This window comes from Curtobacterium sp. 22159, from assembly GCF_052045775.1.
Classification (GTDB): domain Bacteria; phylum Actinomycetota; class Actinomycetes; order Actinomycetales; family Microbacteriaceae; genus Curtobacterium.
The window spans coordinates 145,993-203,101 of the sequence record NZ_JBQEPN010000003.1; the positions used below are offsets into that span (position 1 = coordinate 145,993).

52 protein-coding genes and 1 tRNA gene (2 of these 53 running past the window's edge) are annotated in these 57,109 nt (G+C 71.5%); 22 read left to right on the top strand and 31 right to left on the bottom strand.

All coding sequences use genetic code 11. From position 1 onward, the window contains the following. The 3 genes from ACTJKO_RS04655 to ACTJKO_RS04665 form a co-directional block, all read right to left on the bottom strand. On the bottom strand, positions 1–283 hold the 5' portion of the coding sequence (locus tag ACTJKO_RS04655) for an acetylxylan esterase (RefSeq protein WP_440686171.1). 662 nt of this gene lie to the left of the window's left edge; only the first 283 of its 945 coding nucleotides appear in the window; it begins with the start codon at positions 281–283; its stop codon lies off the left edge, out of view. A gap of 80 nt (positions 284–363) precedes the next feature. Beyond that, positions 364–2,901, bottom strand: coding sequence for a X2-like carbohydrate binding domain-containing protein (locus ACTJKO_RS04660; RefSeq protein ID WP_440686173.1), 2,538 nt, complete (start codon positions 2,899–2,901; stop codon positions 364–366). 75 nt (positions 2,902–2,976) lie between these two features. Continuing rightward, a complete protein-coding gene (locus ACTJKO_RS04665) occupies positions 2,977–5,196 on the bottom strand; it encodes an alpha-galactosidase (protein WP_440686175.1) in 2,220 nt (739 codons plus the stop codon). 155 nt (positions 5,197–5,351) lie between these two features. Here ACTJKO_RS04665 and ACTJKO_RS04670 point away from each other — a divergent pair, with 155 nt between their 5' ends. From ACTJKO_RS04670 to ACTJKO_RS04695, 6 genes are all read left to right on the top strand, one after another. Beyond that, positions 5,352–6,317 carry a carbohydrate ABC transporter permease gene (locus ACTJKO_RS04670; RefSeq protein ID WP_440686177.1) on the top strand — a complete coding sequence of 322 codons (966 nt, stop codon included), beginning with the start codon at positions 5,352–5,354 and terminating at the stop codon, positions 6,315–6,317. Further along, positions 6,317–7,273: a carbohydrate ABC transporter permease gene (locus ACTJKO_RS04675; protein ID WP_440686179.1), complete on the top strand. Its 957-nt coding sequence runs from the start codon at positions 6,317–6,319 to the stop codon at positions 7,271–7,273. Before ACTJKO_RS04670 ends, ACTJKO_RS04675 begins: the two co-directional genes overlap by 1 nt. Further along, complete coding sequence (locus ACTJKO_RS04680; protein WP_440686181.1) at positions 7,270–9,696, top strand: glycosyl hydrolase family 95 catalytic domain-containing protein; 2,427 nt, start codon at positions 7,270–7,272, stop codon at positions 9,694–9,696. Before ACTJKO_RS04675 ends, ACTJKO_RS04680 begins: the two co-directional genes overlap by 4 nt. After that, positions 9,693–11,039 carry an ABC transporter substrate-binding protein gene (locus ACTJKO_RS04685; RefSeq protein WP_440686183.1) on the top strand — a complete coding sequence of 449 codons (1,347 nt, stop codon included), beginning with the start codon at positions 9,693–9,695 and terminating at the stop codon, positions 11,037–11,039. The genes ACTJKO_RS04680 and ACTJKO_RS04685 overlap by 4 nt, the downstream gene beginning before the upstream one ends. Positions 11,040–11,119: 80 nt before the next feature. Beyond that, entirely contained in the window at positions 11,120–12,289 is a 1,170-nt protein-coding gene (locus ACTJKO_RS04690) for an ROK family protein (RefSeq protein WP_440686185.1), read from the top strand. A 13-nt stretch (positions 12,290–12,302) separates the two neighbouring features. After that, positions 12,303–13,391, top strand: coding sequence for a mandelate racemase/muconate lactonizing enzyme family protein (locus tag ACTJKO_RS04695; protein ID WP_440686187.1), 1,089 nt, complete (start codon positions 12,303–12,305; stop codon positions 13,389–13,391). Between the two features lie 13 nt (positions 13,392–13,404). On the opposite strand, the gene ACTJKO_RS04700 is transcribed toward ACTJKO_RS04695, so the two are convergent. The 3 genes from ACTJKO_RS04700 to serS all read right to left on the bottom strand — a co-directional run bounded on the left by ACTJKO_RS04700 (position 13,405) and on the right by serS (position 15,705). Then, positions 13,405–13,492 (bottom strand) — tRNA-Ser (locus ACTJKO_RS04700). Positions 13,493–13,588: 96 nt separating this feature from the next. After that, positions 13,589–14,446 carry an HAD family hydrolase gene (locus ACTJKO_RS04705; protein WP_440686189.1) on the bottom strand — a complete coding sequence of 286 codons (858 nt, stop codon included), beginning with the start codon at positions 14,444–14,446 and terminating at the stop codon, positions 13,589–13,591. After that, positions 14,443–15,705, bottom strand: a complete 1,263-nt coding sequence (gene serS, locus ACTJKO_RS04710; protein WP_440686191.1) for a serine--tRNA ligase — start codon at positions 15,703–15,705, stop codon at positions 14,443–14,445. The genes ACTJKO_RS04705 and serS overlap by 4 nt, the downstream gene beginning before the upstream one ends. Positions 15,706–15,827: 122 nt before the next feature. On the opposite strand from serS, the gene ACTJKO_RS04715 reads away from it, so the two are divergent. Then, positions 15,828–16,898 carry a diacylglycerol/lipid kinase family protein gene (locus ACTJKO_RS04715; RefSeq protein WP_440686193.1) on the top strand — a complete coding sequence of 357 codons (1,071 nt, stop codon included), beginning with the start codon at positions 15,828–15,830 and terminating at the stop codon, positions 16,896–16,898. A gap of 150 nt (positions 16,899–17,048) precedes the next feature. Here the strand turns inward: ACTJKO_RS04715 and pheA are convergent, their stop codons facing one another. The 4 genes from pheA to ACTJKO_RS04735 are packed head-to-tail and all read right to left on the bottom strand — an operon-like array spanning position 17,049 to position 20,473. Beyond that, positions 17,049–18,011, bottom strand: a complete 963-nt coding sequence (gene pheA / locus ACTJKO_RS04720) for a prephenate dehydratase (RefSeq protein ID WP_440686195.1) — start codon at positions 18,009–18,011, stop codon at positions 17,049–17,051. A gap of 53 nt (positions 18,012–18,064) precedes the next feature. Beyond that, positions 18,065–18,610: a MarR family winged helix-turn-helix transcriptional regulator gene (locus ACTJKO_RS04725; protein ID WP_440686197.1), complete on the bottom strand. Its 546-nt coding sequence runs from the start codon at positions 18,608–18,610 to the stop codon at positions 18,065–18,067. A gap of 28 nt (positions 18,611–18,638) precedes the next feature. After that, the gene (locus ACTJKO_RS04730) at positions 18,639–19,079 is read right to left on the bottom strand and encodes a hypothetical protein (RefSeq protein WP_440686199.1); all 441 of its coding nucleotides are present in this window, start codon (positions 19,077–19,079) and stop codon (positions 18,639–18,641) included. Further along, positions 19,076–20,473 carry a molybdopterin-dependent oxidoreductase gene (locus ACTJKO_RS04735; protein ID WP_440686201.1) on the bottom strand — a complete coding sequence of 466 codons (1,398 nt, stop codon included), beginning with the start codon at positions 20,471–20,473 and terminating at the stop codon, positions 19,076–19,078. Before ACTJKO_RS04735 ends, ACTJKO_RS04730 begins: the two co-directional genes overlap by 4 nt. A gap of 54 nt (positions 20,474–20,527) precedes the next feature. On the opposite strand from ACTJKO_RS04735, the gene ACTJKO_RS04740 reads away from it, so the two are divergent. The 3 genes from ACTJKO_RS04740 to ACTJKO_RS04750 are packed head-to-tail and all read left to right on the top strand — an operon-like array spanning position 20,528 to position 23,333. Then, positions 20,528–21,985: a glycosyltransferase 87 family protein gene (locus ACTJKO_RS04740; RefSeq protein WP_440686203.1), complete on the top strand. Its 1,458-nt coding sequence runs from the start codon at positions 20,528–20,530 to the stop codon at positions 21,983–21,985. 5 nt (positions 21,986–21,990) lie between these two features. Then, positions 21,991–23,091, top strand: a complete 1,101-nt coding sequence (gene moaA, locus ACTJKO_RS04745) for a GTP 3',8-cyclase MoaA (RefSeq protein ID WP_440686205.1) — start codon at positions 21,991–21,993, stop codon at positions 23,089–23,091. Continuing rightward, entirely contained in the window at positions 23,088–23,333 is a 246-nt protein-coding gene (locus ACTJKO_RS04750) for a MoaD/ThiS family protein (protein ID WP_440686207.1), read from the top strand. The genes moaA and ACTJKO_RS04750 overlap by 4 nt, the downstream gene beginning before the upstream one ends. Before the next feature lie 31 nt (positions 23,334–23,364). Here ACTJKO_RS04750 and ACTJKO_RS04755 read toward each other — a convergent pair whose 3' ends face one another. Genes ACTJKO_RS04755 through ACTJKO_RS04775 form a run of 5 tightly spaced genes read right to left on the bottom strand, consistent with a single transcriptional unit; the run spans position 23,365 to position 27,492 of the window. Continuing rightward, positions 23,365–24,387: an ABC transporter ATP-binding protein gene (locus ACTJKO_RS04755; protein ID WP_440686209.1), complete on the bottom strand. Its 1,023-nt coding sequence runs from the start codon at positions 24,385–24,387 to the stop codon at positions 23,365–23,367. Next, entirely contained in the window at positions 24,384–25,199 is an 816-nt protein-coding gene (locus tag ACTJKO_RS04760) for an ABC transporter permease (protein ID WP_440686211.1), read from the bottom strand. Before ACTJKO_RS04760 ends, ACTJKO_RS04755 begins: the two co-directional genes overlap by 4 nt. A 3-nt stretch (positions 25,200–25,202) precedes the next feature. Next, entirely contained in the window at positions 25,203–26,015 is an 813-nt protein-coding gene (modA, locus tag ACTJKO_RS04765) for a molybdate ABC transporter substrate-binding protein (protein WP_440686213.1), read from the bottom strand. Next, positions 26,012–27,085 carry a ThiF family adenylyltransferase gene (locus tag ACTJKO_RS04770; protein ID WP_440686215.1) on the bottom strand — a complete coding sequence of 358 codons (1,074 nt, stop codon included), beginning with the start codon at positions 27,083–27,085 and terminating at the stop codon, positions 26,012–26,014. Before ACTJKO_RS04770 ends, modA begins: the two co-directional genes overlap by 4 nt. Further along, positions 27,082–27,492: a TOBE domain-containing protein gene (locus ACTJKO_RS04775; RefSeq protein ID WP_440686217.1), complete on the bottom strand. Its 411-nt coding sequence runs from the start codon at positions 27,490–27,492 to the stop codon at positions 27,082–27,084. The genes ACTJKO_RS04770 and ACTJKO_RS04775 overlap by 4 nt, the downstream gene beginning before the upstream one ends. A 91-nt stretch (positions 27,493–27,583) precedes the next feature. On the opposite strand from ACTJKO_RS04775, the gene ACTJKO_RS04780 reads away from it, so the two are divergent. After that, positions 27,584–29,245, top strand: a complete 1,662-nt coding sequence (locus ACTJKO_RS04780; RefSeq protein ID WP_440686219.1) for a glycosyltransferase family 39 protein — start codon at positions 27,584–27,586, stop codon at positions 29,243–29,245. A 40-nt stretch (positions 29,246–29,285) separates the two neighbouring features. Here the strand turns inward: ACTJKO_RS04780 and ACTJKO_RS04785 are convergent, their stop codons facing one another. The 5 genes from ACTJKO_RS04785 to ACTJKO_RS04805 form a co-directional block, all read right to left on the bottom strand. Continuing rightward, positions 29,286–30,218, bottom strand: coding sequence for a 4-(cytidine 5'-diphospho)-2-C-methyl-D-erythritol kinase (locus ACTJKO_RS04785; protein ID WP_440686221.1), 933 nt, complete (start codon positions 30,216–30,218; stop codon positions 29,286–29,288). A gap of 10 nt (positions 30,219–30,228) precedes the next feature. After that, positions 30,229–31,536: an O-acetylhomoserine aminocarboxypropyltransferase/cysteine synthase family protein gene (locus ACTJKO_RS04790; RefSeq protein ID WP_440686223.1), complete on the bottom strand. Its 1,308-nt coding sequence runs from the start codon at positions 31,534–31,536 to the stop codon at positions 30,229–30,231. Then, positions 31,536–32,573 (bottom strand): LLM class flavin-dependent oxidoreductase, encoded by a 1,038-nt coding sequence (locus ACTJKO_RS04795; RefSeq protein WP_440686225.1) that lies wholly within the window; start codon positions 32,571–32,573, stop codon positions 31,536–31,538. The genes ACTJKO_RS04790 and ACTJKO_RS04795 overlap by 1 nt, the downstream gene beginning before the upstream one ends. An 84-nt stretch (positions 32,574–32,657) precedes the next feature. Continuing rightward, positions 32,658–33,659, bottom strand: coding sequence for an ATP-grasp domain-containing protein (locus tag ACTJKO_RS04800; RefSeq protein ID WP_440686227.1), 1,002 nt, complete (start codon positions 33,657–33,659; stop codon positions 32,658–32,660). A gap of 69 nt (positions 33,660–33,728) precedes the next feature. Beyond that, positions 33,729–34,571: a helix-turn-helix transcriptional regulator gene (locus ACTJKO_RS04805; protein ID WP_440686229.1), complete on the bottom strand. Its 843-nt coding sequence runs from the start codon at positions 34,569–34,571 to the stop codon at positions 33,729–33,731. A 29-nt stretch (positions 34,572–34,600) separates the two neighbouring features. Here ACTJKO_RS04805 and ACTJKO_RS04810 point away from each other — a divergent pair, with 29 nt between their 5' ends. Continuing rightward, positions 34,601–35,416 (top strand): SDR family oxidoreductase, encoded by an 816-nt coding sequence (locus tag ACTJKO_RS04810; protein ID WP_440686231.1) that lies wholly within the window; start codon positions 34,601–34,603, stop codon positions 35,414–35,416. Positions 35,417–35,454: 38 nt separating this feature from the next. On the opposite strand, the gene ACTJKO_RS04815 is transcribed toward ACTJKO_RS04810, so the two are convergent. From ACTJKO_RS04815 to rsmI, 6 genes are all read right to left on the bottom strand, one after another. Beyond that, entirely contained in the window at positions 35,455–35,934 is a 480-nt protein-coding gene (locus ACTJKO_RS04815) for a hypothetical protein (RefSeq protein WP_440686233.1), read from the bottom strand. A gap of 10 nt (positions 35,935–35,944) precedes the next feature. Next, positions 35,945–36,484, bottom strand: a complete 540-nt coding sequence (locus ACTJKO_RS04820) for a hypothetical protein (protein ID WP_440686235.1) — start codon at positions 36,482–36,484, stop codon at positions 35,945–35,947. A gap of 72 nt (positions 36,485–36,556) precedes the next feature. After that, positions 36,557–37,408: a 16S rRNA (adenine(1518)-N(6)/adenine(1519)-N(6))-dimethyltransferase RsmA gene (gene rsmA / locus ACTJKO_RS04825; protein ID WP_440686237.1), complete on the bottom strand. Its 852-nt coding sequence runs from the start codon at positions 37,406–37,408 to the stop codon at positions 36,557–36,559. Between the two features lie 2 nt (positions 37,409–37,410). Then, positions 37,411–38,343: a TatD family hydrolase gene (locus tag ACTJKO_RS04830; protein ID WP_440686238.1), complete on the bottom strand. Its 933-nt coding sequence runs from the start codon at positions 38,341–38,343 to the stop codon at positions 37,411–37,413. Next, entirely contained in the window at positions 38,340–39,917 is a 1,578-nt protein-coding gene (metG, locus tag ACTJKO_RS04835) for a methionine--tRNA ligase (RefSeq protein WP_440686240.1), read from the bottom strand. Before metG ends, ACTJKO_RS04830 begins: the two co-directional genes overlap by 4 nt. A 120-nt stretch (positions 39,918–40,037) precedes the next feature. Then, entirely contained in the window at positions 40,038–40,859 is an 822-nt protein-coding gene (gene rsmI / locus ACTJKO_RS04840) for a 16S rRNA (cytidine(1402)-2'-O)-methyltransferase (protein ID WP_440686242.1), read from the bottom strand. Positions 40,860–40,913: 54 nt separating this feature from the next. On the opposite strand from rsmI, the gene ACTJKO_RS04845 reads away from it, so the two are divergent. After that, a complete protein-coding gene (locus ACTJKO_RS04845) occupies positions 40,914–42,545 on the top strand; it encodes a dolichyl-phosphate-mannose--protein mannosyltransferase (RefSeq protein ID WP_440686244.1) in 1,632 nt (543 codons plus the stop codon). A gap of 37 nt (positions 42,546–42,582) precedes the next feature. Here ACTJKO_RS04845 and ACTJKO_RS04850 read toward each other — a convergent pair whose 3' ends face one another. Next, complete coding sequence (locus ACTJKO_RS04850) at positions 42,583–43,242, bottom strand: TetR/AcrR family transcriptional regulator (RefSeq protein ID WP_440686246.1); 660 nt, start codon at positions 43,240–43,242, stop codon at positions 42,583–42,585. A gap of 164 nt (positions 43,243–43,406) precedes the next feature. Between ACTJKO_RS04850 and ACTJKO_RS04855 the strand changes: the two genes are divergently transcribed. The 8 genes from ACTJKO_RS04855 to ACTJKO_RS04890 all read left to right on the top strand — a co-directional run bounded on the left by ACTJKO_RS04855 (position 43,407) and on the right by ACTJKO_RS04890 (position 54,479). After that, positions 43,407–44,948 carry an MFS transporter gene (locus tag ACTJKO_RS04855; RefSeq protein ID WP_440686248.1) on the top strand — a complete coding sequence of 514 codons (1,542 nt, stop codon included), beginning with the start codon at positions 43,407–43,409 and terminating at the stop codon, positions 44,946–44,948. A 103-nt stretch (positions 44,949–45,051) separates the two neighbouring features. Further along, the gene (locus ACTJKO_RS04860; protein ID WP_440686250.1) at positions 45,052–45,612 is read left to right on the top strand and encodes an MOSC domain-containing protein; all 561 of its coding nucleotides are present in this window, start codon (positions 45,052–45,054) and stop codon (positions 45,610–45,612) included. A gap of 122 nt (positions 45,613–45,734) precedes the next feature. Next, the gene (locus ACTJKO_RS04865) at positions 45,735–46,592 is read left to right on the top strand and encodes a sulfurtransferase (RefSeq protein ID WP_440686252.1); all 858 of its coding nucleotides are present in this window, start codon (positions 45,735–45,737) and stop codon (positions 46,590–46,592) included. 41 nt (positions 46,593–46,633) lie between these two features. Then, complete coding sequence (locus ACTJKO_RS04870; RefSeq protein WP_440686254.1) at positions 46,634–47,701, top strand: NAD-dependent epimerase/dehydratase family protein; 1,068 nt, start codon at positions 46,634–46,636, stop codon at positions 47,699–47,701. Positions 47,702–47,708: 7 nt separating this feature from the next. Then, the gene (locus ACTJKO_RS04875; protein WP_440686256.1) at positions 47,709–48,251 is read left to right on the top strand and encodes an ATPase; all 543 of its coding nucleotides are present in this window, start codon (positions 47,709–47,711) and stop codon (positions 48,249–48,251) included. Between the two features lie 80 nt (positions 48,252–48,331). Then, the gene (locus tag ACTJKO_RS04880; protein ID WP_440686258.1) at positions 48,332–50,167 is read left to right on the top strand and encodes a thioredoxin domain-containing protein; all 1,836 of its coding nucleotides are present in this window, start codon (positions 48,332–48,334) and stop codon (positions 50,165–50,167) included. 78 nt (positions 50,168–50,245) lie between these two features. Beyond that, entirely contained in the window at positions 50,246–54,091 is a 3,846-nt protein-coding gene (gene hrpA, locus ACTJKO_RS04885) for an ATP-dependent RNA helicase HrpA (protein ID WP_440686260.1), read from the top strand. A gap of 19 nt (positions 54,092–54,110) precedes the next feature. Further along, the gene (locus tag ACTJKO_RS04890; RefSeq protein WP_440686262.1) at positions 54,111–54,479 is read left to right on the top strand and encodes a VOC family protein; all 369 of its coding nucleotides are present in this window, start codon (positions 54,111–54,113) and stop codon (positions 54,477–54,479) included. Between the two features lie 10 nt (positions 54,480–54,489). Here ACTJKO_RS04890 and ACTJKO_RS04895 read toward each other — a convergent pair whose 3' ends face one another. The 3 genes from ACTJKO_RS04895 to ACTJKO_RS04905 form a co-directional block, all read right to left on the bottom strand. Next, positions 54,490–55,026 carry a YbaK/EbsC family protein gene (locus ACTJKO_RS04895; protein ID WP_440686264.1) on the bottom strand — a complete coding sequence of 179 codons (537 nt, stop codon included), beginning with the start codon at positions 55,024–55,026 and terminating at the stop codon, positions 54,490–54,492. 71 nt (positions 55,027–55,097) lie between these two features. Then, positions 55,098–55,769, bottom strand: a complete 672-nt coding sequence (locus ACTJKO_RS04900) for a DUF4166 domain-containing protein (protein WP_440686266.1) — start codon at positions 55,767–55,769, stop codon at positions 55,098–55,100. Then, on the bottom strand, positions 55,766–56,395 hold the full coding sequence (locus ACTJKO_RS04905; RefSeq protein WP_440686269.1) for an SRPBCC family protein: 630 nt from the start codon (positions 56,393–56,395) through the stop codon (positions 55,766–55,768). The genes ACTJKO_RS04900 and ACTJKO_RS04905 overlap by 4 nt, the downstream gene beginning before the upstream one ends. A gap of 27 nt (positions 56,396–56,422) precedes the next feature. Between ACTJKO_RS04905 and ACTJKO_RS04910 the strand changes: the two genes are divergently transcribed. After that, positions 56,423–56,929: an N-acetyltransferase family protein gene (locus ACTJKO_RS04910; RefSeq protein WP_440686271.1), complete on the top strand. Its 507-nt coding sequence runs from the start codon at positions 56,423–56,425 to the stop codon at positions 56,927–56,929. Positions 56,930–57,062: 133 nt separating this feature from the next. Here ACTJKO_RS04910 and ACTJKO_RS04915 read toward each other — a convergent pair whose 3' ends face one another. Next, positions 57,063–57,109 carry the final stretch of an NAD(P)H-binding protein gene (locus ACTJKO_RS04915; protein WP_440686273.1) on the bottom strand. 748 nt of this gene lie beyond the right edge of the window, so only the last 47 of its 795 coding nucleotides appear in the window; its start codon lies beyond the right edge, outside the window; it ends in the stop codon at positions 57,063–57,065.

The following is a 57,109-nucleotide window of genomic DNA, read 5'->3' on the forward strand; positions in this document are numbered from 1 at the left end:
CGTCGACGGGTTCGAGTCGGCCGGCGCCGTAGCCGTTCGCGTGCACCACGGCGGGCATCGGTGCGGTCCGCACCCGTGGCACGCGGAGCCACGCGGACACGCGCCGCCCGCCGGACCCGGCGAACGAGACGTCGTAGACGTCGGTCGTCTCGAGCGCCGTCGCGACCGGCTCGACGTGGAGCGCGAGCGGGTACCGGTCGGCGTCCGCCAGGGCATCGGCCCAGTACTGCGCGTGGTCGTCGGGAGTGGGCAGGGGTTCGGTTCCGAGCGGAGCGGAGGACATGGTGGTTCCTCTGGCGGTGTCGTGGGTCGGATGGGACGGACGGGGAACGGCGGGCCGGGAACGCCCGGCCCGCCTCCCGGTCATCGTGCCGTGTACCGGAGCGCGTCGGTGCGCATGACGTCACCACTCTCCTTGACGAGCATGATCGTGTGCTTCCCCGGACGGAGGCGGCCGCTGTCGAAGACGTCCTGCTGCGTCCGACGCGTCGTGCTGTGGGTGTCGACGCGTTCGACGAACCGTCCATCGAGGTACACGTCCACCACGCCCTGGTCCGGGCCGGTCGACGTCGACCAGTCGACCCTGGTACCCGAGAAGGTGTAGGAGACCGAGGCGCCGGTCTGCTTCGTGGCGTGCACGTCGTCCAGCGCGTCGCCGCGGAACCGGACCCCGATCGCGGTCGTGCCCACCGGCAGGGTGTTGAGGAACGCGGTCCGTACTGTGAGGGTCGAGCCGGAGAGCGTGTAGTCGGCGCCCTTCCTGAGATCGGTGCCGCCCACCTCGAGTCCGGCGAGTTCTCCGGGGTCCTGCAGCAACTCCACGTGAGCGTCCGCCGGTGCCTTCCGATCGAAGGACACGGACGTCGGGTCGATCGTGCTCGGCTGGACGACATCGAGACGGTCCAGCAGCATGAAGGTGCCGTTCTTCATCACGACGCGGATGGTGTGCTGGCCGTTCGACAGACCCCCGGTCGTGAACACCGCCTGCTGCGGCACATGCGGTTTGCTCGCGTCGCTCGTCGCGCTCACCGTCTTCACGAACTGCCCGTCGATGTACACGTCGGCGTCTCCCTCGGACGGGTCCGTCTCCGTGACCCACGAGATGCCGGTACCGGTGAAGGTGTACGAGAACGCGTCACCCGGATGCTCCGCGTAGTGCACGTCGTCCCCGGTGTCTCCGAAGCCGCGGCCGGTGCTGTGACCCCACTGACCCGTGTAGGCGATCGACGGATCGGTGTCGTTCACCTGCGTGGTGCGATTCGGGCCGGTCCCGGTCGGCGGTGCGGGGGTCCCGGTGTCGGTGACGACCACGTCCAGCGGTTGCGACGCGGAAGCGACCTCGTCGCCGCCGTTGCGCGTCCAGCTCCCGCCGTAACGAACCCGCAGCGCGTCGTCGTTCACCGTCACGGTCGCCCCCTTCGTCGGGGTGACACGGAGCAGTCGTGCTCCGTGGATCGGCACGTCCCGCGCGGTGAACGATCCCGCGGCCGTCCCCAGTTCCTGGTGGCTCCAGAGGTCCCGGACCTTCGCGGAGCCCTTCATGCCGATGTCCGACCACTTCGCGGTGACGTCGGCATCGGTTCGGCCGAGGTTGAACAGCGCCACGGTGTAGCTGCCGTCGTCGTTGAGGGCGTACCAGGTCTGTTGCTTCGTCGCGGTCGAGACCGGACGCGCGGGGACACCCGCCTGGTCCACGGCCAGTACCTCCCGGTTGGTGAGCAGGTCGACGCCGTACCGGTCGAGCTTCGTCAGGTCGTTCCCGGTGTAGATCGGGGCCGCGGACATGGCCCAGAGCGTCATGGCGGTCCGCCGTTCGTCCTCGGTGAGGCCGTCCATGCTCCCGTTGCCGATGTCGAGCGAATCGAAGTCGTTCCATCCACCGTCCCCGGCGTACCGCCACCAGTCCGCAGCGCGGGGGAACAGCCGGTCGATGTTGTCCCACGTCGTGAGGGCCTCGCCACCGCAGTAGCACTCCACGTCCCATTCGACGCGCCACCCGTTCGCGTACTTCCGCCACGTCGCGGCGTGGTTGATGTCGAGCGCCCAGGAGAGCTCGAACCAGATGCCGTGGGCCTTGAGCGCCTTCGACCACGCAGCGACGTCGTCACGCGCGTCGAGCGACCCGTCGCTCACACCGGACCCGGGTGTGACGCTGTCGAACTTCAGGAAGTCCACTCCCCACGCCGCGAGCTGGTCCGCGACGGAGTCCACGTAGCGCTGTGCACAGGGGTTGCTGAAGTCGATCCGGTAGCCGATCTTCCAGTAGTCGGCCTGCTGGAGCGGCTGCGCGACGATGTTCTTCGTCGTGCACCCGGGGGCACCGGCGACCGGGTACGCCTTCTCGTAGACCTCGGGCGAGATGCCGGGGATCAGGTAGAGGCCGAACTTCTGCCCGTTGTGGTGGACGTGGTCGATGACCTGTTGGAGTCCGCCCGGGTAGAGCTTGGTACTGGGAGCCGGTCGCCCGTTGGCGTCGACGTGGTCGGACCATCCCGAATCGACGTTGATGTGGTCGTAGCCGGCCTTGCCGAGTTTCGCCTTCATCGCGTCCGACTGGGCGATCACGTGGTCCGCGGTGATCCAACCCGCGTCCGTGTAGACCTGCATGCTGTAGCTGCTCCAACCGAGGTACGGCTTCACCGCCCAGGGGTCGGCGGTCGATGCGGCGGGCTGCGCGGGTCCCGGGAGGCCTGCGGTGCCCGGCGTGCGGTCCGGAGTCGCCGTGGGAGTCGCGGTCGCCAGCGCCGTTGCCGTCGCCGGCGCGCCGGTCGCGGTGGGAGTCGCCGTCGGCGGCGCAGTGCCGGTCGCGATGGCCGGCACGGCTGCGCCGACCACCAACCCGATCGCGGCGCCGGCGGTGACGAGGATCCGGATCCCTCGTCTCGCTGTGGTGTGCGTCATCGTGCTTCCTCTCTTCGTGCACCCGCGCACCGTTGCGTGGGGCAGGTCTGGCAGGACACCGATCGGCGGACCGTGTCAGGGCACACGGACGACGTCGAAGAGCATCGCCTGCTGTGGGGTCAGGGTGGGGAGCGGGACGCCGGCGACGGCGAGCACGGCACCGGGCAGCTCGACGCCATCCGGCCTCGCGGCCGCCGCGACCCATGCAGGGTCCGCTGTCTGGTGCCGGCGCGCCGCCCCGAGGTCGTCGCGGACACGGACGGAGTAACAGGCCCGCGGGTCAAGGCCCGGCAGCCGGATCCGACCGGACTGGCCCGCTGCCGAGGACCCGAGGCGCGCCCACGTGTACAGCGCTCGGCTGCCGTCCGCCGCCACGATCCCGCTCAGGCTCGTCTCGTCGTCGGCGAGGTCCGCGTTGACCAGCCGCCCGGACGCGACCAGTCCCCGGAACTCGCGGTACATCGCGGCCCACCGGGTGATGACTGCGAGCTCGTCCTCGTCCGCCTCTCGCAGATCCCACTCGATGCCCGCGTGCGCGGTGAGCGCGACCGTCAGGCGGAACGCGAGGTCCGTGCGACGACCGGTCGTGTGTGAGCGCTCGGCACCGACGTGCGAGCCGATGAGCTCCGGCGGGAGGACCGCCCTGGTCCACCGCTCGATCCGCAGTCGTTCGACCGGGTCGTTGCAGTCCGATGGCCAGACCCGGTCGGTCCGCTCGATGACACCGAGATCGACCCGCCCGCCGCCCCCGGAACAGCTCTCGATCTCCAGGCCGGGGTGCCGCTCGCGCAGGAGATCGAGCAGACGGTAGAACGCGAGCGTCTGGGCGTGGACGGCCGGGCGGTCCGCGAGACCGACCCGGGAGACGGCCTCGACGAGGTCCCGGTTGTGGTCCCACTTGACGGCATCGATCCGGTACTCGTGCACGAGCGCGCTGATCCGTTCCAGGACGTGTGTGAACGCCTCGGGTCGGGTGATGTCCAACGCGTACTGGGCTCGTGCGGGCGCGGCGAGGCCCTCCCGCGGCCCGAGCACCCAGTCGGGGTGCTCACGGGCGAGTTCCGAGTCGAGGCTGATCATCTCCGGTTCCAGCCACAGCCCGAACTGCATCCCGTGGTCGTGCACGAGGTCGACCAGGGGCCCGAGACCCGCGGGCCAGGTCGTCTCGTCGACGGTCCAGTCGCCGAGACCGGCGTCCGCAGCCCGACGCCCTCGGAACCACCCGTCGTCGAGCACGAACCGCTCCACTCCGACCCGCGCGCCTCGCTCGATGAGCTCACGGAGCCCGTCGAGATCGTGGTCGAAGTACACTGCCTCCCAGGAGTTGAGGGTGAGGGGGCGCGGTGTCGAGGGGTGCCCGCGCCGCGCGCGGAGTCGTTCGTGCAGGCGTCGGGAGAGTCCGTCGATCCCGGCGTCGGACCACAAGAACAGGACCGTCGGGGCGTCGTACCGATCCCCGTCGTGCAGCAGGATCTCACCCGGTCGGAGCGCCTCCCCTGCTCCGAGGACGGACGCCTGGGCACCGGCCCCTTCGGGGAGCCGCTCGACGAGGTACTCGGCGTCGCCGGACCAGGCCAGGTGGGCTCCCCATGCCTCGCCGTGTCCTGATGCGAGGTCGTCGGTCCCGAGCACCACGAGGAACGGCGCGTCATGACCCGGCTTCCCGCGCCGGCCACGCCGCACGTGGCTGCCGAACCGCACCCGTCCGCGCTGCGGCGCGCGTTCACGACACCACTTGCCGCTGAAGTCGAGCAGTTCGGTCGCGCGCTCCGGGACCGGGAGCAGGGTGCGGAGCGCTTCGAGGGAGTACGCGATGTCTGCTTCTGGAGGGAGCGGCCCGGCCCCCGACAGGTCGAGGTCACGCACCACCGTCGTGTCGAACGTCAGCACACCGTGGTGGTCCATCCCGATGGTGATGGTGGTCCGGAGCGCGGTCACGCGGTCGACCAGGTAGATCTCGATGCGGCCGCCGCCGGAGCGGTCGGACTCGTACCGGACGGCGACCGTCTCCGGCCGGGGCGTCGTCGCCGAACCACCCGCGTGCCCCTCCACCCCCGGCGTTCCCGACCAGCCCTCGAACTCACTCGGCACGAGGCTCAACAGCCGCGGCACGTCCGGCGCGTTGTTGAGCGTCGCCGGGACACCCGTGCGTGCGAGCGCTCGGCCGGAGGCGTCGTCGAGCGGGCCGAGGTCCGCGCCCCAGTGCAGCACGAGCGGCACCCGAGCAGCGGTGTCGATGACGAGGGACGTGCCCGCAGCGCGCAGGGCGAGAACGGCGCCGATGCCGTCACGCATGGAGGACTCCAACCGGTGGAACTGATTGCTTGACAGCGTGAACTAACCATGTCTACTGTCGGTCGCGCAAGCCCCAATCGCCACGGATCGGTCCGACGGCGAAGGGCCGGAAACGATGCCCGGACGACGACGTCACGGGCTGGACAGGACGATCGATGACGCTCTCCAAGGCTCCGACCGCCATCGCCGAGCAGGCGTCCGGCGGCAGACCCCCACGACGCACGAAGCGCGCCGTGAACGCACTCGCCCCCTCCCACCGCGGTGACGGCAGGCTGGCGTGGCTGCTCATCGCGCCGGCCGCCGTCGGGTTCCTCGTGTTCGCCGTGTACCCGACCCTGCGCGGCCTCTACCTGAGCTTCACCGACTACCGACTCCTCAGCGCGCCGACCTGGATCGGCTTCCAGAACTTCATCGACCTGGCACACGACGACACGTTCTGGCAATCGCTCGGCATCACCGTCTACTTCGTGGTCGTCGCGGTCGCGCTCACACTCGTGGTCTCGGTGATCACCGCCGCAGTCCTGCACCGGGTGACGAAGTCGACCGTCGTCCGCGGGCTGATCATCCTGCCGTTCCTCATCTCTGGGGTCGTCGCCGCCACGGTGTGGTCCTGGATGCTCGACGCACAACTCGGCATCGTCAACCAGGCGGTGCACGCGCTCGGCGGGGACGGCATCCGCTTCCTCACGTCCCGCGAATGGGCGATCCCGTCGCTCGCGCTCATCCACGTGTGGAAGAACCTCGGGTACACCTCGATCATCATCTTCGCCGGGCTGCAGACCGTCCCGACCACGATCTACGAAGCGGGCCGCATCGACGGTGCGAGCGAGATGACGATGTTCTTCCGGCTGACCTTGCCGCTCCTCCGCCCGATCCTCGCACTCGTGATCGTCCTCAACGTGATCGGCGCGTTCCAGGTGTTCGACATCGTCTCCGTGGCGACCAAGGGCGGACCCGCCAACGCATCCAACGTCCTGCAGATGTACATCTACCAGAAGGCGTTCGGGCAGTTCGACTTCGGCTACGCGTCCGCCATGTCGTTGGCCCTGTTCGCCATCCTCATCGTGATCACCTTCGTGCAGATGCGACTCCTGCGCGCCAACGAATCGGACAACGACTGATGACCGCCACCGCCACCGCCCCCTCGGTGCGCTCGGACGCCACCGCGACGGACCGCAGCACCGCGACCAAGCGACCGCGACGTCGCCCCTCCGTCGGGAAGACCCTCGCCTGGGTGTACCTGACGATCGTGATCGTCGTCACGGTGTTCCCGTTCTACTGGATGCTCCGTTCTGCGTTCTCGAACAACTACGCGATGATCGCCCACCCGTCCTCGCCGTGGCCCGTCGGCTTCACCATCGGACCGTTCCTCCGGGTCCTCGGACTCGAGGACCCGGCAGAGGCCGCCGCGCAGGGAGGCTCCGGCGCGACCGTCCACATCCTCCACTACCTCGTCAACTCGATCGTGTACGCGAGCGTCTCGACCGTGTTGATCGTCTTCTTCTCGCTCATCGCGGCCTACGCGTTCGCTCGGTTGCAGTGGCGCGGGCGCGACCTCGTCTTCTCCTGCTTCCTCGCCGCACTCATGGTCCCGGGCATCCTCACCGTGCTGCCGAACTTCGTGCTCATCAAGGAGCTCGGACTCCTCAACTCGTTCGCCGGCATGATCCTGCCGGGAGCGCTCTTCTCGGCCTTCAACATCTTCTTCCTCCGGCAGTTCATGCTCGGTCTCTCCACGGAGACGGAAGAGGCCGCGCTCCTCGACGGAGCCGGCCGTCTCCGGGTGCTGTTCCAGCTCACGCTGCCGATGACGAGCGGGCCGATCACCACCCTGGCGATCCTCGGGTTCATCGGCCAGTGGAACGACTACTTCTGGCCGCTCCTGGTCACGACCGACGAATCCGTACAGCCCCTCACACTCGGCCTGGCCGTGTTCAAGCAGTCATCGCCGCAGACCCAGCCGGACTGGGCTGGTCTGATGGCGGCCACCATCGTCGCTGCGCTGCCGATGCTCCTGCTGTTCATGGCCTTCGGCAAGCGGATCGTCAACAGCATCGGCTTCTCGGGGCTGAAGTGAAGGCCGACACCATGCGCCTGACCTGGCGCACACCGGCGACCGACTGGGAATCGGCGTGCCCGATCGGCGACGGGCGGATCGGCGCCATGGTGCACGGCGGAGCGGCCGGGCTCTACCAGGTGAACGACGCCACGGTCTGGTCGGGGACTCCCGACGGACCCCGCGAAGCGTTGGCCAGTGTCGTCGCGGCTGGTGCGGGACCGCGCCGGCTCGCCGAGGTACGCGCCGCGCTCGACGGCGGTGACCTCGACCGCGCCGAGGACCTCCTCATGACCTTCGAGGGGCGGTACACCCAGGAGTTCCTGCCCTTCGTGGACCTGCGGATCGCCGTGCCCGGCGCGCAGCCCCCGGCCGGGAGGCCCACCCGGACCCTCGACCTCGACCGGGCTCTCGTCAACGAGGAGCTCGTCCTGGGACCGATCGTGCTCCACCGGAGATCGCGGGTGGCCGGGCACGCACTCGTCGTCGACATCTCCGCGTCCGGACCGGTCCCCGAAGTACGCCTCTCGCTCGCGACGCCGCTGCGTGCGCTGGGCCGAGAGCGGTCGGCGCGTGGGCTCGCACTCGACGTCCTCATCCCGATCGACGGCGCCCCGCTCCACGAGCCGGACGTCGTCCCGCCGCACCGGTGGCCGGACGACAGTGCCTCCTACGATCCCTTCGCCACCGCGCTGGTCGAGGTGCTCGCCGACGGCAGGACCCGGACCGACGGCGGCGAGCTCGTCGTCCACGGCGCCCAGTCCGTCCGAGTGGTGCTGGCCACGGCCACCCGATCGGAGGCGTGGTGGGACGAACCGGACGGCGACTGGAGGACACGGAGCCGCGACCGGATCCGTGACACGGCCCGGCATCGCGTCGCCCGCGCGATCCGAGAACCATCGGAGACCGGTGACGCCGCTGCGACGCCGGCGACCGCACGGTTCGCGATCGGCGGGCGACGGGCGGGTGCCTGGGACGTCGACCGTGACGTGCTCAACGGCTCCGACCCGGCCCTCCGAGCCACCGTGATCGCGGAGTACGGCCGGTACCTGCTGTCGTCCTCCTCACGTCCCGGCGGTCCAGCCGCCAATCTGCAGGGCATCTGGAACGGCGAGCTCCGCCCGGCTTGGTCGTCGAACCACACGATCAACATCAACACGCAGATGAACTACTGGGCGGCCGGCCCGCTCGGCCTCGTCGACGAGACCGAACCCCTCATCACGCTCGTCGAGCACATCGCGGACACGGGCGCCGATGTGGCACGCGAGCTCTACGGTGCCCGCGGTTGGGTCGCGCACCACAACTCCGATCTCTGGGGTTGGAGCCTCCCCGTCGGCATGGGACACGGCGCGCCGAGTTGGGCCATCTGGATGATGGGCGGCGTGTGGCTGTGCCACTCGGTGCTCGACGTGACGGACTTCAACGACGACGAGGACCTGCTCCGCGGGCGGGTCTGGCCACTGGTGCGCGGCGCCGTGGAGTTCTCGCTCGACTGGCTGCAGCGGGAGCCGGACGGACGCGCGCGGACCACCCCGTCGACCTCGCCCGAGAACTCCTGGATCGCCGCGGACGGGCGGGCACGAGCGCTCGGTCTCACCGCGACCATGGACCTCGAACTGATCCGCGGCTTGTTCGAGCGCGCGATCCGCACCATGGACACGGTCGAGCCGGACTGCCCGTTGCGCCCGGAGGTCACGGACGCGCTGGCGGCCATCCCGCCGACCGCGATCGGCACCGACGGACGACTCCTCGAGTGGTCCGCCGAGGTCCCGGAGGCCGAACCGGCGCATCGGCACCTGTCCCCGGCCGTCGGCGTCTACCCGCTCGGCCTCATCGACCACGAGGCTGCTCCGACGCTCGCCGACGCCGCCACACGCTTCCTCGACGCCAGGGGCGGGGGCGCCATGGGTTGGTCCTGGGCTTGGAAGGTCGCCCTCCGTGCCCGGCTGCGCGACGGGGAGGTGGCGCACGCGCTCCTCACGGAGGCGCTCACGCCGTACCGGGGGAACGTTCGGCGGCACGGCCCGGTCGACGGGTCGGAGTGGGGCGGTCTCCTCCCGAACCTCCTCAGCACGCATCCGCCGTTCCAGATCGACGGGAACCTCGGCTTGCCTGCGGGGATCGCCGAGATGCTCCTGCAGAGCCACCGCGGGTCCGTCGATCTCCTGCCGTGCCTCCCGTCCGCCTGGCCGGGAGGCCACGTGACCGGTCTGCGCGCACGCGGCGGTGTGTCGGTCGACATCTGGTGGTCCGAAGGGCGCCTCGACAGGGCCGTCATCCGAAACCTGCGCGACACCGATCAGTGCATCGTCGTCCGCCACGACTCGATCCGACACGACGTGCGCCTGCCACCCGGCGGCACCCACGTCATCACACCAGCACGACCCCAACCCGAACCGGCCACCAACGACGGTGTCCGGGCGAACACAGTGAGGACCTCATGAAGAAGATCCGCATCATCGCGGGCATCGCCGCCGCTGCCCTGGCGGTCGTCGGCCTCGCCGGCTGCTCCTCGAACAGCTCAGCCGACGGTGGCGGCAAGACCACCGTGAACTGGTGGACGTGGGACGACCACCAGGCCGCTGCGTACAAGTTGTGCATCCCCGGGTTCGAGAAGGAGAACCCGGACATCTCGGTCAAGATCAGCCAGTACAACGTCGACGACTACTTCTCGAAGCTCACCGCCGGATTCGTTTCCGGCACGGCACCGGACGCGTTCCAGAACAGCGTCCCGCTGCTCGGCCAGTACGCGGGGCAGAAGCAGATCATGCCGCTCGACGACCTGATCAAGAAGTCGAAGTTCGACCTCGGCAAGTTCGACATCGGCGTCGACTCGTGGAAGTACACCGACGGCAAGCAGTACGGCATCCCGCTGGACTGGGCGGGTGCGGCGATCTACTTCAACGAGGACATGGTCAAGGCCGCAGGGATCACCGACGACGAGGTGAAGAACATGACCTGGAACCCCGACGACGGCGGCACCTTCGACAAGATCGTCTCGCACCTCACCATCGACGACAAGGGCGTCCGCGGCGATCAGCCCGGGTTCGACAAGACGCACGTCAAGACCTACGGCATCGGTACCCTCGCCGCCGGCGACTTCAACGGGCAGACCTCGTACAACCCGTTCGTCACGACGCTCGGCTGGAAGCTCGGCGGCAAGGTCAAGGCGTGGCCGAAGGTGCTCCCGTTCGACGACCCTCGTCTGGCGAAGACCGTCGACTACATCCGCGGTCTCGGTGAGCGGGGGCTCATGCCGAAGTTCGGCCAGTTCACGGTCTCGTCCTCCGAGCAGATGGGCGCCGGTCAGGTGGCCATGGCGCAAGACGGCACCTGGAACGCGACGACGATCACGAAGGTGCCCGGGATCAAGGTCGGCATCGCCCCGACGGTCAAGGGACCGGAGGGCCGCGGCATGATCAGCAACTCCAACGCGAACAACATCTTCGTCGGCACCAAGCACGTCGACCAGACGTGGAAATGGGTGTCCTACATGGGTTCGGTCGAGTGCCAGACCACCGCGGGCAAGACCGCGACCTTCCTCCCGTCGATCGCGAAGGCCCTGCAGTCGACGGTCGACGCCCAGAAGGCGCAGGGGATCGACATCTCGAGCTTCGTCACGGCGCTCGAGAACGGCGAGCTGTACCCGGTGCCCCCGACCGCGAACGGGCAGGAACTCACCGACACGCTCCAGCCGATGTTCGAGGGCTTCTACAACGGGGAGGGCTCCTCGTCGTTCCTGAAGCAGGCGCAGGAGAAGTCCAAGGAGATCATCGCCAAGAAGTAGGAGGTTGTGGTGGGCGGGCAGCAACCCCGCCCACCACAGCCGTAGGTCCCCCGCTACGGTGATCCAGAAGACGGAGAACGATGAACGACGAGACCCGATCGCGGACCGCGCTGCTGCGCGCCTCCTCGGACGCATCCGCGCGGGTGTTCACCACGATCCTCACCCGCAGCCCGATCAGCCGGATCGACGTCGCGAGGTCCATCGGCGTCTCGCAGGCCGCCGTCACCAAGGCCGTGAACCCGCTCATCGCGGCAGGACTCGTCGACGACACGCTCGACTCCACGTTGACGGGCATGCCCGGTCGCCCCGTCAGCCCGGTCGCCGTCGTACCGGATGCGATGGTCGCGATCGGCGTGAAGGTCAACTCGGACGAGCTCGTCGGTGTCGCCACCGATCTGACGAACCGGACGATCGTCTCCGAGCGCATGCCGCTGGCGACCCGCGAACCTGCGGCTGTCATCGACGCGGTCGTCGCGATCTGCAGCGACCTCGAGGAGCAACTGGGACCGCTCGCGGCCCGACTCGCGTGCGTCGGTGTGTCGGTCTCCGGAGACGTCGACACCGAGACCGGCGTCGTGCGCGACTCCGCGATCATGGGGTGGCGCTCCGTGGACCTCGGTGCCGCGCTGTCGGAACGACTCACACCACGCATCGTCGTGGACAACGACGTCCGGGCGCTGACCATCGGCGAGCACTGGTTCGGGGTCGGACTCGGTACCAGTTCGTTCGCCATCGTCACCATCGGCCGCGGTGTCGGCAGTGGCCTGCACCTCAACGGCGAAGTCGTCGAAGGTGCGTACGGTGTCGCCGGGGAGATCGGCCACCTCCCCCTCACCTCGCGGGACCACGTCTGCCCGTGCGGTCGCCGTGGCTGCGTCGAGGCGGTGGCCTCCACCGGGGCGATCCTCGCCGCCGTCTCCGCCGCGCACGGGCGCACCGTCGAGCTCGACGAGGCCGTCGCACTGGCGCGCGCCGGCGATCCGGCGAGCCGCGAATCCTTCCGGGAAGCCGGGGCCGTCATCGGGACGGCCATCGCCAGCGTCGTCAACATGGTCGGTCCGGAGCTCGTCATCATCGGCGGTGAGGCGGTGTCCGCCTTCGACCTGTTCGAGGAACCCCTCCTGGGGTCGTACGGCGAGCACGTGTTCGCGTCGGCCGACCGATGCCGGATCGCCGTACGACCCCACACCTTCGAGGACTGGGCACGCGGCGCAGCAGCGACCGCGATCCGCTCGCTCGTCACCAACTGAACCGGACGCTCCCATGCCCGTCATCACCACCGCCACGGCACAGCTCGTCGACGTCGCCGTCGAGACCCTCCGCACCGACGCAGTCCAGCAGTTCGTCAAGCAGGAGACGATCGTCGTCGACCTCACCACGGACGACGGAGGCACGGGGACGGGCTACTCGTACACGATCGGCACCGGCGGCAACTCCGTACTCGAACTCCTCCGCAGGTCGCTCCTCCCCCTGCTCCCCGGGAGAGACGCCCGCTGCGTGGAACAGCTCTGGCACACCCTCCACGCCGCGACCCACGCGACGACGGTCGGCGTGATCACGAGCCTCGCACTCGCCGCCGTCGACACCGCCCTCTGGGACCTCCGCTGCCGCAGGGTCGGCGAGCCCCTGTGGCGTCTGGCCGGCGGCTACCGGCAGCGCGTCCCGCTCTACGACACGGAGCACGGCTGGCTGCACCTCGACGCCGACGATCTCGTCGCCGGCGCCGTGGACGCCCGGGCGAAGGGCTGGTCGGGCACGAAGATCAAGGTCGGCCGACCCACCGTCGCGGACGACACAGCTCGGCTCCGCGCGGTCCGCGAAGCCGTCGGACCGTCCTTCAGCGTCATGGTCGACGCCAACCAGGCCTTCACGGGCGCCGAGGCCGTGCAGCGAGCACGGGCCTTCGACGAGCTCGACCTCGGATGGTTCGAGGAACCGCTCCCGGCCGACGACCTCGCCGGGCACGAACGTCTCGTCGCCGCCACCACGATCCCCGTGGCAGTGGGCGAGTCGCTCTCCTCGATCCGCCAGTTCGCCGAGTACCTCCGCCGTGGCGCCGCGACGATCGTGCAGCCCGACGTCGCTCGCGTGGGCGGGATCACTCCGTGGCTGAAGGTCGCGCACCTCGCAGAGGCCTGCAACGTCGCCGTCGCGCCGCACTTCCTCATGGAACTGCACGTCAGCCTCGTCGCAGCCGTACCGAACGGCCGAACGGTCGAGCACATCCCCCAGCTCCGAGCGATCACGAGCCGCGAGATGACCATCGAGGGCGGGCAGGCCGTCGCGCCCGACGAGCCCGGCATCGGCATCGCATGGGACCGCGACGCGATGGACGACCGCCGGGTTGCCTGACCCTGTCAGCAGGTGGCGGAGGGTGTGGGATTCGAACCCACGAGACATCTCTGCCCACCTGTTTTCAAGACAGGCTCCATCGGCCGCTCGGACAACCCTCCTGACCCGGCCACGCGCGCGGCGTGACGGATCGTGGGCAGTCTAGCGGTCCTCCCGGAACGACCGGCGACAGCGCCCAGCGCCCAGCGCCCAGCGCGTCAGCGCGGCAAGGAGTCGAGCGCCGCTGCCAGCCCGTCGTCGTCGACGCCACCGGTGAGCTCGTTCCCCGCGTCGATGACGTCCTCGGGTGCCTGCCCCATCACGACGCCGCGACCCGAGGTCGACGCCCACCGCAGCATGTCGATGTCGTTCCGACCGTCACCGGCGGCGAAGACCCGGGAACGCGGGATGTCGAGCCATTCCCGGACCCGTTCCATGGCGGTGGCCTTCGTCACGCCCTCGGGAGCGATGTCGAGCCACGCGGTCCACCCGACCGTGTACGAGACCTTGTGCAGCCCCATGTCCTCGACGATCTGCAGGAACTCCTCGAGCCCGTGCTCCGGCGAGATGACCACGACGCGGGTGGCCTCGACGCCGAGCAGCTGCTCGAACGGCACCTGCTCGCCGGCGTTCGTCATGGTGTCGGCCGGGAAGTTGTCCGAGAGCAGGAAGTGTCCGGTCTCGTCCTCCACGCCGAAGGCGGCGTTGGTGAGGGCACCGTGGATGGTCTGCAACACCTCGGAGGGGTCGAACCGCTCGACGTGCACCCGCTCGTAGGAGCCGTCGGGCCGACGGGCGAGGGTCAGGGCGCCGTTCGCGCAGACGAGGTACTTCGGCTCGATCCCGAGGGTCGACAGCAGCGGCACGGTCATGCCCTCGCTGCGACCGGTGGAGAGCATGACCTCGTGTCCGGCGGCTTCGGCGTCGCGCACGGCCGCGATCACGGCGTCGGTGATGACCCCGTCCTCGCGCATGGTCGTGCCGTCGATGTCGAGCGCCACCAGCCAGCGCTTCGTGCGCGCGGGTGCCGCGCCGGTCCCGGCGGCACCGTCGACGAACCGCCCCTGGGTGCTCATCGGGGCTCGATCACCTCGACGCCACCGAGGTACGGGCGCAGGACCTCCGGCACGACGACCGACCCGTCGGCCTGCTGGTGCGTCTCGAGGATCGCGACGATCCAACGCGTGGTCGCGAGGGTCCCGTTGAGGGTCGCGACCGGAGCCGTCTTGCCGCTCTCGGTGCGGTACCGGATGTCGAGGCGTCGAGCCTGGAACGTCGTGCAGTTCGAGGTCGAGGTGAGCTCGCGGAACGTGCCCTGCGTCGGCACCCACGCCTCGATGTCGAACTTCCGGGCCGCGCTCGTACCGAGGTCCCCGCCGGCGACGTCGATCACGCGGTAGTGCAGTCCGAGGTCCTGCAGCATCTGCTCCTGGTGACCGACGAGCCGCTCGTGCTCGGCCTCGGCCTGGTCCGGGTGCACGTACGCGAACATCTCGAGCTTGTTGAACTGGTGCACGCGCAGGATGCCGCGGTTGTCCTTGCCAGCCGAGCCGGCTTCGCGCCGGTAGCAGGTCGACCAGCCGGCGTACCGGAGGGGTGCGTCCTCGACGCCGAGGATCTCGTCGGCGTGGAACCCGGCGAGGGCGACCTCGCTCGTGCCGGTCAGGTACAGGTCGTCGGCCTCGAGTCGGTACACCTCGGCCGCGTGCTCGCCGAGGAAGCCGGTGCCGGCCATCGTCTCGGGGCGCACGAGCGTCGGCGTGATGAGCGGCTCGAACCCGGCGGCGACGGCGCGGTCGAGGCCGAGTGACATGAGCGCGATCTCGAGGCGGGCTCCGAGGCCGCGCAGGAAGTAGAAGCGCGACCCGGAGACCTTCACACCGCGCGGGATGTCGATGATGCCGAGGTGCTCGCCGAGGTCGGCGTGGTCCTTCGGCTCGAAGTCGAACTCCGGCTTGGTGCCGACCGTGCGGAGCGTCACGAAGTCGTCTTCGCCGCCCTTCGGCACGTCGGGGAGCACCACGTTCGGGATCGCGCGGACGACGGTGTCGAAGCGGTCCTCGGCGGCGCTGACCTCGGCCTGCGCTGCCTTCACCTTCGCGGCGAGGGCCTGCGCCTGCTGCACGAGCGCGGCCTTCTCGTCCTTCGGCGCCTTGGCGACGGTCTTGCCGAACGCGTTCTGCTCGGCCCGGAGGGACTCGAACGACGTGATCGCGCTCCGCCTGGCCGCGTCCGCGGCGACGGCCTCGTCGACGACGGCGACGGAGGCGCCGCGCGCCTCTTGCGAGGCCTTGATGACGTCCGGGTTGTCACGCAGCAGCTGGGGATCGATCACCGCACCATCCTAAAGGGGCCACGGTGCGGACTGGAGGCGCGGTGCGGGCCCGACCCGCGCCTCCAGACCGTCGGTGGGCACGCGGGCGATCCCTCGCAGCATCCGCTCGGTACCGTTGGTGCATGTCGACCCCATCGGAGACCGCGCCCGCGGAACAGGACGCCCTCCAGACCGAGCAGCGGACGGCCGCGGTGGTCTACAACCCGGTCAAGGTCCACCTGCCGACCCTGAAGCGCACCGTGGCCAAGCACCAGCAGGAGGCCGGCTGGGCGGAGACCCTCTGGTTCGAGACGACCGAGGAGGACCCGGGCGGCGGCATGGCCCGCGCCGCGCTCGACGCCGGAGCCGACGTCGTCGCCGCTGCCGGCGGGGACGGCACGGTCCGTGCGGTCGCGGAGGTCGTGCACGGGTCCGAAGCCTCGCTCGCCCTGCTGCCGAGCGGAACGGGCAACCTGCTGGCACGGAACATGAAACTGCCGCTCGACGACCTGGGCGCCAGCGCGCGCACGATCTTCCACGGCCAGGACCGCGACATCGACTTCGGCACCCTCAAGGTCGAGCGTCCGAGCGGCGAACGGGAGCGCTTCGGGTTCCTCGTGATGGCGGGCCTCGGGCTCGATGCGCGGATGCTCGTGAACACCCGTCCGGAGCTGAAGAAGCGTGTGGGGTGGCTCGCGTACGTCGACTCGCTCTTCCGCTCGGTGCGCGACGCCGACGCGTTCGAGTTCCGCTACCAGCTCGACGACGACGGCAACCGCGCGCTGCGGGCGCACTCGCTCATCGTGGGGAACTGCGGCGAGCTGCAGGCCGGCGCGATCCTGCTGCCCGACGCCGAGATCGACGACGGCTACTTCGACATCGCCGTGATGCGTCCGCGCACATTCCTCGGCTGGGTGCGGATCGGCGCGCGGGTGTTCTGGGAGAACGGGATCCTGCGCGCGTTCCGCCGGTCCTCGCTGGCGAAGACCGTGGTGGGCAAGAAGATCGTCTCGGCGTCCCGCGAGGAACGGCCGCTGCGGTACCTGCGGGGCAAGGAGTTCACGGCGCGGCTGGAGAAGCCCGACGAGTTCGAGATCGACGGCGACCCCGTGGGCGAGGTGGTCGCGTTCCGGGCGCAGATCGACCCGATGTCGCTGTCGGTGCGGGTGCCGAGCCCGGCGGACGACCGGCACGGAGCACGCTCGGTCCCGTGAGCGGCGCGGCGGGTCCCGGCGCGGTGTCGAACCACCGATCCGACGTCGAACCACGCTCGACCGGTGGTTCGATGTCGGATGCGTGGTTCGAATCCGTCGACCGACCGACCGACCGACCGACGGACCGACCCCGCGCCCCGCGCCCGCGCCTCAGTCGGCGTCGGGCTCGCGTTCGCCAGCGACGATCGCGCGGAGCCACTCCCGCGCCTCGACGAACGCCTCGTCCGAGTAGCGCGCCGGCACCTCGGGTCGGACGCCGTCGGCACGGGGGTAGGACCCGAGGAACGTCACACGCGGGCTGAAGCGGCGGAGCCCGAGCAACGCGTCCGCCACGCGCTCGTCGCGGACGTGCCCGTCCAGGTCGATGACGAAGCGGTACCGGCCGAGTTCGTCACCGATCGGCCGTGAGGTCAGCAGCCCCATGTTGATGCCCCGGGTGGCGAACTGCTCGAGCATGTCGACGAGCGCGCCGGGGTGCTCGCTCGGCAGCTCGACGATCACGCTCGTCTTGTCGGCACCGGTGCGCTCCGGGATCGACAGCGTGCGCGAGACCAGCACGAAACGCGTGACAGCGGACGCGTTGTCCCCGATCGAGTCGGCGAGGACCTCGAGCGGGTAGTGGTCGGTGATCCCGGGCGGCGCGACGGCGGCGTCGGCGGTGGGGTGGTCGTCGAGGAGGGCAGCGGCGGCGGCGACGTTCGACGACGCCGGGATGTGGCCGTGCCCGCGCACGTTCGCCTCGAGCCAGTGGTGGGTCTGGGCGTACGCCACGGGGTGGGCGTTCACGGTCCGGACGTCGGCGAGGGCGGTCCCGGGACGAGCGACCAGCACGAAGTCGACGGGGACGAGGTACTCCCCCACGATGCGCACGCCGGGGATCCGCGCGAGGGCGTCCTGCGTGGCGCTGACCCCGCCGTCGACGCTGTTCTCGATCGCGATCACGGCACCGACCGACCGGCCGCTGACCACGTCGTCGAGTGCTTCGCCGACGTTGTTGACGCTGCGCCACGGCTTGCCGGCCGCTGCGTCGACGAGCTTGAGCGCCGCCTCGGTGAAGGTGCCAGCTGGTCCGAGGTAGGAGTACGTGTCGGACGGCGCAGCGCTCTCGGTCATGCGGCGAGCCTATTGCAACGCCCGCGGACGCCAGGGGTCACCGGGCAGCCCGGTCAGTCGGCCGCGGTCCCGGTGAGACGTGCCTCGCAGATCGCCGTGTCGTCGTCGTCCCGCGGGTAGGTCAGTGCGGCGAACCGCCGTTCCGGGTCGAGCCGGGTGAGCAGTGCCGCGGCGATCCCGTCGAGCTGCACGACCTGCTCGTCGGTCAGGGCGTCGATCACCATGCGCCGCGCGGTGCGCACGTGGTCGGGCGCCGCCTCGACGATCGTGGTGTACCCGGCGTCCGTGAGCCGGACGTCGGTCGCGCGGCGGTCGTCCGTCGACGGGCAGCGTGCGACGAGTCCGCGCTTCTCGAGCCGCGAGACCACGTGGGACAACCGTGGGAGCGAGGCGTTCGTGGCGGATGCCAGCGCCGACATCCGGAGCGTGCGGGACTCCGTCTCGGAGAGCATCGCGATCACCATGTAGTCGAAGTGCGTCAGGTCCGCGTCACGCTGGAGCTGCTGGTCGAGCGCGGCGGGCAGGAGCTCCATGACGGCGACGAGCTTCATCCACGCGCGCAGCTGGTCGCGGGTGAGCCACGGGGTCTCGTCGGTCATGCAGGCATCCTACCGAAAGGTTGTCGGTTCAACCAGTCTTCGGACGCTGACGCCGCCGACCGCGCACGGCCCCGACGACGAGCACCCCCACGACCACGAGCACCAGGACGCCCTCGACGACGAGGAGCCGCGTGGTGTAGTCGAACGGCAGCACGGTCGGGTTCTTCTGGCCGTGCGCCTTCGCCGCGATCTCCGGCAGCACGACGAGCGCCAGCACGCTCCCGAGCACGACGACGGCCTGCACCACGACGAGCGTCCACGCCCGCAGCGCACGACCCGCACGGCGCAGCAGCAGCCCCACCGCGACGACGAACGGCGACAGGACCGCGTCGTGCAGGACCACCGCCCCGAGCAGCCACGTGGCGAGGCCGCCGATCCGGTTCGGCCGCACGGTCGTCACGAGCACGTACGCGCCGAACGCGATGACGAGCACACCCACCACGACGAGCACCGCGCGCGCGATCCTCATGCGATCACCTCGATCCGCTCGATCCACTTCGTCTGCAGCACGCCCGGACGACCCGGCGCGATGATGCGCGCGGGGAAGCCGTGGTCGAGGTCGAGCGTGCGGCCGTTGAGCTCGAGCGCGACCAGGGTCGTCGGGTCCTCCGCGTACTCGGGCCCCATGTCCATCACGCGGTAGCCGCCGTGTCGCTCGAGGCTCGTCACCCGCACGTGCGACCCCGGCGCGGCCTGCACGGCGCGCAGCAGATCACGCATCCGCACGCCCTTCCACGTCGCCATCTGGCTCCAGCCCTCGACGCAGGCGATGGGCAGCTCGGCCTCGGCGGTGCCGAGCGCCACGAGTTCCGCACGTGAGAAGGTGCGGGACACGTCCGGTCCGGCGACGGTGAGGGTCCAGTCGGCGGCGGTCGCGGTGGCGAGCACCCCGGCCGCCCGTGCCGTCCGGTTCACCGGGAGGTCGTCCGGGCCCCGGTGCCGCTGCCGCGCCCCGAACACGTTGAAGGGCTCGGCGAGCGTGCTGGACTGCCCGGCCGTGAGCGCGACCACCCCGACCGTCGCCGCGGTCACCCCGGCGATGAAGCCGCGACGCGCGACCCGCTCGCGCCGTCCCTGGGTCGCCTCCGGCGTCGCACGGGAGGCGCGGTCGGGCTCCGGCACGCCGCCCTGCGGTCCGTCCGGGCTCGGGTCCGTGGATCCCGGATGGTTCGCGCTCGATCGCTCGTGCCCCGCGGGCACGTCGGCGGGGGCCCCGTCCACCCAGCGGAGCAGGCGACCGGTGAGTCCGCGGGGGTACTCGCCCGCCGTCCGCACGACCGCCGGGTCGGTGGCGGCGGCGAACCGCGCCTCCTGGGCCGGCGGCAGCAGCTCGCTACCGACGTCCGGGTCCGCGACGAACCGGCCGTGCTCGTCGTAGGAGTCCCGCTTCCGCCAGTAGCGCGCGATCACGCGCAGCTTGACGCCGACGTGCACGACGAGCGACCCGATGATCACGTACGCGAGCGCGTCGTGCACCTGCCGGAACGGGAACGGCCACGGGTACCACTGGTACGTGTTGACCAGCCCGGTGGCGACCTGCACGAGGGCGGACGCGACGAGCACCGCGATCGAGAGCCGCTCGAGCAGGTGCAGCACGCCACGCACGGGCGGCACCTGCACCAGGGCCGGCATCACGGCGTTGAGCTTGGCGAGCAGCAGCGGGATGATCGCGATCCCCGCCGTGATGTGCACTCCCTGCGTGACCTGGTAGAGCTGCGCCGGACGCGTCGGGAACCGCATGCCCGGCAGGGGCTGCTGGAGCAGGTGGCTGTACACACCGGTGGCGAAGCAGACGAGGAACGCGGCACCGAGCAGCCGCCCGAACACCACGGCCGAGCGGGCGTTCCGGTTGGGCGATGCCATCGCGGTTCGTGCATCCAGCAGCAGGCCCCGCACCACGGATAGCCTCGTCGCACCATGAGAGAACGACTTCGCCCCGGCCGACTCCTGCCGACCGTGCTGGCCGTCGTCGGCGTGCTGGCCCTCGCGGGCGTCATCGCCGTCGGCGTCACGCATCTGGGGTTCCTCCGATCCGGTCATCGTTCCCCATTCGTTGCGTGGACACTGATCGCTTGGGCGGTCTTCGCCGGAGCCGTGCTCGCGCTCCGGTTCGTCCCCGTCCGGTGGATGACGGGCCTCGTGGTGGGCGGCGCGGTCGTCGTCGGTGTCGCGGCGATCCTCGGTCCGCCGAACACCAGCACCGACTCTGCTCGGTATGCCTGGGACGGCATCGTGCAGCACGCCGGCATCTCCCCCTACGCGCACACGCCGCAGTCGCACGCGCTGTCCGCCCTGCGTCCCGACTGGCTCTTCCCGGACAAGGTCGACGGCACCTGCCGACCCCTCGAACCCCGGTACCGCGGCCTCGGCGACGGCGCGGGCGGGCACTGCACCGCGATCAACCGCCCCGACGTGACGACGATCTACCCGCCGATGGCGCAGCTCTGGTTCGCCCTCGTCCGGGCGTTCGTGCCCGCCACCGCGCAGTACATGCCGTTCCAGGTGGCGGGGCTCCTCGTGTCGCTCGGCGTCACCGTCGGGCTCGTCGTGGTGCTGCGTCGACTCGGGCGACCGACCTGGTGGGCGGCGCTCTGGGCGTGGTCACCGCTCGTGGCGTCCGAGGCCGTCACGAACTCGCACGTGGACGCCCTCGGCGCGGCCCTCGCCACCGCCGGCGCCGTGCTCGTTGCCTTCGGACGACCGATCTGGGGCGGCATCGCGCTCGGCGCTGCGACCGCGACGAAGCTCATCCCGGCGTTGGTCTACCCGCCGCTGCTCGGGCGGTGGCGGCACTGGTGGGCGATCCCGGTCGGGATCGCCGTGTTCGGGCTGCTCTACGTGCCGTACGTGCTCACGACGGGCCTGGACGTCCTCGGGTACCTCCCCGGGTACCTGTCGGAGGAGGGCTACGAGAACGGCTCCCGGTTCGCCCTCGTCTCGCTCGTGTTCCAGGGCGACGCCGCGACGCTCGTGGTCGGGGTGCTCGTGCTGCTCGCGGCGTTCGTGGCGTGGCGGCTGTCGGACCCGTCGCGGCTCTGGTCCGGCGAGGTCCTGTTGATCGGCGTGACGTTCCTCGCCGTCAGCCCGCGCTACCCCTGGTACGCGCTGCTCCTCATCCCGTTCGTGGTCCTCTCCGGTCGGTGGGAGTGGCTGTCGATCGGGCTCGCCATCGCCCTGCGCGGAGTGTGGCCCTCGACGGACGCCTACCGGTGGTGGCTCGTGGCTGCGGTGCTCGTCATCGTCGCCGTGACGCTCGTCCGGACCCGCCGGTCGGACTGGGAGCGCTGGGGCAACCGGCTGGCCTTCCGGACGGGCCGTCGACGACGCGCAGCCGCGACGCTCGCGGGTGCTGGCGGCGCGGACGACGTACGCTGACGCCCATGGCACCCGCGATCCTGCTCGGCACCTCCGGCGCCGCCGACCGCCCCGCCGGCCACGTCGATGGCGGCGTCGAGGGCGGCCCCGTCGAGGACGGCCTCGTCGACCGGTTCGGGCGCCGTGCCGTCGACCTCCGGGTGTCCCTGACCGAGCGCTGCAACCTCCGCTGCACCTACTGCATGCCGGCCGCCGGGTTGCCGTTCGCCCCCGACGACGCGCTCATGACCGCCGCCGAGATCGAGCGGCTGGTGCACCTCGGCGCCTCACGCTTCGGCGTGCGCAAGGTCCGGTTCACGGGCGGGGAGCCGATGCTGCGGCACGACCTCGTCGACGTGATCGCCCGGTGCGCCGCACTGCCGGACGCCCCCGAGCTGTCACTCACCACGAACGCGATCGGTCTCGCCCACCGCGCCCGGGCACTGCGAGACGCCGGACTCCGGCGGGTGAACGTGTCCCTCGACACCGTCGACCCCGAGGTGTTCGCGACCGTGACCCGACGCCCGTTCCTCGACCGGGTGATCGCCGGGCTCGAGGCGGCAGCGGACGCCGGGCTCGACATCAAGGTGAACGCCGTGCTGCTGCGCGGGGTCAACGACATGCTCGCACCCGACCTGATGCGGTGGTGCCTCGACCGCGGCTACGAGCTCCGGTTCATCGAGCAGATGCCGCTCGACCCCGACCACGCCTGGGACCGCTCCTCGATGGTCACGGCCGCCGAGACCCGCGCGCTGCTCGCTCCGTCGTTCGAGCTCGTCCCCGACGACGCCCCGCGGGACGGCGCGCCGGCCGAACGCTTCCGGGTGCTCGGCCCTGGGCCGGACGGCGACCGCACGGTGCTCGGCACGGTCGGCATCATCGCGAGCATCACCGAGTCGTTCTGCGCGGACTGCACCCGGACCCGGCTCACCGCGGACGGCCACGTGCGGAGCTGCCTCTTCTCCGACGACGAGACGGACGTGCTCGGTCCGATGCGGAGCGGCGCGAGCGACGACGAGGTCGCCGGACTCTGGCGTCGCGCCATGTGGGCGAAGCCGCGGGACCACGGCGACGACAGCGACGACCTGGTGCACCCCACCCGGGGCATGAGCGCGATCGGCGGATGACCATGACGACGATGCGGTTCTTCGCGGCGGCCCGGGCAGCGGTCGGCACGGACGAGGTCACGATCGACGCGACCACGCTGGACGACGCGCTCCGGTCGGTCGTCGCCGCCGACCCCGAGCGGTGGACGGCGCTGCAGGAACGCTGCTCCTACCTCGTCGACGGGGTCACGACGCGCGACCGGTCGACGGTGATCGCCGGGGTCGGGTTCGTCGACGTGATGCCGCCCTTCGCCGGAGGCTGACCAGCGTCACGGCCAGGTCGGCGGCGTCGGCTCACGACGTGGCCGCCGGCTGGTAGACCGTGAGCTCCGCGGCAGGCACGGCGATCCGCACGCGCTCCCCCGGCTGGATCCGGAGCGCCGCCGCCGTGGACACGGTGACGTCCGCGACGAGGTCGACGGTCCGCACCCGCACGAGGCCGTCCCGCGGTTCGAGCGCGGTCACGACCCGCTCCGGCCCGGCTCCGTTGCGCGAGACGACGGCCGCGGTCGGGTGGTAGGCGGCGAGGGCGGCGGTACCGGGAGGCGCGGTGCCGGTCCCCGACGCCAGCTCGCCGCCGTCCTCGAGCGCGATCCCACCGCGCGTGGCGGTCCCCCGTACCAGCGTCAATCCGGAGAACGCGGCACCGAAGGCGCTGGTCGGGCGTCCGAGCACGGCGGCGGTGGGGCCCTGCTCGACGACGCGGCCGGAATCGAGCACGACGATGCGGTCCGACAGGGTCACGGCCTCGAGCGGATCGTGCGTGACGAGGAGGGTCGGTCGGCCGGTCCGCGCGGTCCCGAGCGCCGCCCGGACCTCCGTCCGCGCGTCCACGTCGAGCGCGGAGGTGGGCTCGTCGAGGAGCAGGAGCGCGGGCTCCGTGGCGAGGGCACGTGCGATCGCGACGCGCTGCGCCTGTCCACCGGAAAGCGTCCCCGGGGCGCGCTCGGCGAGCTCGGAGGCACCGACGGCGGCGAGGGCGGTGGCGGACCGGTGTCGCGCCTCCTGGACGGCTGTCCCGGCGGCGCGGGGTCCGAAGGCGACGTTGCGCGCGACGGAGAGGTGCGGGAACAGGTCGGGGCGCTGCGCGACCAGGCCGACTCCTCGGCGGTGGGCGGACAACCGCGTGAGCACTCGGTCGCCGAGGAGGACCTCGCCGCGGCGCGTGCGCAACAACCCGGCGAGGGCCTCCACGATCGTCGACTTGCCGGCGCCGTTCGGCCCGACCAGCGCCACGCACTCGTCCGGACCGACGTCGAGGCGGACGTCGACGTCACGCTCGGGCACGACGACCTGCGCGCGCAGCCCCCCGCTCACGCGAGGACCGTCCGGTGCCGGAGCGTCGAGGCGCCGATCACGACGAGGGCGACGACGACGAGCACCAGGGCGAGCGCGACCGCGGTGTCGGGGTCGATCTCGCGCTGCAGGTAGATCTCCAGCGGCAGCGTCCTCGTGACCCCCTGCAGGCTGCCGGCGAAGGTCAGCGTGGCGCCGAACTCCCCGAGCGCGCGGGCGAAGCAGAGCACGAGCCCGGACAGGATGCCGGGCAGCACACGCGGTGTGGTGACGGTCAGGAACGTCCGGGTCGGACCGGCGCCGAGCGTCGCCGCCACCCGTTCGAAGCGGTCACCGCCGACGCGCAGCGCTCCCTCGACGGAGGACACCAGGAACGGCATGGCGACGAACGTCTGCGCGATGACGACCGCCGTCGTGGTGAACGCGATGCGGAGGCCGTGGTCGTCGAGGAACGCCCCGACGACACCGAGGCGGCCGAACGCCGCGAGGAGCGCCAGCCCGCCGACGACCGGGGGCAGGACGAGCGGCAGGAGGACGAGTGCCCGGGCGACGCCGACCCACCGCGACCTCGACCGTGCGAACAGGACGGCGAGCGGGTAGCCGAGCACGAGGGCGATGCCCGTAGCGGCCGCCGCGGTGCCGAGGCTGAGACCGAGCGCCGTGAGCGACGCGGGCGAGGTCACGAGCGCGACGAACGACCCCCAGTCGACGCGTCCGACCATCGCGGCGACGGGCACCACGACGAAGAGGCCCCCGACGACGGCCGGGACCGGCAGCCACCACGGCACCGGGGTCCTGGCGCTCGTGGCCGGTCGGTCGGCGCGGACGGGCATCGGTCAGGGCGCTCCGAACCCGGCGTCGGCGAGCACCTTCCGCCCGGCGTCCGAGCGGACGTAGGCGGTGAAGGCCGCCGCGAGGCGCGGGTTCGACGCGTCCCGCAGCACGCTGATCGGGTAGGTGTTCACGGCCTTGCTCGACGCGTCGAACGGCACGCCGTCGACCTTGCCGCCGGCACCCTGCACGTCGGTCACGTACACGAGCCCGGCGTCCGCCTGACCCGACTCGACCTTGCCGAGGACGTCGGTGACGGACTGCTCCTCGCTGACCGGCTTGAACTCGACGCCCGTGGCCTGCTCCACCTTCGCGGTCGCCGCGCCGCACGGCACCGGGGTCGCGCAGGTGACGAGTTGCACGCCGGACCTGGTCAGGTCCGACAGGTCCCTGATGCCCTTCGGGTTGCCGGGGGCGACGGCGATCTCGAGGACGTTGGTGGCGAAGTCCTGCGGCGAACCGGCGGCGAGGTCGGTCTTCGCGAGCTTGGCCATGTTCGCCTCGTCGGCGGACGCGAAGACGTCGGCGGGTGCACCGTTCTGGATCTGCGTGACGAGGTCGCTCGAGCCCGCGAACGAGAAGGTGATCGTCGTCCCGGGGTGGGCGTCCTCGTACTGCCGCCCCAGCGTCGTGAAGGTCTTCTGCAGCGAGGCGGCGGCGAAGACGGTGATCCCGCCCGAGGGCCCGGCGGTGGAACTGCTCGCGGTCGGCGTGGCGCTGCCGGTGCCGGTGTCGGCCGCAGAACACCCGGCGAGAGCGAGCGCGGCCACCGCAACGGCGGCGATGAGGAGGATCGGCTTCCGCGGGTGCGTCGTCATCCGGCGATCGTATCCGCATCTGCGGTGATGTGGTGACCTTCGCGTCGCCACGCTTCGATGCCCCCGTCGAGCACGGTCGCCTCGCGGCCCGAGGCGCGGGCCGTCCGCGCCCAGGCCGTCGCGCGGACGCCACTGGCGCAGACGACGACCACCGGCCGGGGGTCGTCGCTGTCCAGGGCGTCGGGGAGGACGCTCCCGGGGATGACGCCGGTGGCGCGTTCCTCGGGGGTGCGGACGTCGACGAGGACGAGGTCCTCGTCCGTCCCCGGGGCTTCGGTCGCCGCCCGGAGCCGTTCGGCGAGCGCCGTGGGCGCGATCCTCGGGGGCGCGTCGTCGACCAGGGGTGCCGGGCGACGGGACGCCGGGCCACGGCGCAGCGGGCTCTCGGTCCACCGCCACCGCCGGGCGTCGACCGTCAGGACGCGGCCGAGCAACGGCTCGCCGATGCCGGCGACGAGAGCGGTCACCTGCGCGGCCATGACCGAGCCGACGGCGCCGCACAGCGCGGGGAGCACGCCGTCGAGGGCACACGACCCCTCGTCCGGCAGCGCGTCCGGGTGCAGGTCGTGGAAGTCGACCGGCTCCGGTCCGGCGTCCCGGAAGACGGAGACCTGTCCGTCGAACCCGAGGACGGTGCCCCACACGAACGGCACGCCCGCCCGGGAGCACGCGTCCGAGATCGCTCGGGTGACCTCGACGCTGTCGGCGGCGTCCACCACGACGTCGTGGCCCGCGACGTGCTCGGCGCGGAAGGGTTCCTGGAGCGCCACCACCTCGAGCTCGGGGTCCACGCCCCGCACCCGTTCGGCGGCGCAGACCGACTTCGGACGCCCGACGTCCGCCGCCGCGAAGAGCGTCTGCCGCGCGAGGTTCGACGTGTCCACGACGTCGCGGTCCACGATCGTGATGCGCCGCAGCCCGGAGCCGGCGAGGTAGGTGAGCACGGGTGCTCCGAGACCGCCCGCACCGACGACGAGGACGCTCGCATCACCCAGGGCCGTGACCGCCCGCTCCCCCACGCCTTCGAGCGCCGCGGTCCGGGACAGCAGTCGCCTGCGATCGGCACTCACGACTCGGTCGTCTCGACGGGGACCTCGACCGCGACCATCGTGGCCTTCACGGACGCGACGGCCACGGCACCGACCTCGAGCCCGAGGTCGCGGACGGCTTCGGCGCTCATCAGGGAGACGATCCGGTGCGGGCCGCTCTGCAGCTCCACCTGCGCCATGACCCCGTCCACGACGAGGTCGGTGACGATGCCCACGAACCGGTTCCGCGCCGAGCTCCTCGTGTGCGAGGGGTCCTCGAGCTGAGCACCCCGTCCGCGGATGTGCGCAGCGAGTTCACGACCGTCGACGACCGTGCGTCCGGCGGGGTCGGTGGATCGCGTGAACGTGCCGCTGTCCACCATCCGTCGGACGGTGTCGTCGCTCACGCCGAGGTACCGCGCGGCGTCGCGGATGCGGAGGTTCGTCATGGTGTTCGCACCATACCGGTGTGGGGAACTCTCAGTCTCGGTGACCGACGCGTCGGGCACCCGCCCAGCCGCCCCCGGTACCGTCGCCATCGTGACTGCACCCCGGACCGGTACCATCAGCGTCCCCCGCACGACGGGGACCGCGTCGGCCCGGACCCGGTTCCGCGGGATCGCGTCGAGCGTGGGGCTCGCCGTCGTCCGCACGCCGGAGCTGACGATCGGGGCGTTCGGCGTGCTCGTCAGCGCGGCCTTCGCCTGGGTGCCGTCGCTCTGGTACGACGAGGCCGCGACCGTCACGAGCGCCCAGCGTTCGTGGGCCCAGCTCTGGGCGGAACTCCACAACGTCGACGCCGTGCACGGGCTGTACTACGCCCTCATGCACGTGTGGTTCTGGCTCGTCGGCTACACGCCCTTCACCCTCCGCTTCCCGAGCGCCCTCGCCGTGGGCGTCGCTGCCGGACTCGTCGTCGCGCTCGGACGCCGCCTCGGCGGGCTGCGGCTCGGTGTCACCGCGGGCCTCGTCTTCCTCGCCCTCCCCCGCGTGCAGTGGGCCGGCACGGAAGGCCGCCCGTACGCGACGATCACCACACTCGCCGTCTGCCTGACCCTCGTCGGTCTGACCGCGGTCCGTCGCACCCGGACCGGGCGGAGCCTGCGCTGGTGGATCGCGTACGGCGCGCTGGCGTTCGTCGCGGTGACGTTCAACGTGTACCTGTCGCTCGCGGTGGTGTCCCACGGCGTCGCGCTCGTCTGGACGGCCCTCGCCCGACGCGCCGAGGTCCGACGCGCGACCGCCTCGCGGACGGCACCGGCACCGGGCCCCGCCCTGGTCACCCGGGGCACGATCGTGCGGTGGGCGGTCGCGTCCGGCATCGCAGCCGTGGTCGTCTCGCCGATCGCCGTCGAGGTCGCGTCGCAGTCCAAGCAGGTCGCGTGGATCTCGGGCATCGGACGGCGGACGGTCTCGCAGGTGTTCGCGACCGCCTGGTTCGGTGGGGTCGGCCTGTACGCGGCGGTGGCGTGGACGCTCATGGTGCTCGGCGTCGTCGTGGCGCTCGTCGCGGTGCACCGAGGATCCGCGACCGTCCGGTCGATCGTCCGAGCGCAGGCCGTCCGGGTCGTCCTCCCCCTCGTCGTCCTCCCCACCGCCGCGCTCGTCACGGCCACGGCGCTGGGCAAGCACCTGTACTCGCCGAAGTACGCGTCGTTGAGCCTGCCGTTCGTGGCGCTCCTCATCGCCCTGGCGCTGACGCTCGTCCGCCCGAAGGCGCTCCTCGCCGCCGTCGTCGCCGCGGCGCTCGTGCTGTCCGTCCCGACCGCCGCCGCGGTGAAGCAGCCCCGGGCGAAGCAGGACTCGACGTGGGCGAAGGCCTCGTCGATCATCGCTGCCGAGCGTCGCAACAACCGAGCGGACGCCGACGAGGGCGTCGTGTTCGGCAGCGTCTACGGGCACCCCGGGACGACCGCCGACATCATCCGCGTCTCGTACCCGACGGCGTTCGCGGGCATGACCGACCTCGGCGCCCGCAAGGTCGGTGCGGAGACCGGTGTGCTGTGGAACCAGAACGGCGACCTCGCCACGACGATCCCGAGCCGACTGGGCGACATCGACACGGTGTGGTTCGTCGGCGGCACGGTGAAGGCGCGCAACATCCAGCCGGAGACCACGTCGGTGCTCGCCGAGCACGGGTTCACCGTCAAGGAGCACTGGAAGACGGGCCGCGTCGTCATCACGGAGTACGTCCGCCGCTGACGGCCGGCCCCCGTGGCTGACCCCGCGGGCCGGTGCGTCGTCAGTGCAGGACGCGCGCGCCGTGCACCGGACCCGCGGCACGCACCGCGACGAGGCCGGCGGCACTGAGTTCGACCTGCACCTCGAGCGCGCTGTCCCGGTCGGCGACCAGGAACGCCACCGTCGGGCCGCTCCCGGACACCAGCCCGGCGAGGGCCCCGGCCTTCTCGCCGATCTCCAGCGTCGACGCGAGCGCGGGCTGGAGGCGCATCGCCGGTGCCTGCAGGTCGTTGTGCAGGCAGTCCGCCAGCAGGTCGGGGTCACCGGCGCGGAGGGCCTGCAGCACGTTCGCCTCGACGACGGGTGTGGTGGGCGCCGGGGCGATGTCCGCCCGGTACCGCTCGCGGTGTTCGTCGAGGGCCCGGTACACCGCGGGCGTCGAGAGCCCGTCGTCGCGGAGTGCCAGCACCCAGTGGAACTCGCCCTTCGCCAGTGCCGGACTGAGTTCGTCCCCGCGCCCGGTGCCGACCGCCGTCCCACCGGCGAACGCGAACGGGACGTCGGCCCCGAGCTGCGCGGCGAGGCGCAGCAGTTCCTCGCGGCCGAGGCCCGTGCCCCAGAGCGTGTCGACGGCGAGCAGGGTCGCGGCGGCGTCGGCGGATCCTCCGCCCATGCCACCGGCCACCGGGACCTGCTTGTCGATCGTGAGCCGGACGCCACCGCGGTACCCGGCGGCGTCGGCCACGAGCCGGGCGGCCCGGATCGCGAGGTTCGACTCGTCGACGGGCACGGCACTCGTGTCGATCGGACCCGTGAAGGTGACCGAGAAGTCGTCCGCCGGCTCCGCCGAGACGTCCTCGTACAGGGAGACCGCCTGGTAGGCCGTGGCAACGTCGTGGTAGCCGTCGTCCTGCAGCGCGCCCACCGACAGGTACACGTTGATCTTCCCGGGGGCGCGCGTCCGCACGCGGGTCGGTGCGGCCAGCGTGGTCATGCCACCCAACCTATCCCGATGCGGCTGCCGCGAAGCCCCGCGCCAGGTCGGCCAGGATGTCGTCGATGTGCTCCAGTCCGATCGACAGCCGGATGAGCCCGTCCCCGACCCCCGCCGCAGCCCGCTCCGACGACGTCATCTGCACGTGCGTCGTCGACGCCGGGTGCACGACGAGCGAGCGCACGTCGCCGATGTTCGACACGTGGTCGAACAGTTCGAGGGCCGCCACGAACCGCCGGCCGGCGGGCACACCGCCGTCGAGGTCGAACGCGAGCACCGCCGACGGGCCTGCCGGGACGTACCGCTGCGCGAGCGCGTGCCACGGTGAGGACGGCAGGCCGGCGTAGTGCACGCCGAGCACCTGCTCGTGCGCGTCCAGCCACGACGCCACCGCCGCGGCGTTCGAGACGTGGCGCTCCATCCGCAACGAGAGCGTCTGGATGCCCTGCAGCACGAGGAACGCGGTGAACGGCGCGATCGCGGGCCCGAGGTCGGCGGACAGCTTGGACCGGGTACGCTGGATGAACGCCCGGCGCCCGAACTTCGCGGCGAAGTCGGTGCCGGCGAACCCGGACTCCGCCACCGAGGTGAGCTGGGGGTACTTCTCCGGGTACGCCGCCCAGTCGAAGTTCCCGCTGTCGACGATGAGCCCGGCGACGGCGCTGCCGTGCCCGGCGAGGTACTTCGTCGCCGAGTGCACGACGATGTCCGCGCCGTGCTCGATCGGCCGGACGAGGTACGGCGTCGCGATCGTGTTGTCCACGATGAGCGGCACCCCGGCCTCGTGCGCGACCCCGGCCACGCCCGCGAAGTCGAGGACGTCGCCGCGGGGGTTCGGGATGGACTCGCCGAAGAAGGCCTTCGTCGACGGTTGCACGGCCGCCGCCCACTCGTCGAGGTCGGTCGGGTCCTGCACGAAGGTGAACGTGATGCCGAGGTCCCGCAGGGTCGACGCGAACAGCGTGTAGGTCGCCCCGTACAGGGACGCGCTCGAGACCACGTGGTCACCGGCCCGGGCGACGCCGAGCACGGCGAGGGTGGTCGCCGCCTGCCCGGACGCGAGGGCGAGCGCGCCCACGCCGCCCTCCAGGTCCGCGATCCGACGCTCGAGCGCCGCCGCCGACGGGTTGTTCACCCGCGAGTACGTGTGCCCGGGTGCGTCCAGCATGAACCGGGCCGCGGCGCCCTCACCGGACGGGTAGACGAAGGCGGCACTCTGCGCGATCGGTGGCACGTTCGCACCGAACCCCGGGTCGGCCGAGAAGCCGGCGCGGATCTGCCGGGTCTCGAACGCCCAGCCGTCCTCGACGGACGCCATCAGGCGGGCACCACCGAGGACCGGACCAGGGGGATGACCTGCTCGCCGAACCGGTCCATCTCCTCGAGCTGCGGCGAGAACTGCAGCAGGAGCGTGTCCACCCCGGCGTCCTCGAACTCGCGGATCCGCGCGGCGACCTGCTCCGGCGTGCCGACGAAACCGGGCCGCAGACCACGGTTCGACACCGAGTAGTCCTCGAGCGAGGGGACGTGCTCGAGCTGGGACTTCGAGATGAAGTCCTGGTACGACTCGTACGCCTTCCCGTGCTGCACGTCGGTGATGCGCGCGAGCTCGGCCTGCGCCTCCTCCTCGGTCTCGCGCACGATGACGTACGCGGCCATGCCGAACGCCTCGAACGGCGGCAGCCCGGCGTCGACCCGACGCTGCCGCATCTCCGTCACCTTCGAACGGAGTTCCTCGACGGTGCCGCCGTGCGTGACGTACGCGTCGGCGTAGTGGGTGATGCTCGCCTTGCCCGCCTCGCTCTCGCCGCCGGCGTAGATGCGCGGCGTGACGCGCGGCTTCGGTTCGAGGTGGGCGTTCTCGATGTCGTAGTACTCGCCGTGGAACGAGTACGGGGTCTCACGCCACAGGCCCTTCATGACCTCGACGAACTCCGCGGTGCGCCGGTACCGGTCGTCGTGCTCGGAGAAGATCCCGCCGTACTGCTTCGCCTCCTCGGCCCACCAGGCACTCACGACGTTGAAGGTGAACCGTCCGCCGGAGATGTCGTCGATCGTCGCCGCCTGCTTCGCGGTCACCGCCGGCAGGTGGTAGCCCGGCCGCATGGCCGCCATGATCTCGAGCCGCTCGGTGGTCGCCGCGATCCCCGCCGCGAGCGCCCACGCCTCGAGGCTCGGCGCCGCCGTGCCCTTGATGTCGTTGAGGTTCAGCTCCGGCACCAGCGTCAGGTCGAAGCCGATGCGTTCGGCGCGCTGCGCGAGCCGCTTCACGTAGTCGAAGGTGACCGGCATCTGCTCGTCGTCGACGTTGCGCAGCCAGCCGCCGAAGAGCGGGGTCCAGTATCCGAATCGCACGGGGTGTGTTCCTTGGGTGGTGAGTGGCGGCCTGGAGGAACGGGGCGGGCCCGCACCGCGCCTCCAGTCCGGTGGGTCGCTGGGTCAGGCCGTCGTGGCGGAGGCGTACTCCGCGGCCAGCAGGCCGCCGAGGTACCGCGCGATGGAGCGCGGGCCGGAGGCCGGCGCGGTCTCCTCGACCGCGGGGTTGTAGTTCGTGTTCGTGTTGACGTCGTAGACGACCGTGCGGCCGTCCGTGGTCTCCATGAACTCGACGCCCGCGATCTGGATCCGCTGCTCGGCGAGGAAGGTGCGCAGCTGCTGCACGAGCGGGTGCTCCGCCGTGACGTCGGTGCGGACGCTGAACGCAGCGGGTGCGCCGGCCGCCGCGGCGGTGCCGGGCACGTCGCAGACAGCGCCCGCGATGACCTGCGGGACCTCGCACGCGTCCGCCGGGCACAGCTCGAAGCTGCCGGCGCTCGTGTCGACGCGGACGGCGTAGACGAACTCGCCGCCGACGAACTCGACGCGGGTGATGAACGGCTCCCGCGCCGTCAGGTACTCCTGCAGCAGGGTGATGCCGTCGACGGGTTCCTCGAACTCGGGGCTGTCGACGTACGCGTCGAACTCCGCGAGGGAGTCGAACCGGCGCACGCCGAGGCCCTTGCCGCCCTGGTTGTGCTTCGTGATGAACGGGACGTCCTGGCCGCCGGTGAAGGTCCGGGCGGCGTCCTCGAGCGGCGCCGTCCCGAACACCGCGGTCGTCCGGGGCACGTCGAAGCCGGCGTTCCGCAGCAGTCCGTGCTGGGCGACCTTCGACACCTCGAGCTCGAGGACGTGGCTCCCGCCGACGACCTGCCGCCCGGCGCGCTCGAGCCAGCCGAGCACCGCACGGGTGTACTCCTTGCTGTGCTCGTGCCCGCGGGTGTGGCTGGACGCCGACATGCGGCTCCAGTAGACCCCCGGTGCCGGTTCGGCGGCGAGGTCGATCTGGCCCTCGGTGAGGAGGATCTCCTCGACCGGCACGCCCTCGGCCTCGAACGCGGCGGCGAGCGGCGGGAACCACTCGGGGTTCTCGTGGATGACGTACACGCGCGGAGTGCTCACGTCGCCACCCTAGGCACGGTGGGCTCCGCGCTGCCAAGTTGTGTGACGCGCGCTTACTCCGACGGTGTCTCAGCGGGTGAAGGCCTGCTGACCGACGACCCGCAGGAGGTCGAGCTTCTGCGCGTCCTCGCTCCCCGCGGGCGCCGTGAAGAGCAGGAGCGCCTGCGTCTGGCTGCTCGTCTGCAGCACCTGGCAGTCCACGGTGATGCGACCGAGTTCCGGGTGCACGAACGTCTTGTGGTCCTCCCACCGGCTCGCGACCTCGTGCAACGCCCAGAGCTCCCGGAACTCCGCGCTGCCGGTCTCGAGGTCCGCGACGAGTGCCGAAGCGCGGGTGTCGTTCGGGCCCGCGGCACCGATCGCCGCGCGGAGGCTCGCCACCTGCGCGCGGGCGAGGCGGTCGTGCTGCTCGGGCGCGTACTTCGCGCGCTCGTACTCCGTCATGAACCACCGCCACGGCTGGTACCGCTCGTTGCCAGGCAGCCCGGTGGTGGTGCCGAGGAGCGCCGCTCCGAGCTCGTTCTCGACCAGCGTCTCCCCGAGGTCGTTCACCACGATCGCCGGGGTGTCCTCCAGCCGGTCGAGCACCCGCAGGATCGCCGGGTCGACGTGGTCCGAACGGTGCACCCGTGCGGGGGCGTTGTGCCCGGCGAGCCGGAACAGGTGATCGCGTTCGTCGAGGCTGCAGCGGAGCGCGCGGGCGATCGCCGCGAGCATCTGCTCGGACGGCTGCGGGCCGCGCTGCTGCTCGAGTCGCGTGTAGTAGTCGGCGGACATGCCGGCGAGCGCGGCCACCTCCTCGCGGCGGAGACCCGGGGTGCGCCGACGCTGCCCGGTACCGAGTCCGACGTCCTCGGGGCGCAGCAGCGCACGGCGGCGGCGGAGGAAGTCGGCGAGGGCGGGGCGGTCCATGCGTTCATCGTGCACTGCGGCGGGCGTCCGTGCCAGGGATCGGCGCTCCCCCGATGCACGCGCTCTGGCTCGTCCCCGGCGACCGGCGCATCGTGGTGGTCATGGACATCACGAACTCCACCGTCTTCATCCCCGGCGCGACCTCCGGCATCGGCCTCGGCCTCGCGCAGCGCCTGCAGGCTGCCGGCAGCACCGTCATCATCGGCGGTCGTCGCCGTGCGCTGCTCGACGCACTCCACGACGAGTACGGCTTCGGCACCGTCGAGCTCGACGTGACCGACCCGGCGTCGATCACCGCGGCGGCCGCGTCCGTCATCGAGTCCTCCCCGTCGCTCGACACCCTCATCACGATGTCCGGGATCATGCGCACCGAGGACCTCCGCTCCTCCGAGCACATCGTCGACGCGGTCGCCACCATCGACACGAACCTGCTCGGGACCATCCGGCTGATCGACGCGTTCCTGCCGCACCTGCTCGAGCGCCCCGCGTCCACCATCGTGACGGTGTCGTCCGGGCTCGCGTACACGCCCCTCGCGGCGACGCCGACCTACAGCGCCACGAAGGCCGCCGTGCACTCGTACACGCTGTCGCTCCGGCAGCAGCTCACGGGCTCCCCCGTGTCCGTCCTGGAACTCGTGCCGCCGGCGGTCGCGACGGACCTGATGGGCGAAGGCGTCGACTTCGGCGGGATGCCGCTCGACGACTTCCTGTCCGAGGTGGTCTCGCTGCTGTCGTCCGGCGCGGCGCCCGAGATCCTCGTGCAGAACGTCCTGCCGCTGCGGTGGTCGGAACGGGACGGCACGCAGCAGCAGCTGGTCGAGGCGCTCGCGTCACGCGGGCACTGACGCCGGTCGCGAGCGCCGCTGCCCTCGGTTCCGCTCGGTCAGGCGTCCGCCGTGTCGCCCCCGACGGATCCGCCGTCAGCGCGCCCGCGTCGCCGGACGACCCGGTCCACCACGCGGGAGAACGCGCGGAGGACGAGGAACCCCATCGCCCCGACGAGGGCGGAGTCGACGGGACGACCCACGACGCGCGCGACCACGTACACGGCCGTCGTCGCGATGCCCGTGACGAGGACGTCGGACAACCGCAGGGCGGTGCGTCCGCCGGCAGCACCAGCGTCGATCCGCGGTTCGACGGTGGTTGCGAGGCCGTCGTCCTGGGTGTCCTCGGCGTCGTCCGGCAGCCGCGCGAACGCGACGCCCCACGCCGCGCACAGCAGGCCGAGCGCGACCGCGACCCAGGCCGCGTCGTCCGTCCGGTCCGCGGCGACGGCCCGGGCGGCGAGGACCACGATGACGACTCCCGCCGACACGGCCGTGGTCACGATGACGGCGGCGAGGCGCGAGCGGCGGACGGGCACGGACAAGAGCCTAGAGTCCCGCGAGCAACGACTGGAGCTGCGCTTTGGCCTCGGGCATCCGGTCCGGACCGACGAGTCGTTCGCGCTGCGTCGAGATCCGCACCGTTCCCGCGCGCGTACCGTCCTCGGTGGTCACGAGCACGGATTCCCGGTCCGGGAACGTCCAGCGGGCCGACGGGCGTTTCCCGCCCCGGCGCTCGGAGGTCGGGTCGGATCCGAACGCCGCCGAGAACACCGGGACGACCTGGTCGAGCACGGCTTCACGCTCCCCCGGCACCTGCCGCGACGCCGACACGGCGAACGTCCCGTCGGAACGCTGCCCGGGGATCCGGAGGCCGCGGGCCTGCTCGTAGCCGATCGTGACGCCCTGCGCCCACCACGGGTCCACGCCCTGCTGGACGAGCCACGCTGCGATCGCCGCGTGCCCGATGGACCGGCCGTCGATGGCGTCGATCCGCTCGTACCAGTCGTCCGGGGCCTTCCCCGTAGCGGCGGACACCCGGTCGGCGGCCATGCTCTGCGTGTGCGATCGCACCGTCCCGTCGGTCATGCCGACATCGTAGGGGCGCCCCGATCGCATCACGCTCACGATTGACTCAGGTGCGGCGATGACCCGTCCCAGCTACTCCGCCGCGTCGAGGACGGTCCGGCCGAGGCGCACGAAGTCCTCGGCGCTGAGGGCTTCCCCGCGAGCTGTCGGGTCCACCCCGGCCGCGGTCAGGAGTTCCGACGCACGGGCGCTGCCGCCGAGGACCCCGGACAGGCTCTGCCGGAGCATCTTGCGGCGCTGTTGGAAGGCGCCGTCGACGAGGGCGAAGACCTGCGCCCGGAGCGTCCCGTCACCCGGCGGCTCGTGCCGGTCGAAGCCGACGAGCACGCTGTCGACGTTCGGCACGGGCCAGAACACCTGCCGACTGACCTGCCCGGCGATCGACCACGAGCCGTACCAGGCGGCCTTCACGCTCGGTGCCCCGTAGACCTTGCTGCCCGGTTCGGCAGCGATGCGGTACCCGACCTCGGCCTGCACCATCACGAGGGCACGCTCGATCGACGGGAACGTCGCGAGCAGGTGCAGCAGGACCGGCACGGAGACGTTGTACGGCAGGTTCGCGACGACGTGTGTGGGTTCCTCGGGCAGGTCAGCCGCGGTGACGGCGAGGGCGTCCTGGTGCACGACCCGGAGCCGCGCGTCCGGCTGCATCGCTGCGACGGTGGTGGGCAGCTGCGCGGCGAGGCGACCGTCGATCTCGACCGCCGTCACGGACGCCCCGGTCTCGGTGAGCCCCAGTGTCAGCGACCCGAGCCCGGGGCCGATCTCGAGCACGCGGGAGTCGGGTGCCACCCGACCGGACGCCACGATCCGTCGCACGGTGTTGGCGTCGTGCACGAAGTTCTGCCCGAGCTTCTTCGTCGGGGTGACGTCGAGCTGGGCGGCGAGGTCCCGGATCTCCGCCGGGCCGAGCAACGATGCCACGACTACTCGTCCACCGTGACGGGCTCGGCGTCCCACGCGCCGTAGACCAGCTCGGTGTTCGACGCGATCTGTGCCGCGAGCATCGAGGCGTCCGTGCCGAGGGTCTCCGCCATCGACCGGAGCGTGAGCGGGATGAGGTACGGCGCGTTCGGACGCCCCCGGAACGGCGTCGGCGTGAGGAAGGGGGCGTCCGTCTCGACCATGATGAGGTGCCGCGGAGCGACGAGCAGCGCCTCTCGCAGGGGCGCCGCGTTCTTGAACGTCACCGTTCCGGCGAACGACATGTACCACCCGCGCTCGGCGCAGAGCCGCGCGAGGTCCGGTCCGCCTGAGAAGCAGTGGAACACGGTCCGCTCGGGAGCGCCGACGCGGTCCAGTACCTCGACCACGGTGTCGTGCGCGTCACGGTCGTGGATCGTCAGCGCGAGGTCGTGCTCCTTCGCGATGCGGATGTGCTCCTCGAACGAGCGGATCTGGGCGCCGCGGCCGTCTTCGCCGGTACGGAAGAAGTCGAGCCCCGTCTCGCCGATCGCGCGGACCCGGGGCAGGGCGGCGAGTGCTTCGATGCCGGCGAGGTGCTCGTCGAGCAGCCCCTGCTCGTCCAACACGGGCGCTTCGTTCGGGTGCAGTGCGACGGCCGCGAGGACCCGAGGCTCCCGCGCGGCGATCGACGCCGACCACTGCGAGGTGGCGAGGTCCGTGCCGACCTGCACGACGCCCCGCACCCCCACGCTGGACGCCCGGTCGAGGTGTTCGCGGTACTCGAGCGGCCCGTCCCCGCCGTCGCCGACACCGTCGGCGATCTCCATGTGGGTGTGGTTGTCGTACACGGGCACGACGAGCGCCTCGGGCAGGGGCGGGTACGTCAGATCGCGCTTCGACCCGCCCGAGGAGCCGTCGCTGCGGGACCGGACGTGGGCGTCCCCGTCGGTCACGCGGCGCCCTGTTCCACCTGCTCGATGCGCGGGAAGAGCCCGCTCTCGAGCGGCACGACGGTGTCTGCGCCCTGCCACTCCCACGCGCGGTCGACGCGCTGCTCGGTGATCGAGCCGCCCGCGCCGATCGAGGCCCAGAGCTTCTCGGTCGCCTTCGGCATCACCGGGGACACGAGGACCGCCACCGTGCCGAGGCCGCGCAACGCGGTGACCAGGACGGTCGCGAGTCGTTCGCGCTGTGCGTCGTCCTTCGCGAGCGCCCAGGGCTCCTGCTCGGTGATGTAGCCGTTGAGTGCGTCGACGAGTTCCCAGACGGTGGCGATCGCGTCGTGCGGGGCGAACTCGGCGATGGAGGCGTCGGCGCGCTCGGTCACCGACTTCCCGAGTGCGTCGATCGCGTCGTCCGACGGGGTCGTCGTGCCACGCTCGGGCACCGCGCCGTCGAAGTACCGGTTCAGCATCGCGACGATGCGCGACGCCAGGTTGCCGAAGCCGTTGGCGAGCTCGGCCTGGTAGCGCGCGGATATGTCTTCCCAGCTGAAGTTGCCGTCCTGCCCGAAGGTGATCGCGCGGAGGAAGTAGTAGCGGAACGCGTCCGAGCCGAACGTGTCGGTGATCTCCGACGGCGCGATGCCCGTGAGCTTCGACTTCGACATCTTCTCGCCGCCGACGAGCAGCCAGCCGTGGCCGAACACCCGCTCGGGGACGGGGAGCCCTGCAGCCATGAGCATCGCCGGCCAGATCACGGCGTGGAACCGCGCGATGTCCTTGCCGACGATGTGCACGCTCGGCCAGAGGCGCCGGAACGCCTCGTCGTCGTCGCTGCCGTAGCCGAGGGCGGTGATGTAGTTCAGCAGGGCGTCGAACCACACGTACAGCACGTGGTCGCTGTCCCACGGGATCGTGATGCCCCAGTCGAAGCTCGACCGCGAGATCGACAGGTCGCGCAGCCCCTGCTTCACGAAGGAGATGATCTCGTTCCGGACGCTCTCCGGCTGGATGAACTGCGGGTTCGACTCGTAGAGGTCGAGCAGACGCTGCTCGAAGTCGGACATCCGGAAGAAGTAGTTGCGCTCGGACAGGACCTCGACCGGGATCGAGTGGATCGCGCAGACCTGCTGCCCCTCGTACGCGCCGGTGCCCGGGACGAGGTCGCTCGGCTGCTTGTACTCCTCACACCCGACGCAGTAGAACCCCTCGAACTCGCCGGCGTAGATGTAGCCGTCGTCGTAGAGCTTCTGCAGGAACGCCGTGACCCCGCGCTCGTGCCGTTCGTCCGTGGTGCGGATGAAGTCGTCGTTCGCGACGTCGACGGTGTCGAGCAGGGGCTTCCACGCCTCGGTCACGAGCCGGTCGGCCCATTCCTTCGGGGTGACCTCGTTCGCGCTGGCGGTCCGCAGGATCTTCTGGCCGTGCTCGTCGGTGCCGGTCAGGAGCCAGGTGTCGTCGCCGCGCTGGCGGTGCCAGCGCGCGAGGACGTCCGCGGCGACCTCCGTGTAGGCGTGCCCGATGTGGGGCACGTCGTTCACGTAGAAGATCGGCGTGGTGATGCTGAACGAGGAGCCGTCGGACATGCCCACCATCCTACGGGCGGGCGTACGCCGCATGACGCGCCCCGCGCGCCACCTGTGGAGAACCGGACGGGAGGCGCGTGGCGGGTCCGCACCGCGCCTCCCGTCCGCCGTCCCGCCGTGTCAGCGCGCCGCGAGGGCACCCTCGTACAGGTCGCGCTTCGACAACCCCGTCGCGTCCGCGACGGCCGCCGCGGCCTCCTTCATCCGTGAGCCCGCGGCCACCCGTTCGAGCACGAGCCGCACGCCGTCCTCGATCGTCGTCTGGTCGAGCGAGTCGCTCGCCCCCTCGACCACGATGCAGATCTCGCCGCGCACGCCGTCCGACGCCCAGGCGGCGAGCGCCGCGAGCGAGTCGCGCCGGACCTCCTCGTGCAGCTTCGTGAGCTCACGGCAGACGACTGCGCGTCGTCCCTCGCCGAACCCGGCGGCCATGTCGGCGAGGGTGTCGGCGAGTCGGTGCGGGGACTCGAAGAAGACCATGGTCCGCTGCTCGCCGGACAGTGACGCGAAGAGCCGGCGCCGCTCCCCCGCCTTGCGGGTGGGGAACCCCTCGAAGCTGAACCGGTCGGTCGGCAGACCCGACACCGCGAGCGCCGTGAGCACGGCCGACGGACCGGGCAGTGCGGTGACCGTCACGCCGGCCGCTGCCGCCGCCTCGACGAGCGGGAACCCCGGGTCGCTGATGGCCGGCATGCCGGCGTCGGTGAGCACGAGCACGTCCTCGTCACGGGCGAGTTCGACCACCTCGGCCGCCTTCGCCCGCTCGTTGTGCTCGTGCAGGGCGATGAGCCGGGGCCGGTTCTCGATGCCGAGCGCCCGCATGAGGTGGATGGCCGTCCGGGTGTCCTCGGCCGCCACGACGCTCGCGTTCGAGAGCGTCTCGACCAGGCGCCGCGAGGCGTCGCCGAGGTTGCCGATGGGCGTTGCTGCGAGGACGATCACCACCCCATTGTGGTCGCAGCGGGGTCATGGCGCCGATCCGTAGGATGCACTGCGATGACCAGCGAGCTGACCGACGACCGCACCGCCGTCCCCGCCGGGCCCGTCGGCTCTCGTCTCGACGACTGGTGGGGCCGGGTGCTCTCCGTCGGGTGGCGCGTCGCTGCGTGGCGCTGGGCGGGACCGATCGCGGTGACGCTGCTCGCCGCCGTGCTGCGGCTGGTGGGGCTCGGACACCCGCACTCGCTGGTGTTCGACGAGACCTACTACGTCAAGGACGGCTGGTCGATCGTGCACCTCGGGTACGAGGGCACGTGGCCGGCGAACCCGAACGACGACTCGTTGCCGAAGACGGACCAACGGTTCGCGGACGGGCAGACGGACATCTACACGAGTGCCGCCGAGTTCATCGCGCACCCGCCGCTCGGCAAGTACTTGATCGGGCTCGGGATGCTGCTGTTCGGCGCCGACGACTCCTTCGGGTGGCGCATCACCGTGGCCGTCCTCGGCATCGCCACGGTGTTCCTCACGGCCGTGATCGCCCGGTCGCTGTTCCGGTCGACGCTCATCGGCACCCTCGCGGGGTTCCTGCTGGCGGTCGACGGCCAGGCGATCGTGATGTCCCGCGTGACCCTGCTGGACGGCATCCTCACCTTCTTCGTCGTGCTCGGGTTCGGGGCGCTCCTGCTCGACCGACGCTGGACGTCACGGCGGCTCGACCGCTGGGTCGCCAAGCGCGCCGAGTCCGGCCGGGACACGCTGTGGGGGCCGGTGTCCTGGTGGCGCCCGTGGCTGCTCGCGATGGGCCTCGCGCTCGGCCTCGCGACCGCGACGAAGTGGTCGGGCATGTACTTCCTGGCGTTCTTCGCCGTGTACGCAGTGCTGAGCGACATGATGCTGCGGAAGCGCGCCGGCATCGAGTTCTGGTCCTCGAGCGCGTGGCTGCAGCAGGGGCCGGTGACCTTCCTGCTGACCGTGCCGATCGCCGCGGCGACGTACCTGGCGTCGTGGACGGGCTGGTTCCTGTCGAAGGACGGTTGGGACCGGAACTGGATCGCCTCGGGCGGCGAGCGCTGGAGGGGCGTGCTGGCCTGGGTGCCCGACAGCCTGCAGAACTGGTGGCACTACCAGTCCGAGATCTACGGCTTCAACATCGGCCTGCACACGCCGCACTCCTACCAGGCGAACCCGCTGCTCTGGCTCGTCATGCAGCGTCCCACGTCGATGTACTACGTCGGGACGAACGCCGGGCAGGACGGCTGCACGGCCGCACGCTGCGGCGAGGCCATCACCGGCATCGCGAACCCGTTCGTCTGGTACGCGGCGGTGGTCGCCACGGTCGCGCTGCTCGTGCTGTGGGTCCTGCGGCGTCGGTGGGAGTACGGCTTCGTCCTGCTGGGCGTCGCGGCCGGGTACCTGCCGTGGCTGCTCTACGTGCACCGGACGGTGTTCCAGTTCTACACGATCGCCTTCGAGCCGTTCATGGTGATGGCGTTGGCTGCGGCGATCGGTCTGGTGCTGGGGTCACGCGACGACCCTCGCCCGCGACGGACGCGTGCGATCGTGTGGGTGGGCGTGTACCTCGGCGTCGTGGTGCTGGCGTCGGCGTACTGGTTCCCGATGTGGACCGGCATCCAGATGCCGTGGGACTTCATCCGCTCGCACTACTGGCTGCCGAGCTGGTTGTAGCCGCGTCGCGCTTGGTCGCCGCCGCGTGGCGCGCCGGTCAGGCCTGTTCCTGGAGCGCGCGCTCGATCGACTCGCGGTCCAGCGGCGTCCCGGTCATCGCGGCCTCGGTGCCGCCGGGCAGCACGCCCTCGATGACGACCTCGGCGTAGCGGCGCCACGCGTCGGGATCGTGCGCGCGGGTCGTGTCCGCGACGGCCCCGACCATCGTCGTGAGCATCGGGATGTCCCGCGAGTCGAACCCGGCGCGCACCACGCCCGCTGCCTCGGCGCGGGCGATGATCCGACTGACCTGTCGTTCGAGCCGGTCGCGCTCGTGCACGATCGAGGGCCGTGCACGCCCGGCGCGCACGATCGAGTCCGCGAGGGCACGGTCACGAGCGCGGAACTCGAACACCCCCATGAGGTAGACCCGCAGCGCCTCGCGCGGATCGGAGACGTCCGCCGCGAGGGCGGCGGCGTCGTTCATCGCCTCGAACTTGGTGGCGAGGAGAGCCTCGATGAGGGAGTCCTTGTCCGCGAAGCGCCGGTAGACGGTGCCGACACCGACCCCGGCCTCGTGCGCGATGTCGTTGAGCGTGACCGAGAGGCCGCGCTCGGCGAAGCACTTCCGCGCCGTCTGCAGGATCAGTTCGCGGTTGCGTGCTGCGTCGGCGCGCAGGGGGCGCTCGTGCAGGGGCGCGGACTCGGTGGTGCTCACGTCGTCGAACGTAGTTGAACTTTCTGGGAATAAGTGGATGCAGAACTTCCGTTTCGGTCTACACTGGCCACAAGCGGATGCGTTGCATCCGTTTCAGATCCCTCCCGGAGTGCCCGACGGCGCGCGCTCCACCCTTCCCTCCAACCTTCTCGAAGGAGGCTGCCGTGACGGCAGAACAGACCGTGCCCACCCCGACCGGGGCAGCACCCACGACGACGGGCACCGCGCCCGACCGGGCGAACCACCGCTGGATCGCCCTCGCGGTCATCGCACTCGCCCAGCTGATGGTCGTGCTCGACGCGACGATCGTGAACATCGCGCTCCCCTCGGCCCAGTCCGACCTCGGCTTCGGCACCGACCAGCGGCAGTGGATCGTCACCGCCTACTCGCTGGCGTTCGGCTCCCTCCTGCTGCTCGGTGGTCGCCTCGGTGACCTCTTCGGCCGCAAGAACACGTTCATCATCGGTCTCGTCGGCTTCGCCGTCGCCTCGGTGCTCGGTGGGCTGGCGGACTCGTTCGGTCTGCTCGTCGCCGCTCGTGCCCTGCAGGGCGTGTTCGGCGCGCTGCTGGCACCGTCGGCCCTCGGCATGCTGACGACGACCTTCCGCGACCCGAAGGAACGCGGTCGTGCGTTCGGCATCTTCGGCTCGATCGCCGGCTCCGGTGCCGCCATCGGCCTCCTGCTCGGCGGCGTGCTCACCGAGTACGCCTCGTGGCGCTGGTGCCTCTACGTGAACGTCGTGTTCGCGGTCCTCGGCGTGATCGGCGCGCTCGTGTTCATGGCGAAGCCGCCGAAGGTCGAGCGTCCGCGCATCGACGTCGCGGGCGTGCTCACCATCACCGCGGGTCTGGTCGGCGTGGTCTACGGCTTCTCGAACGCCGAGACGAACGGCTGGGACGCCCCGCTCACGATCGTCATGCTCGCCGCCGGCGTCGTGCTCATCGCAGCCTTCGTGGTCATCGAGACGCGGGTGGCGCACCCGCTGCTCCCCCTGCGCGTCGTGCTCGACCGCGACCGCGGTGGCGCGTTCATCGCCATCGGCCTCGTCGCGATCGGCATGTTCGGCATCTTCCTGTTCCTGACCTACTACCTCGAGCAGACCCTCGGCTTCAGCTCGCTGCAGACCGGCCTGGCGTTCCTGCCGATGCCGCTGTCGATCATGCTCTCGGCGACGCAGATCGGCGGCCGCCTGCTGCCCCGCGTCGGCCCGAAGGTGCTCATCTTCGCCGGCGGCCTGGTCGCGGCGACGGGGCTCCTGCTCCTCCTCCGCACCGGTGTCGACAGCTCCTACGCGGGGACCGTCCTGCCGGCGCTCATCGTGATCGGGCTCGGCATGGGCACGATCTTCTCGTCCGCGATGAACACCGCGACCACCGGCGTCGCCCGGGCCGACGCGGGTGTGGCTTCGGCGACGGTCAACACGATGCAGCAGATCGGCGGCTCGATCGGCACGGCGTTGCTGTCGACGATCTTCGCGGACGTCGTGAAGAACAGCCTCTCCGGGCTCTCGGCGGCACCGACGAAGCTGCAGCAGGCGCAGGCCGTGATCGACGGCTACCACGTCGCGTTCGGTATCTCGGCGGGTGTGCTCGTCCTCGTCGCCCTCGCCGGTGGCCTGCTCATCAACCGCCAGTCGGTGCGGCTCGCCAAGCTCGAACGGGCGAGCGCCGCCACGACCGGGAGCATCCCGACCGCCGCGCACTGACACCGTCCACCAGCACGAGAACGGCCCGTCCCGGTTCGCCGGTACGGGCCGTTCCGTCGTCCGAGCACTCGCGCAACCAGCCGATCCGCGCCAGGATCGTGCTGTGACCACGAACCAGGACGCCCCCGCCACCGTCGTCTCCGTCAGCCGGGACTCCGCGCACCGGTTCAGCAAGCCGGTCGTCGACGAGGTCGTGCTCGTCGCTGGCTGGGGCATCGAGGGCGACGCGCACGCGGGGACGACGGTGCAGCACCGTTCCCGTGTCGCGCGGGACCCCTCGCAGCCGAACCTCCGTCAGGTGCACCTCCTGCACGCCGAGCTGTTCGACGAGGTCGCCGCGGCCGGGTACGCCGTGGCCCCCGGACAGATGGGCGAGAACGTGACCACCCGCGGCGTCGACCTGCTCGGGCTGCCGACCGACACCCTGCTCCACCTCGGGGACACCGCGTGCGTGCGGGTCACCGGCCTCCGGAACCCGTGCCAGCAGGTCAACGACTTCGAGCCCGGCCTGCTGCGCCAGGTGCTCGGGCGAGCCGATGACGGCTCCGTCGAGCGGAAGGGCGGCGTCATGGCGGTCGTGGTCACTGGCGGCGCGGTACACCCCGGGGACCCGATCCGGGTGGAGTACCCGACCGGCGTCCGGGAACCCCTGCGTCCGGTCTGACCCCGGCGACCGGGCCCCCACGGACCCTGCCCGTCCGCATCTCGTGCGGTCGAACGCGCACCGATTGCGCAGTGTGTCGGTTTCCCTCGCACACGTCAGGGGTGCCGGTTATCGTGTGCGCCATGGCCCCCGTCCTGACCTCGCCGCTCGTGTCGACGCAGTGGCTCGCAGACCACCTCGGTGCTGACGAGCTCGTCGTGCTCGACGCCTCGGTGCGTGCAGTGGGAGCGGGCCTCGGCACGGCGTGGGAGAGCGCGCAGGACGCCTACGAACAGCACGGACACGTCCCGGGCGCCCGCTACGCGGACCTCGTCGGCGCCTTCTCCACGCCCGACGCCGACCTCCCGTTCACCCGACCGGACGCGGAGCGGTTCGAGGCAGCGGCGCGCGAACTCGGCGTGACGAACACCTCGACCGTCGTGGTCTACGACGACAGCGTCGGCGAGTGGTCCGCGCGCCTGTGGTGGATCTTCCGGTCCTTCGGCTTCGACTCGGTCGCGGTCCTCGACGGCGGGTTCACGAAGTGGCGCGACGAAGGCCGACCGGTCCGTGTCGGTGCCCTCCGGACGGCGCCGAGCGACGTCGGCGCACCGTTCCTCGCGGGTGAGGAACGACCGCTCTGGGCGGACCACGACCGCGTCCTCCGGGCCGTCACCGGCGAGCAGCCCGCCTCCCTCGTCCTCGCGGCTCCGGAATCCGCCCTCGGCACCGGGCACCCCCCGGTCGTGCCCGGCAGCACGCCGATCGCCGTGGACACCATCGTCGATCCGGACACGAACGCGTACCTCCGCGGGGACGCCCTGGAGCGGGCGTTCGCCTCCGTGCTCGACGCCGACGAGATCGTCACCTACTGCGGAGTGGGGAGCGCGGCGTGCGTGGACGCGCTCGCACTCACGGTGCTCGGTCACGACCGGGTGACGGTGTACGACGGTTCCCTCGCCGACTGGTGGCGTCGCGAGCCGGAGGTGGTGGCGTCCTGAACGCGGCCGGGCGACTCCGCACGCACCACTAGCGTGGACCCGTGAGCACCAGGCGAGCGGTCGTCCTCGGCGGGACCGGCGGGATCGGTTCCGCGATCGCACGCGCGCTCCTCGACGCTTCCGGACGTGGCGGTGACGACTGGCAGGTCGAGGTCGTCGCGCGTCGCGGTGGTCCGGTTGCCGACGCCCTCGCGGCCGACGGAGCCACCTTCGTCCCCGGCGATCGACGGGACTCCTCGGTGCTGCGCGGACTCCTCCGCCCCGGCGCGGACCTGCTCGTCGACACGGTCGGCCTGACCCGTGACGACGCCGTGCAGCTGTCACCGTTCCTCGACGACATCGGGTCGACCGTGTTCATCTCGTCGAAGGCGGTGTACGCGGACGAGCAGGGACGCCACGCGAACTCCGTCGACAAGCCCGTGTTCGGCGCCGCCGTGACGGAGCTGCAGCCCACGGTGCGCGCGGCCGACGGCGACCCGACGAGTCGTGACGGGTACGGCGCGGCGAAGGTCGCAGCCGAGCAGGTCCTCCTCGACCACGGCGCTCCCGTCACGGTCCTCCGCCCGTCGAAGGTGTACGGCGTGGGGATCGGGCGCCCGCGGGAGTGGTTCGTCGTCCGCCGGGTGCTCGACGGCCGGGAACGCATCCTGCTCGCCGACCAGGGCCGCGGAGTCGACCACACGACGGCCGCCAGCGGCATCGGGTCCCTCGTGCGCCTCGTCGCGGATGCTCCCGACCGCCGCATCCTGAACGTCGCCGACGACACCGCACCGAACGTGCTGGAGATCGTCCGGACCATCGCCGGACACCTGGGCCACGCGTTCGACGAGGTGCTGCTCGACGCCGACGCTCCGGCGTTCGTCGGCACCACGCCGTGGTCGTCGCCGTCCCCCTTCGTCCTCGACACCTCGGCGGCGCGTGCCCTCGGCTGGCAGCCGCCGGCCTTCTGGTCCGCCGTGCTGCCGGAACTCGACTGGCTGGTCGAGACGGCACACGCGGTCCCCGCCGACGGTGACGTGCCATGGGCGGACGATCCGTTCTGGGAGCGCATGTTCGACTACGGCCCCGAGGACGCCGCCCTCGCACTGCTCTCGCTCGGACGAGGCTGACAGCGCCGTGCCCGATCCGCTGCCGCGTTCCGAGGTCCTCTTCATCGGCGGTCGTTCGGGTGTCGGCAAGTCGACCGCCGCCGAGGCACTGCACGAGCTCCTCGCCACGGCCGACGTCCGGCACGCCGTCATCGAGGGCGACGTGCTCGACCTCGCCCATCCGGCGCCGCACGTCGAGCACCCGGAGGCGCACCTCGCCGAGCGGAACCTGGCGTCGATGTGGGCCGCGTACCGGGGGCTCGGTCACCACCGGCTCGTCTACACGAACACCGTGTCCGTGCTGGAACACGAGCAGCTGGCGGCCGCGATGGGCGACGACCCGCTGGTCACGGTCGTACTGCTCCGCGCCGGTGACGACGTCACGTCGTCGCGGCTGGCACGCCGCTCCGGCGGAGTGGTCCCGGAAGCGCAGCTCGCGCACAGCACACGGACGGCCGGGAGGCTCGACACGGCCACGGCGGACACGGTCACCAGGATCGACACCGACTCCATGACGCCGACGGACGTGGCGCACCGGCTCGCGTCGCTGACGGGGTGGCTCCCCGTCTGAGGCGGTGGAACGTCGCCGGGTTCTCCACAGCTTCCGCTCCCGACGCCCCCGCCCAGCGGCGACGGGGCACGCTGGAGCACATGGACGACAACCGCCTGGGCACCTCGGTCAGCCCCTACCTCCGCCTGCACGCCGACAACCCGGTGGACTGGCGGGAGTGGGGGCCGGAGGCGTTCGCCGAGGCGCGCGAGCGCGACGTGCCCGTGCTCGTGTCCGTCGGGTACGCGACCTGCCACTGGTGCCACGTCATGGCGCGGGAGAGCTTCGCCGATCCGGAGGTCGGGGCGATCCTCCGCCAGGGGTTCGTGTCCGTGAAGGTCGACCGAGAGGAGCGGCCCGACGTGGACGCGAGCCTGATGGCCGCGGCGAGCGCCTTCACCCAGCAACTCGGCTGGCCCCTGACGACCTTCCTCACACCGGACGGCCACGTGTTCTTCGCGGGGACGTACTTCCCGCCGTCGCCGGTGGGGCAGGTGCCGTCGTTCCGGCAGATCCTCGCCGCGGTGCTCGACGCGTGGACGGAGCGTCGGGACGAGGTCGACGCGAACGCGAGTGCGATCGCGGCGGCGATCCGGCAGGGTGCCGAGGCCGACCGGGCTGCCGGTGTCGGTGGGGGTCGTGACGGCGACGAGCCGCGCCTCCCGGCCGTCGATGCCGTCCTTGCGGTCACCGAGCAGCTGGCGCGGGCGGAGGACACCACGTACGGCGGGTTCGGAGGCGCACCCAAGTTCCCGAGTGCCCCGCTGCTCGAGTTCCTGGCGGACGCGGCTGCGGACGGCGACGCCGGAGCGGACGCCCTCCTCGAACGGTCGCTCGACACCATCCGGCGGTCCGAGCTGACGGACGCCGACGGCGGGGTGTTCCGGTACGCGACCAAGCGCGACTGGAGCGTGCCCCACTACGAACGCATGCTCTACGACAACGCGGGCCTGATCGCGGTGGCCGGTCCGGAGCAGGCACGCGGCATCGCGGACTTCCTGCGCGACACCCTCCGTCGTGGCGACGGCGCGTTCGTCGCCGCGCAGGACAGCGAGTCGACCATCGACGGCCGGCGGGTCGAGGGCGAGTGGTACCGGCTGCCGCTCGACGAACGCGGACGGTTCGATCCGCCGCCGCTCGACGATCAGGTCCTCACCGGGTGGAACGGCCTCGCGATCCGGGGTCTCGCCATCGCGGGCGCCCGCCACGGTGACCCGGAGATGCTCTCGCTCGCTCGCGCCGCCGCCGACGCGCTGTTGGTGGCACACGTGCGGGACGGACACGTGACGGTGCGGTCGAGCACGCCGCGCGGCGCCTCGGCGGCTCCTCCGACCATCGAGGACGTCGGTCTCCTCGCCGAGGGGCTGCTGGACCTGGCCCTGGTGACGGGCGAGGTCCGGTACGCCGTGGCGGCACGCACGCTGGTGGACGACGGCCTCGCCGGGCGGTTCGACGTCGACCCGGTCCTCGCAGCGTCCGGCACCGCCACCGGCGAGCAGCCCCAGACGGCCCTGCGGTCCGGAACGGTGGCGCTCGCCGCAGCAGCCGCGACGCTGTCCGCCCTGACCGGCGTGTCCGAGTACCGTACGGCGGCCGTGCGACTCGTGGCCGACCGGGCCACGACCGGTACCGAACGACCCCTCGGCCATGCCGACGCCCTCGGTGTGGCGTTGGCACTGCAGCGGCCGTCGCGCGAGGTCGTCGTCGTGGCGTCCGACCCGGACGACCCGATCCGCGCCGTCGGCCGCCGGGCTCGCCGTCCGGGTACCGTCGTGGCACTCGTCACGCCCGGCCAGGCGGCAGCGTGGGCCGCCGCGGGGTTCGAGCTGTTCGACGGGCGTGACCAGCTCGACCCGGCCGGGTACGTGTGTCACGACCGGGTGTGCGCGTTGCCGGCGCGATCGGCGGACGTGCTGGCGGAGCAGACCACGAGCTGAGCGGGCGACCGCAGCGGCGGCCGTCCACCGTCGGCCGCGAACGTCGACTCTTGCTGGCACAGGTATCCTGGAGGGCTCATGTCTGCCACGCCCGTCATCACGTACCCGCCCGAACTGCCGGTGTCGCAGCGGCGGGACGACATCGCGGCCGCGATCCGCGACCACCAGGTCGTCATCGTCGCTGGCGCCACCGGGTCCGGCAAGACCACGCAGCTGCCGAAGATCTGCCTCGAACTCGGGCGTGAGCACATCGGGCACACGCAGCCGCGCCGGATCGCTGCTCGCACCATCGCGGAGCGCGTGTCCGAGGAACTCGGCGGCGAGCTGGGCGACCTCGTCGGGTACCAGGTCCGCTTCACCGACAAGGTGAGCGCGAACACGCGGATCAAGCTGATGACCGACGGCATCCTGCTCAACGAGATCCACTTCGACCGCGACCTGCAGCGCTACGACACGATCATCATCGACGAGGCGCACGAGCGGTCCCTCACGATCGACTTCCTGCTCGGCTACCTCAAGCGACTGCTCCCCCGTCGACCCGACCTCAAGGTCATCATCACGAGTGCGACGATCGACCCGGAGTCGTTCTCGAAGCACTTCGGCGACGCCCCGATCATCGAGGTGTCGGGGCGCACCTACCCGGTGGAGATCCGGTACCGCCCGCTCGTCGCCGAGGACCCGGGCGACGACGGGGACGACGAGACCGACTCCCGGACGAGCGACAGCGGCAGCGCCGCGGACGACCGCGACGTCCTGCAGGGCATCACCGACGCGCTCGACGAGCTGGCGCGCGAGGACCCGGGCGACGTCCTGGTGTTCCTGTCCGGCGAGAACGAGATCCGCGACGCGCAGGACGCCATCGAGGGCAAGCGGTACCCGGGCACCGAGGTGCTCCCCCTCTACGGCCGCCTGTCCGCCGCGGACCAGCACCGGGTGTTCGAACGTCGACACACGCCCGGTGTCCGTCGCCGCGTCGTCCTCGCCACGAACGTCGCCGAGACCTCCCTGACCGTCCCCGGCATCAAGTACGTGATCGACACCGGGACGGCCCGCATCTCGCGGTACTCCCCGCGGGCGAAGGTGCAGCGGCTCCCGATCGAGGCGATCAGCCAGGCGAGCGCGAACCAGCGTTCGGGCCGAGCCGGGCGCACGAGTGCCGGCATCGCGATCCGGCTGTACTCCGAGGACGACTTCGAGCGCCGCCCGGAGTTCACCGACCCCGAGATCCTCCGCACGAACCTCGCGGCGGTGATCCTCCAGATGATCTCGCTCGGCTTCGGCGACATCGAGCGGTTCCCGTTCCTGCAGCCGCCGGACTCCCGGGGCGTGAAGGACGGCCTCGACCTCCTCCGCGAACTCCGTGCCGTGGACGGGGACGGCCGCATCACGAAGTCAGGACGGCAGCTCACCCGTCTCCCCATCGATCCGCGTCTCGGCCGGATGGTGCTCGAGGCCGGTCGGCAGGGCGTCGGGCGCGAGGTCATCGCCGTCGTCAGTGCCCTGAGCATCCAGGACCCGCGCGAGCGCCCCCTCGAGAAGCGCGCCCAGGCGGACCAGCTGCACGCGCGGTTCGCGGACCCGACGAGCGACTTCCTGACCCTGCTGAACCTCTGGAACCACATCGAGGACAAGCAGGACGAGCTCTCGTCGAGCGCCTTCCGGCGGCTGTGCAAGGCCGAGTTCCTCAACTACCTGCGGATCCGTGAGTGGCAGGACCTGTACCGCCAGCTCAGTCGCGCCGCGAAGCAGGTCGACGTCCGTGTCGGCCAGTCCCGCAGCGACGACGGCGACGCGGTGCACCGCTCGCTGCTCGCCGGTCTGCTCAGCCAGATCGGGCTGCGCGACAAGGAGAAGCGGGACTACCTCGGCGCACGGAACGTCCGGTTCGTCGTGTTCCCGGGCAGCGTCCTGGCGAAGAAGCAGCCGGACGCCGTCATGGCCGCCGAGCTCGTCGAGACCAGTCGGCTGTTCGCGCGGACCGTCGCGCGCATCGACCCGGCCTGGGTCGAGCCGCTCGCCGGGGACCTCCTGAAGCGCACGTACGGCGAACCGCACTGGGAGAAGAAGCAGGGCGCCGCCGTGGCGTACGAGCGGGTCACGCTGTTCGGCGTGCCGATCGTGCAGCGGCGCCGCGTGCAGTACAAGCGCGTCGACCCTGAGCACTCCCGCGAACTCTTCATCCGCCACGCCCTGGTCGAGGGCGAGTGGGACTCCCGACAGACGTTCGACCGTGACAACCGGAAGCTCCGTCGCGAGCTCGAACAGCTCGAGGAGCGCACCCGTCGCCGGGACATCCTGTTCGACGACGAGCGCGTGTTCGAGTTCTACGACGCCCGGGTCCCCGCCGACGTCGCGACGACCCGCGACTTCGAGGGGTGGTGGCGGAAGGCGCGGCGCGACCAACCGGACCTGCTCACGATGCGCAGGTCGGACCTCCTGGACGAGGACGCGGCAGAAGCCGCGCAGGACCAGCAGGAGTACCCGACCCAGTGGCGGTCGGGCGACCAACGCCTCGCGATCAAGTACCGTTTCGAGCCCGGCGCGCAGGACGACGGCGTCAGCGTGCAGGTGCCGCTCGCGCTGCTCCCCCGCATGCGCGAGGAGGGCTTCGACTGGCAGGTGCGCGGTCTCCGGAAGGAGCTCGTCACCGCACTCATCAAGTCGTTGCCCAAGCAGATTCGCAAGAACGTCGTGCCCGCGGCCGACTGGGCCGAGAAGATCGTCGCCGAACTGCCGGACGACGCCCCGACCGAGCCGACGGAGTCGTTCCGCGCGACCCTCGCAGGGGCGATCCAGCGGATGACGTACGTCCCGGTGTCCGAGTCCGACTTCGACCTGACCCGGGTGCCGCCGCACCTGCTCCCGACGTGGGCGGTCGTCGACGAGCGCGGTCGCCGGGTCGAGTCCGGGAAGGACCTCCGTGCCCTGCAGACGAAGCTGCAGGACCGGACCCGGCAGAGCGTCGCGTCCGCCACGACCCGCGCCGCCGGTCGGCCCGGAGGCGCGGCTCGCGTCGCCGGGGCATCCGCCGGTCCGCAGGTGGAACGGTCGGGTCTCACCGCCTGGCCGGACCAGGACCTGCCGCAGCAGCTCGACACGAAGCAGGCCGGAGGCGTGATCCGCGCGTACCCGGCGCTCGTCGAGGAGGGCGACGGCCCGAAGGCGACCGTCGGCGTGCGACTGCTCGCGACACCCGGGGACCGCCTCGTGCAGATGCCCGCGGGTGTCCGTCGGCTCGTGATGCTCGCGGTGCCGTCGCCGGTGTCGTACGTGCAGTCGCACCTGACCGCCCAGGAGAAGCTGGCCCTCGCGGCCAGCCCCTACCCGTCGACCGCGGCGCTCTTCGACGACGTGCTCGCCGCCGTCGTCGACGCGGGCATCCGCCGCTCCCACCCGGACGGGCTGGTGTTCACGAAGACGGAGTTCGAGCAGGTGCGGGACGCCGTGTCCTCGACGGTCGTGGACACCATGTTCACCGCGGTGAGCGAGGTCGCCGCCGTCCTGACAGCGCAGCGCGCCGCCGAGAAGGCCCTCAAGCAGGCGAACGCGATGGCACTCCTGCCTGCGCTGACGGACATGCGACAGCAGATGGAGCGCCTGGTGTTCCCGGGATTCGTCGCCGTCGCCGGACTCGACCGTCTCCGCCGCATCCGCGTGTACCTGCGCGGGGTCGAGGCACGGGTGCAGAAGCTCCTGCAGAACCCCGGCCGGGACGCCGGCTGGATGCGCGAGGTGTCCGTCGCGACCGACCGCTACGTCGACGCCGGTGGGACCTTCCCGCCCGCCGTCGGCGCGCATGCGGAGCTCGTGCACGCACGCTGGATGCTCGAGGAGTTCCGCCTCAGCCTCTTCGCGCAGGAGCTCGGGACCGCCGAGACCGTGTCGTTGCAGCGGATCACGAAGGCCCTGACGGCCGCCCGCTGATCGGTCTAGCGTGTCGGCCATGATCGGCACACTCGACGTCGTGGTCCTGGACTGCCCTGACCCCAGCGCCCTCGCACGCTTCTACGCCGAGCTGCTCGGCGGGGAGATCGTCGGCTTCGACGAGGACTGGGCCGAGGTGGCGCTGCCCTTCACCGACCGCCGACCCATCCTGGCGTTCCAGCAGGTCGCCGACTACCGCGCCCCCGAGTGGCCCGGGCAGGACGTGCCGCAGCAGGTCCACCTCGACGCGAAGGTCGACGACCTCGACGCCGGCGAGGCAGCGGTCCTGGCGATCGGCGCGACCGCGACGGGCTCGGCGACCGACACGTTCCGGGTCTACCTCGACCCCGCGGGGCACCCGTTCTGCCTCATCCGCCCGACGGACTGACCCCGGCCGTTCACTCGACGGCGAGGCCCTCCACCACCTGCACGTGCGGCAGCGCACCGAGCACCGCGCCCGGCAGGAACACCTTCGCGCCACGCAGACCAGCGCCGACGACGACGTCAGGTGCGTCCAACACCCGCGCGTCCACGTACACCGGCCACGAGGACGGCAGGCCGATCGGGGTGATGCCGCCGTACTCCATGCCGGTGAGTTCCACCGCCTGGTCCATCGGCGCGAAGCTCGCCTTCCGGACGTCCAGCAGCCGCTTCACCGTCCGGTTCACGTCGAGCTTCGTGGACGCCAGCACCACGCACGCGGCGAACCGCACGTCCTCGCCTCGCTTCCCAGCGACGACGATGCAGTTCGCCCCGCCCTCGAGCGGGAACCCGTAGGCGTCAGAGAACGCCGCGGTGTCGGCGAGCTCGGGGTCGATCGGGGCGGCCTCGATCTGCCCCAGGAGCTCGCTCGGCAGCGTGACGAGGGCCTCGGCGACGGGGATCGCGAGGAACCCGGTGGCGACCAGTGCGGGGACACGTTCGAGCGTCGGCATGTCCCCACCCTACGGATCGCCGCTCGGGACGAGACCGGTGCCGTCACACGATGCGGTACCCCTGAGCGACGTCAGGTCCGCAACTCCGTCCGCCGGGGCTTCAGCCGCTCCGGCGCGTCGGTCGCCGGAGTCCACTCGCACGTGAAGGTCCCCCGGTACCCGAAGAGGAACCCGAAGACGCGGTTGTGCACCTCGAGGTCGACGTGGAATGCCTGGTCGTCCTCGGACCACCACTCGTGCAGGGTCGCCCGACCGCTGAACAGCATCGGGAACCGGAACGCGATCGGCCCCTCGTAGAACCGCTGCGCACCGGAGAGGAGCACCAGCCCACCGCGCTCGTCGACGGCGAGGTCGAGGTCCACCGCGAGGTGCTGGTGCGACCCGAGGTAGTCCAGCACCCGGCCGTCGACCAGCACCATCGTGGCGTCGAACCGCGCGGTGCGCCCGGGCTTCGTCTCGTACGTCCGGACGAACGTCACCGTCTCGCGCCCGTACGGGTCGCGGTAGGGGTAGTTCTCGATCGTGAACGGCACGTCCTCGCCGACGTCGGGTACGAGGATGTTCCGCAGCCGTCCGATCTGCAGGAACGGGACCGTCCACCAGGGGCCGCGCCGGATCGAGCGCATGACGCCGCGGCCGGTGCACGCCTCGCCGGCGTCGAGTCCGACACGGAAGCGTCGCTGCATCATGGGGTGCAGGCGCCGGAAGTCGGCGCCGAGCGCCGCCTCGAAGACGGAACTCACCGGTTGCCTCCCGGGTCGGGGAGCGCTGCCAGGGTGGCGGGCGCGTCGCGGAGTCGGTCGCCGCGACGCGTGCCACCCACGGGCACACGTCGTGTCCGGGAGGCGCGGGGCCGGTCCCGCCGCCAGGGGCGCAGCACGCTGGTCAGCGGCCATGACTCCGGCTCGGGTCCGCCTTCGAGCCAGATCCGGAGCCGGTCGAAGCTCCACGCGGTCGCCCAGCCGAGGAGCGGCCGGACGAGCACGTCGAACGGCCCCCATCCGCTGTCGTAGTCGTACCCGGTGATGAACCGGGTGCGCCCGTCCTCGGTGGGGACGTACCGCCAGTACCCCCGGCCAGCGCGGATCGGCGAGAGCGGGTCGTCCGTGCCGAAGCGGAGTGCCGAGGTGCGGGTGCCGTCGGCGCGTCGACGCTCGCCGATGCTCACACCGATGCCGTGCACGTCGTGCAGGAGGGAGCGTCGGACGTAGGTGAACCGGGTCGCTCCGTCGGCGTCCTCGGGCTCCGGCACGATCTCGGAGAACCGCACGTCCCACCGGACGTGCTGCCGTGGGTCCTGGGTCGCCGCCCACACCCGCTCCACCTCGGCGTCGATGACGGTCTCGACGTAGATGCCCCGCTTCCCCACACGTCGAGGCTAGGCCACGATGGGAGCATGACCGGGGGAACCGAGGTCCGACGCGCCGTCCCGGGCGACGCGTCGGCGATGGCACGCGTCCACGTCGCTTCCTGGCGATCGACCTACCGTGGCCTCGTGCCCGACGTCGTGCTCGACGACCCGGACTTCGTCGCCCGGCGTACGGACTTCTGGACGGCTGCACTGACCGACGAACGCTTCGCGGCGAACCGTGTCGCGGTCGCGGAGCACGCCGGCGACGTCGTCGGTGTCGCCATGTCCGGACCGGTGACGGACCGCGGCCCCGGCACGGTGCAGTTGTACGTCCTGTACCTCCTCGACGGCCACCACGGATCGGGTGCGGGAAGCGCACTGCTCGACGCCGTCCTCGACAGCGGGTCGGACGCCGTGCTCTGGGTGGCGGACCCGAACCCCCGCGCGCAGGCCTTCTACCGGAAGCACGGCTTCGCGTTCGACGGCACGGAACAGGTCGACGGCGGCGTGCGGGAGCGCCGCATGACCCGCTCCGGGCGCTCGGCAGCCTGACCCGATCCGCTCAGGGGCGCGCAGCCAGCGGTCCTTCGTGTGCGAGCAGGATCGCGACGGCGGCCAGGAGGAGCCCGGTGATGCGCCGCTGCCACGCCGTGGACGACGGTAGGCCCGCGAACCGGCCGGCGGGTCAGCGGAGCGGCAATTGTCCGAGGACCTCAGCGATCCCGCGGGGCG

Excerpts from the sequence above, each read along its gene's own strand:
- ACTJKO_RS04685 (WP_440686183.1), top strand. The coding sequence starts at position 9,693 with ATGAAGAAGATCCGCATCATCGCGGGCATCGCCGCCGCTGCCCTGGCG.
- ACTJKO_RS04820 (WP_440686235.1), bottom strand. The coding sequence starts at position 36,484 with ATGACCGACGGGACGGTGCGATCGCACACGCAGAGCATGGCCGCCGAC.
- ACTJKO_RS04880 (WP_440686258.1), top strand. The coding sequence starts at position 48,332 with ATGGACGACAACCGCCTGGGCACCTCGGTCAGCCCCTACCTCCGCCTG.
- ACTJKO_RS04740 (WP_440686203.1), top strand. The coding sequence starts at position 20,528 with ATGAGAGAACGACTTCGCCCCGGCCGACTCCTGCCGACCGTGCTGGCC.
- metG (WP_440686240.1), bottom strand. The coding sequence starts at position 39,917 with ATGTCCGACGGCTCCTCGTTCAGCATCACCACGCCGATCTTCTACGTG.
- ACTJKO_RS04670 (WP_440686177.1), top strand. The coding sequence starts at position 5,352 with ATGACGCTCTCCAAGGCTCCGACCGCCATCGCCGAGCAGGCGTCCGGC.
- ACTJKO_RS04675 (WP_440686179.1), top strand. The coding sequence starts at position 6,317 with ATGACCGCCACCGCCACCGCCCCCTCGGTGCGCTCGGACGCCACCGCG.
- ACTJKO_RS04805 (WP_440686229.1), bottom strand. The coding sequence starts at position 34,571 with ATGGACCGCCCCGCCCTCGCCGACTTCCTCCGCCGCCGCCGTGCGCTG.
- ACTJKO_RS04660 (WP_440686173.1), bottom strand. The coding sequence starts at position 2,901 with ATGACGCACACCACAGCGAGACGAGGGATCCGGATCCTCGTCACCGCC.
- ACTJKO_RS04760 (WP_440686211.1), bottom strand. The coding sequence starts at position 25,199 with ATGCCCGTCCGCGCCGACCGACCGGCCACGAGCGCCAGGACCCCGGTG.
- ACTJKO_RS04910 (WP_440686271.1), top strand. The coding sequence starts at position 56,423 with ATGACCGGGGGAACCGAGGTCCGACGCGCCGTCCCGGGCGACGCGTCG.
- ACTJKO_RS04895 (WP_440686264.1), bottom strand. The coding sequence starts at position 55,026 with ATGCCGACGCTCGAACGTGTCCCCGCACTGGTCGCCACCGGGTTCCTC.
- ACTJKO_RS04845 (WP_440686244.1), top strand. The coding sequence starts at position 40,914 with ATGACCAGCGAGCTGACCGACGACCGCACCGCCGTCCCCGCCGGGCCC.
- ACTJKO_RS04775 (WP_440686217.1), bottom strand. The coding sequence starts at position 27,492 with ATGACGAACCTCCGCATCCGCGACGCCGCGCGGTACCTCGGCGTGAGC.
- ACTJKO_RS04865 (WP_440686252.1), top strand. The coding sequence starts at position 45,735 with ATGGCCCCCGTCCTGACCTCGCCGCTCGTGTCGACGCAGTGGCTCGCA.
- hrpA (WP_440686260.1), top strand. The coding sequence starts at position 50,246 with ATGTCTGCCACGCCCGTCATCACGTACCCGCCCGAACTGCCGGTGTCG.
- ACTJKO_RS04695 (WP_440686187.1), top strand. The coding sequence starts at position 12,303 with ATGCCCGTCATCACCACCGCCACGGCACAGCTCGTCGACGTCGCCGTC.
- ACTJKO_RS04785 (WP_440686221.1), bottom strand. The coding sequence starts at position 30,218 with ATGACCACGCTGGCCGCACCGACCCGCGTGCGGACGCGCGCCCCCGGG.
- ACTJKO_RS04735 (WP_440686201.1), bottom strand. The coding sequence starts at position 20,473 with ATGGCATCGCCCAACCGGAACGCCCGCTCGGCCGTGGTGTTCGGGCGG.
- ACTJKO_RS04690 (WP_440686185.1), top strand. The coding sequence starts at position 11,120 with ATGAACGACGAGACCCGATCGCGGACCGCGCTGCTGCGCGCCTCCTCG.
- moaA (WP_440686205.1), top strand. The coding sequence starts at position 21,991 with ATGGCACCCGCGATCCTGCTCGGCACCTCCGGCGCCGCCGACCGCCCC.
- ACTJKO_RS04890 (WP_440686262.1), top strand. The coding sequence starts at position 54,111 with ATGATCGGCACACTCGACGTCGTGGTCCTGGACTGCCCTGACCCCAGC.
- ACTJKO_RS04665 (WP_440686175.1), bottom strand. The coding sequence starts at position 5,196 with ATGCGTGACGGCATCGGCGCCGTTCTCGCCCTGCGCGCTGCGGGCACG.
- ACTJKO_RS04750 (WP_440686207.1), top strand. The coding sequence starts at position 23,088 with ATGACCATGACGACGATGCGGTTCTTCGCGGCGGCCCGGGCAGCGGTC.
- ACTJKO_RS04715 (WP_440686193.1), top strand. The coding sequence starts at position 15,828 with ATGTCGACCCCATCGGAGACCGCGCCCGCGGAACAGGACGCCCTCCAG.
- ACTJKO_RS04725 (WP_440686197.1), bottom strand. The coding sequence starts at position 18,610 with ATGACCGACGAGACCCCGTGGCTCACCCGCGACCAGCTGCGCGCGTGG.
- ACTJKO_RS04730 (WP_440686199.1), bottom strand. The coding sequence starts at position 19,079 with ATGAGGATCGCGCGCGCGGTGCTCGTCGTGGTGGGTGTGCTCGTCATC.
- ACTJKO_RS04790 (WP_440686223.1), bottom strand. The coding sequence starts at position 31,536 with ATGGCGTCCGTCGAGGACGGCTGGGCGTTCGAGACCCGGCAGATCCGC.
- modA (WP_440686213.1), bottom strand. The coding sequence starts at position 26,015 with ATGACGACGCACCCGCGGAAGCCGATCCTCCTCATCGCCGCCGTTGCG.
- ACTJKO_RS04705 (WP_440686189.1), bottom strand. The coding sequence starts at position 14,446 with ATGAGCACCCAGGGGCGGTTCGTCGACGGTGCCGCCGGGACCGGCGCG.
- pheA (WP_440686195.1), bottom strand. The coding sequence starts at position 18,011 with ATGACCGAGAGCGCTGCGCCGTCCGACACGTACTCCTACCTCGGACCA.